Origin of the sequence: Rhizobium sp. AC44/96 (assembly GCF_001692185.1) — a bacterium.
Classification (GTDB): domain Bacteria; phylum Pseudomonadota; class Alphaproteobacteria; order Rhizobiales; family Rhizobiaceae; genus Rhizobium.
The window spans coordinates 1-55101 of record NZ_LXKO01000009.1 but is presented as its reverse complement, the minus strand read 5'-3'; the positions used below and the strand labels follow the sequence as shown (position 1 = coordinate 55101).

Genomic DNA, 55101 nt, shown 5'->3' with positions numbered 1-55101 from the left:
TGGCACCCGTCTTCGCGACACGCTCGAACCAGGCCATGATCGCGTTTCCGGGCCGGCTGAGATAGAGAAAGATCGGGTAGCAGATCACCGACATGACAAGCAGATAGGCGACGAACCACATGTGCGCCCAGGTGAAATTGCCTGTCGGGTAGCGGCCTTCGGTGAAATAGCGCGTCAGCCAGAATGTCAGCAGCGAGCCTTCATAGCCGGTCTCATACATGCGCTCGTACCAGACCTGCGGCACGACGAGGACGGCCATGGCGAAGAGAAGGGGCACGAGCAGGCGAATGGTGCGCTTGCGCAGGAAGGCGAGGCTGGAATCCGAGCGGAACGAGAAGGCAGCCCCCATGCCGGAGACGAAGAATAGCAGTGCCAGCCGCCAGGCGCGCGGGAATTCCATGATCAGTGATAGCGTGGGACTTGTCCGATCGCTATGGATCAGCCAGCCCATGTCGGTGAAGAAGGCCGCCGAGGAGTGATAGAGGATCAGGATCGCGAAGGCGGAAATCCGCAGCCGATCCACATAGTAAAGCCTGTCCTTCATGACCTGCCGGATATAATCTTGATGCCATGCCCACCGAGAGGCATGCCCAATCTACCGCGCGAGGCTTTAAGAATGTCTGTTCGTGCCAGGCAAAGTGCGGTGCGCTAGATTTCCAGTTCGAAGAGTAGCTCGTTGTCCTGCTCGCCAATCAATTGCCATCCGGCCCTGCGATAGACACGTTCCGCCCGTGTCCCGGGGTCGGTCGTCAGCCATATGCGGGTGAAGCCGGCATCCTTGAGGGGTCCCGCAAGCCCTATAGAGCAGCGCGCGCCCGATACCACGACCGGCAGCCGCGTTATCGACGAACAGAGCCCAGACGTAGCCGTTGCGTGGGTCGGCTGCGGAAAAGCCGCTAATGTCGCCGCCCTCTTGCCATACCCATAATCCGGGGTTGGCAATGAACCACCGGATATCCGCGATCGTCACCTTGGACGGATCGGAGAGCCGATTTTCCTGAACACTGGCCCGGATTTCGACGATACGCGGGATGTCTGCGTCGGTGGCTCTGCGGATCACGGTTGCCTCCAGCCCGTATTGCCTTGGCTATTTTTACCTGAGGAGCAACCTAAGTTTCGTGCAGGACATGGGCCGCCTTCACGGCAGCAGAGGCGCGGTTTTCGACGCCGAGCTTCACGTAGATCTGCTCAAGATGCTTGTTCACGGTCCTTGCCGACAGTCCGAGAATTTCGCCGATATCCCGGTTCGCCTTGCCCTTGGCGATCCAGAGCAGCACTTCGGATTCGCGGTGGGTGAGCGCGAAACTCTGGCGCAACGTCTCGTCGTCGGGGCGCCGGTTGTTTGCTGTCAGTCGGAAAAGATACTCGTCGGGGCCAATCGTGCCGAGAAAGGCGAGGCCAAGGACATCCTTGCCTTCGTGAGAAACCGAGATCGAGCCGTCGGTCGTGGCGGAAGCGGAGCGCTTCTTCATCCATTCCGCAATCCGGCTAACGACGACATCAAGGCTGTCGTCGCCGCCAAGCGCCGCGTTGATCAGCCTCGTGGCCTGCGGGGTCGACCAGTGGATTTCGCCATCGCCTTTCACGGCAAGTAGGTGACGGCCGGCGGCATCCAGTGCCACGCGAGCGCTTTGCGCCGATCGGGCGTTGCGCAGATGGACACCGATGCGGGCGCGCAGTTCGTCGATGTTGATCGGCTTGGTGAGGTAGTCGACGCCGCCGGACTCCAGCGCATGCACGACATGCTCTGTTTCCGTCAGTCCGGTCATGAAGATGACAGGGATCTGGTTGATCGCAGGGTTGGCCTTCAGCCTCTGGCAGGTCTCGAAACCGTCCATCGAGGGCATGATGGCGTCGAGAAGAATCAGATCAGGCGTGATCCGCTCGACGATCCCCAAGGCCGCGGTACCCGAGGTGGCGATCAGCACCGAGAAGCCCGACTGTTCCAGCGCGTCGGTCAAAAACCCCAGCGCTTCCGGAGAGTCATCCACCAGCAGGACGATATCGCGGGGATGTTCAGCCAAGGGTCTCTACCTTTTCATCGAAGCGGTGCAGGAAGTTCGTGGCGCCATCGAGATCGAAGGCACCGACGTAGGAGCGAAGTTCGTCCGTAAATGGCTGATTTGCCTCCGATTTGGCAAGGTCGGCCAGTTTCGCTTCGATGCCCCTGATATAACCGATCTCAGCGAGGCGCAGCAGTTCTTGCACATGCGCGGTGCCCGGGCTGCGCATTTGCCGCTCCGGCTTCGAAACGGGTGGCGCCGTGGACTCGGCATATGTCCATTTCAGCCCCAGGTGCAAGGCGAGCTTGTCGCGCAGGCGGCGGATGTCGACCGGCTTGCCGATCGCGTCGTTGTGGCTGTCGTCGCTGTCTTTATGGGCGGCGGCGTCGCCGATGTTGGCCGAGAGCATGACGATCGGCGCGGTCTGGCCGGCCTCGCGCAGGCGCGAGACGAGCTGCCAGCCGTTCATGCCCGGCATCAGGATATCGACGAGGAAGAGATCCGGCTGGATGCCTTCGATCAGCGTCAGGCAATCGGTGCCGCTTGCGGCCGTCAGCACGACGAAATCGAGCGGCACCAAAATCTCGCGCATCATCTCGCGGTGGTCCTCGTTGTCGTCGACCACGACGATGGTGCGGCGCGGGCCGTCATAGCTGACGATCTTCTTTTCCTGTGGCGGCACGGTCATCTCGCGCAGAACGGCCGAGAGCATCAGCCGGACCCTGAAGGTCGAGCCCTTGTCCTTCTCGCTGGTCACGGAGATTTCGCCGCCGAGGGTATTGGTCAGAAGCCGGGTGATCGTCAGGCCAAGGCCGAGGCCGGGCATGGGCCGGATGCTATCGGCCTCGCCGCGCTGGAAGGGCTCGTAGATGCGGCTCAGGTCCTTCTCGGCGATGCCGCGACCGGTATCCGTCACGGTGAAGGTGGCGACCTGGCTGCGATAGGCGACGTCGAAGGTGACGGTACCCTCATCGGTGAACTTGATGGCATTGGAGAGGAGATTGACGAGGATCTGGCGCAGGCGCTTTTCATCGGTGCGCACGAACTGGGGCAAAGCAGGCGCGCGCTGGTGGTTGAAGGTCAAGCCCTTGGCGAGCGCCTGCGGGCGGAACATGTCGACGATCTGGTCGAGGAAATCCTGGATGTTGATCTCGTTGGAATAGACCTGCAGACGGCCGGCCTCGATCTTCGAGATATCGAGCAGCCCGTCGATAAGGCCGGAGAGATGCTCGGCCGAGCGGCGGATGACCTTGATGGAGGACTGGCGCGGCGTCGGGATGGTGTCGTCGCGCTCGAGGATCTGCGCGTAGCCGAGCACGGCGTTGAGCGGGGTGCGCAGTTCGTGGCTGAGGCCGACGACGTAGCGGCTCTTGGCGCGGTTGGCGGCCTCGGCTGTCTCCTTGGCGGTCTGAAGTGCGGCGTCTGTCTTCTTGTGGGCGGCGATTTCCTTGAGCAGAAGCGTGTTCTGGCGCGAGGATTCCTCCTCGGCGACGACGCGGCTGTCATGCGCCAGCACGTAAAACCAGCAGACGACGCCGGCGATGACGGCGAAGACGAAGAAGACGATCAGGATCGTGCGGTTGACCACTTCCGCGGTCTCCGGTGAGGCGGATGCCACCTGATGGGCGATCATTGCGAGAATGGCGCCGACGGCGGTGAGCGCCAGGATCACGGCGATCCCGTAGCGGCCCAGGCGCGTGGTGAGTTTCTGGACGACCGTCTCCGGCAGGACAGCCTTGGCGACGGTTCCGACCTGCGCGTTGAAGCGAGCCTTCGGCTTGCACATGTCGTGACAGCGGCTGTCGAGCGAACAGCAAAGCGAGCAGATCGGCGCGGCATAGGCGGGACACCAGGCCATGTCCTCGGGTTCGAACGGATGCTCGCAGACGGAGCAGGTGATGTTGGTCAGGTTCTTCCAGCTCTGGCGCGGCTTGCGGGCCAGATAGAACTTTCCCTTCGTACCCCAGGCGATCAGCGGCGAGGCGATAAGGGCGACGATCAGGGTGATGTATGGGGCGAGCGAGGCGGCAATGTCGCCGAAAGCGCCGAAGTGGGCGATGAGCGCGATCGTTGCCGACAATGTCATGGCGCCGAGGCCGACGGGGTTGATGTCGTAGAGATGGGCGCGCTTGAACTCGATGCCCGGAGGGGCAAGGCCGAGCGGCTTGTTGATGAAAAGGTCTGCCGAGATGGTGCAGAGCCAGGCCATCGATATGATCGAGAAGATGCCGAGCGTTTCCTCAAGCAGCTTGTAGATGCCGAGCTCCATCAAGAGCAGGGCGATCGCAACGTTGAAGACGAGCCAGATGACGCGGCCGGGATGACTATGGGTAAGCCGGGAGAAGAAGTTCGACCATGCCAGCGACCCGGCATAGGCATTCATCACGTTGATCTTCAGCTGCGAGACCATGACGAAGGCGGCCATCAAAAGCAGCGCGGCATTGTGCCAGGGGATCATGTAGCCGAAGGCGGTCAGATACATCTGCGCCGGATCGGCGGCGCGGTCGGCGGGCACACCTGACGCGAAAGTGAGCACGACGAGGAAGGAGCCGGCCAGCAGCTTCGGCGCGCCGATGATGACCCAGCCGGGGCCGGCGAGGAAGACGGCGAGACGGTGGCGCCACTTGGTCTGTTTTTCCGGAGGGAGGAAGCGCAGGAAGTCGGCCTGTTCGCCGATTTGCGACATGAGCGCCAGGATGACGGCCGAGGCGGCGCCGAACTCGACGAGATCGAAAGGGGCGATGGTGCCGGGTGGGCCGGAAGCATGGCGGATGCCGGAGAAGGCGCGCCAGAGATCGAACTTCTCCCAGTCCATCACCGCGATGAAGAGGAAGGGCAGGATGTTGAGGACGATCCAGAAGGGCTGCGTCAGAAGCTGGAAGCGGCTGATCAGCCGGACGCCATGGGTGACGAGCGGGATGACCATGACGGCGCTGATGATGTAGCCGATCCAGAGCGGAATGCCCAAGGTCAGCTCCAGCGCGCCGGACATGATCGAGGCCTCGATCGCAAACAGCATGAAGGTGAAGCTGGCGTAGATCAGCGAGGTGATGGTCGAGCCGATATAGCCGAAGCTCGCGCCACGGGTCAGAAGGTCGATGTCGACGCCGTGGCGGATGGCATAGCGGCTGATCGGCAGGCCGATTGCGAGCATGGCGATCGAGGCGACGATGATGGCATAGAAGGCGTTGGTGGTGCCGTAGGAGAGCGTGATGGCGCCGCCGATCGCCTCCAGCGCCAGGAAGGAGATGGCGCCGATCGCGGTTTGCGAGATGCGCTGCGAGGAGAACTGCCGGGCGCTCTTGGCGGTGAAGCGCAGCGCATAGTCCTCCAGCGTCTGGTTGGCGACCCAGCGATTGTATTCGCGCCTGACCGGAATGATGCGTTGCCGCGCTGCCATGCCCGTGATTGGCCCCTTCGTTCCCCTTGTCATGCGTTCGTAACATGGAACAGTGCGGGGCTTAAGAGTGCGGTGCAACGCAAAACTGCACATTTCGCCCCGTCACCTACGTCATTTCGCGTATACGCTTTCGCAGTGCAGCACCGGATAGTCCCTTAAGCAACAGTTAATCGCCGTTTCAGGCCTGTTGTCGGAACAAGAAGAGGGGATCAACCAGATGAATCTGCGATCATATGTTTCCGGTGCCGTGCTCGGCGCCGTCATGTCGGCCACGGCCGCATTCCACGGAGCCGTTGCGGCTGACGACACCATCAAGGTCGGCGTTCTGCATTCGCTGTCCGGCACGATGGCAATCTCCGAAACGACGCTGAAAGACGCCATGCTGATGCTCATCGATGAGCAGAACAAGAAGGGCGGCCTTCTCGGCAAGAAGCTCGAAGCCGTCGTCGTCGATCCGGCTTCCGACTGGCCGCTGTTTGCCGAAAAGGCACGCGAGCTGATCGAAAAGGACAAGGTTGCGGCCGTCTTCGGTTGCTGGACGTCCTCGTCGCGCAAGTCGGTCCTGCCGGTCTTCGAAGAACTTAACTCGATCCTGTTCTACCCGGTCCAGTATGAAGGCGAAGAGTCCTCGCGTAACATCTTCTACACCGGTGCTGCTCCGAACCAGCAGGCCATCCCGGCTGTCGACTACCTGATGGAAAAGGAAGGCGTTAAGCGCTTCGTTCTCGAAGGCACCGACTACGTCTATCCGCGCACGACGAACAAGATCCTGGAAGCCTATCTCGAGTCCAAGGGCATTCCGAAGGAAGACATCATCATCAACTACACGCCGTTCGGCTTCTCCGACTGGCAGACGGAAGTGAAGAAGATCAAGGAATTCGGTTCCGCCGGCAAGAAGACCGCCGTGGTCTCGACCATCAACGGTGACGCGAACGTTCCTTTCTACAAGGAACTCGGCAACCAGGGCATCAAGGCAACCGACATCCCGGTTGTTGCCTTCTCGGTCGGTGAAGAAGAGCTTGCCGGTCTCGACACCAAGCCGCTCGTCGGCCACCTCGCTGCCTGGAACTACTTCGAGTCGGTCGAAAGCCCGACGAACAAGAAGTTCATCAAGCAGTGGCACGACTTCACCAAGAACGACAAGCGCGTGACCAACGACCCGATGGAAGCTGCCTATATCGGCTTCAACGCCTGGGTTAAGGCTGTTCAGGCTGCCGGCACGACCGACACGGACAAGGTTCTCGACACGATCATCGGCACCACGGTTCCGAACCTGTCGGGCGGCTATGCGACCGTCATGCCGAACCACCACATCACCAAGCCGGTTCTGATCGGTGAAATCCAGGCGAACGGCCAGTTCGAAATCGTCCAGCAGACCCCGGCGGTTGTCGGCGACGAATGGTCCGACTTCCTGCCGGACTCGAAGGACCTGATCTCCGATTGGCGCAAGCCCATGAACTGCGGCAACTTCAACGTTGCCACGGGCAAGTGCGGCGGCAAGGGCTCCTGAGTGCTGATCACCCCGTCACTCTGACGCCTGAAGACTTCCGCCCGGTCTCTCCTGTCCGGGCGGAAGGTCCATCTCCGGAGCGCAGCCTTGATGCTTCGGACGGCGCCGGTTCCACCACGGATCGATGCCGACTTAAGGGCTTATTTCTCTCGATTGCGCCGGAAGGCCAACGATAACCGAGGCAAGAAAGCCGATGTATCGCGCCATCAAGATTTTGCTTTTGACCCTATGCCTGGCCATGCCGGCTTTTGCTACCGTGCTCAAAGCGCAGGAAGATATTCACCCGCTTATCGATGCGCTTGGCGTCGGCGATTTCCCTGAGCGCGAAGCCGCGATCAAGGCACTGGTCGCCTCCAAGGATCCGCGCGTCGGCGAGATCCTCAAGCTCCTGAGCGACGGCCAGCTTTATGTGAATTCCGAGACCGGCGGTCCGGTGCTGGTGCAGGGCGGCACCGAGGACGAGCCGACCTATGCCGACCCGATTTCCGGCGAGGTCGTTTCCGATGTCGATCCTGATTACATGTCCAAGGTCAAGATCAACAACTCGCTGCGTACGGTGATTGCCACCGTCACGAGCCAGCTGACGCTCCTGAGCCCGGATCGCGGTGCACGGCTTGCGGCAGCGCAAGGACTGCTCAAGGACGCCGATCCGGCAAATCTCGACCTCCTCACCTCGGCGCTGGCCGAGGAGAAGGACGCTGAAGCCAAGAATGCGATGGAAGCGGCGCGCGCCGTCATGGTGCTGAAGAGCGATGTCAGCGCCGAGGAGAAGAAGGCCGCGATCGATACGGTCGCTGCGCGCGGCGGGCGCGATGCGCTGTCCATCCTGAATTCGGCGATGGCGACAGCGCCTGAGGAGCTGAAGGGCGCTATCCAGACCCATATCAACGCGATCAACCGCAGCCTGGCGATTTGGGATGTGGGGCAGAACGTCTGGTACGGGCTGTCGCTCGGCTCGGTGCTGCTGCTCGCCGCGATCGGCCTTGCCATCACCTTCGGCGTCATGGGCGTCATCAACATGGCGCATGGCGAAATGGTGATGATCGGCGCCTACACGACCTATGTCGTGCAGGAGTACATCAGCTCCGCATTTCCGGAACTTGGAAACTACTCGCTGGCCTTCTCCGTGCCGGCGGCCTTCGTCTTCACCGGCTTTGTCGGTCTTGTCATCGAGCGCGTCGTCATCCGCTATCTCTATGGCCGGCCGCTGGAAACGCTGCTCGCGACCTGGGGCGTGTCGCTCATCCTGCAGCAGGCGGTGCGCTCGATCTTCGGGCCGACCAACCGCGAAGTGCGCAATCCAAGCTGGATGTCGGGCGCGTTCGAATTCGGTGGTCTGTCTATCACCTGGAACCGCCTGTGGATCATCGTCTTTTCGATGGCCGTGTTCGTGACGCTGCTGATGCTGCTCAAGCGTTCCGCCTTCGGCCTGCAGATGCGCGCCGTCACGCAAAACCGGCGCATGGCGTCGTCGATGGGTATCCGCACCGGCTGGGTCGATGCCTTCACCTTCGCGCTCGGCTCCGGCATTGCCGGCATGGCGGGCGTGGCGCTCAGCCAGATCGACAACGTCTCGCCCAATCTCGGCCAGAGCTACATCATCGACAGCTTCATGGTCGTGGTGTTCGGCGGCGTCGGCAATCTGTGGGGCACGCTGGTGGGCGCGCTGTCGCTCGGCGTCGTCAACAAGTTCCTCGAGCCCTTCGCCGGCGCCGTGCTCGGCAAGATCCTGGTGCTTGTCCTCATCATTCTCTTCATCCAGAAGCGGCCGCGTGGGCTCTTCGCACTCAAAGGAAGGGCGGTGGAAGCATGATTACGGCCTTCCTTCTCCGGTCTCTCGATCGCAAGATCATCGTCGCGCTCTTCATCCTGCTGGCGCTCGCCGTGCTGGTGCCTGTCCTGAACCTGATGACGCCGGCATCGAGCCCCGTGCACATCCCGACCTACATCATGTCGCTTTTCGGCAAGTATCTGACCTACGCGCTTCTCGCGCTGGCGCTCGATCTCGTCTGGGGTTTCTGCGGTATCCTCTCGCTCGGCCACGGCGCCTTCTTTGCGCTCGGCGGTTATGCGATGGGCATGTATCTGATGCGCCAGATCGGAACGCGCGGCAGCTACGGCGACCCCATCCTTCCCGATTTCATGGTGTTCCTGAACTACAAGGAACTGCCGTGGTTCTGGCATGGGTTCGACCATTTCTGGTTCGCGGCGCTGATGGTGCTCGTCGTGCCCGGGTTGCTCGCCTTCGTCTTCGGCTGGTTCGCCTTCCGCTCACGCGTCAACGGCGTCTATCTCTCGATTATCACCCAGGCGATGACCTATGCGTTGTTGCTCGCTTTCTTCCGCAACGACATGGGCTTCGGCGGCAATAACGGCCTGACCGATTTCAAGGATATCATCGGCTACAGCATCCAGGCCGACGGCACCCGCGCGGCACTCTTCTCAGCCACCGCGATCCTGCTGGCACTGTCGCTGCTGATCGCGTCCGCCATCGTGCGCTCGAAGTTCGGCAAGGTGCTGGTCGGCGTGCGCGACGCGGAAAGCCGCACGCGCTTCCTCGGCTACCGCGTCGAGCACTTCAAGCTCTTCACCTTCGTCGTCTCGGCGATGATGGCGGGCATTGCCGGCGCGCTCTATGTGCCGCAGGTGGGCATTATCAATCCCGGCGAATTCGCGCCGGCCAACTCGATCGAAGTCGTCATCTGGACGGCGGTGGGCGGGCGCTCGACGCTGATCGGGCCGATCATCGGCGCGATCATGGTCAATGGCGGCAAGACCATCTTTACCGGTCTCTTCCCCGAATTCTGGCTCTTCGCGCTCGGCGGGCTGTTCGTGGCGGTGACGCTGTTCCTGCCCAAGGGCATCGTCGGCACGATCGGCCAGTACATCGGCAAGCGCAAGCCATCCTCCAGCGACACGCCGCCCGCCAAGCGCGAGGACGGTGTCGACGCAGAAATCCAGCCCGCGGAGTGAGCGCCATGATCCCTGACGTCAAACCCAACAGCGTTCTCTATCTCGACAACGTCTCCGTCTCCTTCGATGGCTTCAAGGCGTTGAACTCGCTGTCGATCGTCATCGAACCGGGCGAACTGCGCGCCATCATCGGCCCGAACGGCGCCGGCAAGACGACGATGATGGACATCATCACCGGCAAGACCCGGCCGGATAGTGGTGAGGTGTTCTTCAACGGCCAGACGGATCTCACCAAGCTCGACGAGGCCGACATCGCCCAGCTCGGCATCGGCCGTAAGTTCCAGAAGCCGACGGTGTTCGAAAGCCACACGGTCTGGGACAATATCGAACTGGCGCTGAACCGCAGGCGCGGCGTGTTCTCGACGCTGTTCTATCGGCTGTCGAGCGAGGATCGGTCGCGTATCGACGAGATCCTTGCGACCGTTCGCCTGACGCATCGCCGCGACGATCTCGCCGCCAATCTCAGCCATGGGCAGAAGCAGTGGCTGGAGATCGGCATGCTGCTCGCGCAGGAGCCGAAGCTGTTGCTGGTGGACGAGCCGGTGGCCGGGATGACGGATGCGGAGACGGCGGAGACGGCGATCCTGCTCAAGGAGATCGCCAAGACGCGGTCGGTCGTGGTCGTGGAGCACGACATGGGGTTTATCCGCGACCTCGGGGTGAAGGTGACGTGTCTCGCTGAAGGCGCGGTCTTGGCCGAGGGGTCTATCGATTTTGTGAGTTCCGATCCGAAGGTGATCGAGAATTATCTGGGGCGGTGAGGGATGTTGGCGCTTTTCTTCGCAGACAAACCCCCTCCCCAACCCCTCCCCACAAGGGGGAGGGGCTCAACCGGGGCGAACCCTTTCTGCCAGACCCGCTCGATACTGGTTGGGGCGATGGACGCCGCAGCCCAGTCCCTCCCCCTTGTGGGGAGGGGTTGGGGAGGGGTCTTAACATCCGCAATTCGCCAGGAGATGGCACCATGCTGACCGTCGAAAACGCAAACCTCCACTATGGCGCGGCGCAGGCGCTGCGCGGCATCTCGCTGAAGGCGGAGATGGGCAAGATCACCTGCGTGCTCGGACGCAACGGTGTGGGCAAGAGCTCGCTGCTGCGCGCCGTCACCGGCCAGCATCCGCTGTCTTCAGGTACGGTGACCTTCAACGACACCAAGCTCAACGGCCTTGCGCCCTATGCGCGCGCCAAGCAGGGCATCGGCTATGTGCCGCAGGGGCGCGAGATCTTTCCGTTGCTGACGGTGAAGGAAAATCTCGAGACCGGCTTCGCCCCGCTCGCGCGCCGCGACAAGAACATCCCCGACGATATCTTCAGCCTGTTTCCTGTTCTCCAGACCATGCTCGGGCGGCGCGGCGGCGATCTCTCGGGTGGGCAGCAGCAGCAGCTGGCGATCGGCCGGGCGATGGTGACGCGGCCGAAGATTCTCGTGCTCGACGAGCCGACAGAGGGTATCCAGCCGTCGATCATCAAGGATATCGGCCGGGCGATCCGCTATCTGCGTGATAGTACCGGCATGGCAATCCTGCTGGTCGAGCAGTACCTCGATTTCTGCCGGGAGCTTGCCGATTACGTCTACATCATGGATCGCGGCGAGATCGTGCATGAGGGGCTGGCGGAGACGCTCGATACGCCTGAGGCGCGCCGGCATCTGACCGTCTGATCGGCATTCGCCGCTTTTGGAGGCACTGGACGACATGCGCCCAGCTGGCTGGCGCCGGGATTGCAGTGTCCTTCGCGCGGCATGGAAATTGCTTGCTTTCAATCAGTTACAGGATTGAATGAGAACGGCCGGGCAAACCGGCGGCATGAAAAGGGCATGGAATGACGAACGCCGCGGCAGCCACCAGACCGCAAAGGGCCGAAGGCCGCGGGCATCTGGCCGCGAAGTCGCTGGGCGGGCGCACGCGCATCCGCGAGCTCTATCAGGAGGGTGCAGCGAAGATCCGGCTGCCCGATACCTTCGATGCCTCGATGGAAGCCGTCATCATCAATACGGCCGGCGGTCTCACCGGTGGCGATCGCATGGACTGGAGCGTTGTCGCCGGTCCAGGCACGCGCATCGACGTGACCACACAGGCCTGTGAGAAAATCTACAAGGCGTCCGCCGGCACCGCCGAGATCACCACGAAAATCCAGGTCGGCGCCAATGCGCGGGTCGACTGGCTGCCGCAGGAAACCATCCTCTTCGATCGCTCCTCGCTCTATCGACGGCTCGATGTCGACCTCGACGAGGGCGCGGAATTCCTGGCGGTCGAAGCGATCCTGCTGGGGCGCAAGGCGATGGGCGAGGCGGTTGTCTCCGGGCTGTTCCGCGACCGCTGGCGTATCCGCCGGGAAGGCCGGCTCTGCCATGCCGAGGATCTGAGGCTCGCTGGCGAGGTGCAGGCGCTGACGCGGGAGCAGGCGGTGCTTTCGGGCCAGGTCGCCTTTGCGACGCTGCTCTATGTCGGGCCGCAGGCGGAGAGCTATCTCAATGCGGTCAGGCCGTTGCTCGACGGTCATATGGGCGGCGCCAGCTGCTGGGGCGGCAAGCTGGTTGTTCGGCTGGCGGCGTCGGATGGCTTCGCACTTCGAAAAATCCTGATCCCGATCATTTCAGCCTTGCGCAACGGCGCGCCTGTGCCGAAAGTCTGGAATCTCTAGTTCAAGCAGATGGATGCACGATGAACCTCACACCAAGAGAAAAAGACAAGCTGTTGATTTCGATGGCGGCGATGGTCGCGCGGCGGCGGCTGGAGCGGGGCGTCAAGCTCAACTATCCCGAGGCGATCGCGCTGATTACCGACTACGTCGTCGAAGGCGCGCGCGACGGCCGGCCGGTGGCCGAGCTCATGGAAGCAGGCGCCCATGTCATCGGCCGCGACCAGGTGATGGATGGCATCGCCGAGATGATCCACGACGTGCAGGTGGAAGCGACGTTCCCTGACGGAACAAAGCTTGTCACCGTCCACGAACCGATCCGCTGAGGCCATCATGCTCGAGCTTCGACCCAATTGCGAATGCTGCGACAAGGACCTGCCGCCCGAAAGCCGCGAAGCGATGATGTGCAGCTTCGAATGCACCTATTGCGCTGATTGCGCCGACAACGTGCTTTCAGGCATCTGCCCGAATTGCGGCGGCGAACTGGTGCGCCGGCCGGTGCGCCCGGCGGCCAAGCTCATCAACAACCCGGCATCGACGAAACGCGTGCTGAAGGCCGAGGGCTGCGCGCCCGTGAAGGCTGCGTGAGGAGAAAATCATGATCCCAGGCGAAATCATTGCCGCACCCGGCGAAATCGAACTCAACGCCGGCGCGCCGACTATTACCATCGAGGTGTCAAACACCGGCGACCGCCCGGTGCAGGTCGGCAGTCACTACCACTTCGGCGAGACCAATGCCGGGCTCTCCTTCGATCGCGAGAAGGCGCATGGCATGCGGCTCGATATTCCGGCCGGCACCGCCGTGCGCTTCGAGCCCGGACAGACGCGTTCGGTGACGCTGATCCCGCTGGGGGGTAAGCGCGAAGTCTACGGCTTCCGCCAGCTGGTAATGGGCAAGCTGTGATCATATCTCGGGAGGAGATGATGCGTTTCTTTATACCCGCGGGCTTCGGGCTGTTGGCACTGATGGCGGCCGGTGGCGCCAGCGCCGAGGAAATCGACTGCAAGAGCCCGACAACGCAGACCGACATGACGCTCTGCGAGCGGGCGCGGCAGGACGAGGCCGACAAGGCGCTCAACGTTCAATACAAGAAGACCCGTGCCGCCATGGTCGCCATTGACAGCGATCAGGATGACGACATGAAGGGCGCGGAGAAAGCTCTGGTAACCGCCCAGCGCGCTTGGATCACCTACCGTGATGCGCAATGCGAAGCCGAAGGCTTTCAGGCGCGTGGCGGCACGATGGAGCCGATGCTGGTTGCCGGCTGCATCGCCAACGTGACCGATGCCAGGACCAAGGAGCTGAAGACGCTCGAAGACGCGATGAGCAACTGAGGTGGCAGAGAGCATCATGATTGTCGGCAATGGTGAGATCGGTGCGGAAGGGGCCGCGGCTGTTGCCGCAGCACGCTTCGTCATCCGGTTCAACGAATGCCGATCCTATGAGGCGAGCCCCGGCCGCACCGACGTCGTCGCCGTCTGCAACACCGGCCGTCCCGCCAAGGCGATGCTGTCTTCCGAAGCATGGCGCGCGCATCCTGCAGTCGTCGAGGCTTCGGAGATCTGGAGTGTGCGCGATCCGGAAAAGTTCGCGGCGCTCAAAGGCCCGCTGGCCATTTCACATCCCGAACTCGACGATTTCTGCGACGACTATACGAGTCGATTCAGCAGCTTCTGCAAGGAAGCTGGCAAGGCGCATGTGGTCGTTGACAAAGTGATTCATGATGGCGTCGACCAGGCGCTGGCCGCATTTGACCCCGCGCCTTACGTCGTGCCGAGCAGCGGCATGATCGTGATCGCTGAGGTCATGAACCGATTTCCCGATGCCCTGATCGCGCTAGCCGGCTTTGGCCATCAAGGCTGGGAGTGGCATCCCTTCGCCGCCGAAAGGCAGCTTGTCGACACTTACGTCGCCGCCGGCCGCGTCACGCGGTTTTATCCGTCCGCATCCCGTTCGTCCTCCCAAGGAGCCTGACCCATGCCCTACAAGATTTCCCGCGCCGCCTATGCCGGCATGTTCGGCCCGACCACCGGCGACAAGGTGCGGCTTGCCGATACCGAGCTCTTCATCGAGATCGAGAAGGATTTCACCACCTATGGCGAAGAGGTGAAGTTCGGCGGCGGCAAGGTCATTCGCGACGGTATGGGGCAGAGCCAGGCGACGCGGGCGCAGGGCGCCGTCGATACCGTCATCACCAACGTCGTCATCATCGACCACACAGGTATCGTCAAGGCCGATATCGGGCTCAAGAATGGCCGCATCCACGCCATCGGCAAGGCCGGCAATCCGGATACGCAGCCTGGTGTCAACATCATCGTCGGCCCGTCCACCGAGGCGATCGCCGGTGAGGGCAAGATCATCACCGCCGGCGGCATGGACGCGCATATCCACTACATCTGCCCGCAGCAGATCGAGGAAGCGCTGATGTCCGGCATCACCTGCATGCTCGGCGGCGGCAGCGGCCCGGCGCACGGCACGCTCGCCACCACCTGCACCGGCGCCTGGCACATCGAGCGGATGATCGAGAGCTTCGACGGCTTCCCGATGAACCTCGCGCTCGCGGGCAAGGGCAATGCTTCGCTGCCCGCCGCACTCGAGGAAATGGTGCTCGCCGGCGCGTCGTCGCTAAAGCTGCACGAGGACTGGGGCACGACGCCGGCCGCGATCGACTGCTGCCTCTCGGTTGCCGACGAATACGATATCCAGGTGATGATCCACACCGATACGCTAAACGAAAGCGGCTTCGTCGAGGATACGATCGGCGCGCTCAAGGGCCGCACCATCCACGCCTTCCACACGGAAGGGGCGGGCGGCGGGCACGCACCCGATATCATCAAGATCTGCGGTCAGTCGAACGTCATCCCGTCGTCAACCAACCCGACGCGGCCCTACACGGTCAACACGATTTCCGAGCATCTCGACATGCTGATGGTCTGCCACCATTTGTCGCCGTCGATCCCCGAGGATATCGCGTTTGCCGAAAGCCGCATTCGCAAGGAAACGATCGCGGCCGAAGACATCCTGCACGATATCGGCGCCTTCTCGATCATCTCGTCCGACAGCCAGGCCATGGGCCGCGTCGGCGAAGTGGCGATCCGCACCTGGCAGACGGCCGACAAGATGAAGCGCCAGCGCGGTCCCCTGAAGGAGGAGACGGGGGATAACGATAACTTCCGCGTCCGCCGCTATATCGCCAAGTACACGATCAATCCGGCGATTGCGCAGGGTGTCAGCCACGAGATCGGCTCGATCGAAGTCGGCAAGCGCGCCGACCTCGTCTTGTGGAACCCGGCCTTCTTCGGCGTAAAGCCCGAGATGGTGCTGCTCGCCGGCTCGATCGCGGCCGCCCCGATGGGTGATCCGAACGCCTCGATCCCGACGCCGCAGCCGATGCACTATCGCCCGATGTTCGCCGCCTATGGCAAGCTGCGCACCAATTCGTCGGTCACCTTCGTCAGCCAGGCGTCGCTCGATGCCGGCCTGAAGGGCCGTCTCGGCGTCGCCAAGGACCTCGTCGCCATCAAGAACACGCGCGGCGGCATCTCCAAGGCGTCGATGATCCACAACAGCCTGACGCCCCATATCGAGGTCGATCCGGAGACCTACGAGGTGCGCGCCGACGGCGAGCTGCTCACCTGCGAACCGGCGACCTCGCTGCCGATGGCGCAGCGCTACTTCATGTACTGAGAGATTTTAACGGTCGGCGCTCGTCGCCGACCGTTTCGCGTCTGGCTTGTTAAGCAAAATCTTCTTAAAGTTGTTTTTCCAAAGGGCCCTGTTCCACCTTGGGGCGGTGCGTCCGCAATGGGACACGTCAATACGAGCATTTCAAGAATCCGTTCAAAATCAATTAGTTGAGTTTGAATGTTGTCGAGTTGAATCGGGTGTCGGAACGTAGCATTTTCGGTCACCCTTGGGTGACCGATCAATTCCCCTGAAATCGTTCAAATCTTAACAATCCACTTAAGAAATCGGCAGCAGTTGGGATCTAAGCAATGTGCTTGGCGCTGGGCAAGAAGGTCGATTCGAATGAAAATTTCACTCCAGGCAGAGCTTGGCGATTTTCAAAACCGCCATACGATTTACACGTTCGCTCTCAAGATGAGCTTTCTCGCGGTGATGTTGTCGTCGGTCGTGATCGCTATCTTGGTGCTGCCATTCGATTGGCTCGGCGTCTTGCCGGTGCCGCTCGCGAACGCCGTTGTCTACGGCGTCGTCCTGTCTTGGCTGATCGGGGGACTGGTCTCAGGTGTGCTGGCGCTGGTAGTCGGCTGCGCCATGCATCAGCTCAGTGTCTCGCGGGCCGAGTTCGAACAGTTGAGCCGAACGGATATGCTGTCCGGCCTTCTCAATAGACGAGCCTTTACCGAGGCGCTGGATGAGATCGAGGGCCAGGCCTGTCTGGCGATCTTCGATGTCGACCGCTTCAAGGCGATCAACGACCGTTTCGGTCATGCGTGTGGGGATCAGGTCATCATCGCCGTCTCGACCCTGCTCGCAACGTCCTTCTGCGGCCGATCCTTTGCCGCACGGCTGGGTGGCGAGGAGTTCGGCGTGATTGTTGTGGACCTGCCGCGTGAGGAGCGCATAGCGCTGATCAGGTCGGTCTGCACCCAGCTCGCCGCGCAACCGATCCTGGTCGACGACTGCGCGATCAATATCACTGTTTCGGCGGGCATCGCGGAGTTTGGTACAGGACGCAGCAAGGAGACCGTTTATTCCGCCGCCGACAAGGCGCTTTATCTTGCCAAGGCGCTCGGCCGTAATCGCGTCGTGCACGAGGACGAGGGGCTGCAGCCGCATGTTCGCCGGCGCAGGCGGCTGAGCGACAGCGGGCACGCCGCACCGGCGGCCGAGATCGACTATCTTGCGGCGGCCAAGAACACAGGATAGCGGAGCTCTCGCGTGTTTTGACCTTGCATCGGCGGGGGCTATTTTGCATGCTCGGGCAGTCATTTGAAATGGATATGTCATGCAGCGCGTTACCTCCTATCTTCCCGCCGGCACGCCTTCTTCGAACCCCATCGGCAAGGTTGTCCTGCCACATGATCTGAGGCATCTGCGCCGCAAGCTGCTGCATCTCGAAAATGGCGACATGGTCATGCTCGATCTCAAGGAGCCGGTCCTGTTCGCAAGTGGCGACATGCTGGTGCTGGAAGACGGCGAGCTGATCGAGATCGTTGCCGCCGACGAAAAGCTGTTCGAGATCAAGGCAAAGGACCGGCTGCATCTGATCGAGCTCGCCTGGCATCTCGGAAACCGCCACCTCGGCGCGCAGATCGAGGAAGAGCGTATCCTGATCCTGCGCGATCACGTCATTCGTTCCATGCTGGAAGGACTGGGAGCAACGGTGTCGGAAGTCTCCGAGCCGTTCCAGCCGGCGCGGGGCGCCTATCACTCCCATGGCAGCCACTCGCATGGGCACGACCACGGCCATTCGCACGGCCATCATCACTCGCACGACTGAGCCTTCATGAGCGAGAATGGCGACCTGCAAGCATTGCTTCGGCTGATGGCGTGGCTATCGCCGGCCTTTCCAGTGGGCTCGTTTGCCTATTCGGGAGGCTTGGAGCGTGCGGTACACGACGACCTGGTCAAGGATGCCGACACGCTCGGGGAATGGGTGAGGGCGCTGCTTTCCCATGGCGCCGTCTGGAACGACGCTGTGCTCTTTGCCGAGAGCCATCGGGTCCAGCCCGAAAGCGCATCCCTTGCTTCGGTGGCGGAACTTGCGGAAGCACTTGCCGCTTCGCGAGAGCGCCATCAGGAAACGATGCTGCTTGGTGACGCTTTCCTGTCGTCCGCGCGTGCTTGGCCAGATGCGGTGTTTGATCGCTTGCCGGCGCATGTTGCCTATCCGGTGGCGGTGGGTGCCGTGGCTGGAGCGCATGGCATCGACCTTGAAAAGGCGATCGCTGCCTTCCTTCACGCTTACTGTTCGCAAGCCGTGTCGGCCGGTATTCGTCTGAGTGTCGCTGGACAGAAGGGCGGCGTGGCCATTCTGGCCGGCCTGGAAGCCGACATTGGGTCGATTGCTAGCCGGGCTGCCTCGTCGACGCTGGATGACCTTGGATCGGCGACCGTCCAGGCGGATATCATGTCACTGCGTCATGAGACGCAGACGACCAGACTGTTTCGGTCGTGAGGCTGGTTCATCGGGAGCCACATGCCGCCGACCTGCGTCATTTGCCGGTGGTTGCCTGTCAAATGCCGCGCTATCATCCGCTTCGATTGGAGTTCAGAATATGAAATCAGGAAATGGACCTTTGCGGGTCGGTATCGGCGGTCCGGTCGGCTCCGGCAAGACGGCGCTCACCGAAAAGCTCTGCAAGGCGATGCGGGACGACTATTCCGTCGCCGTGGTGACCAACGACATCTACACGACAGAGGATGCCGAGGCGTTGATGCGCATGCAGGCGCTGCCGTCGGATCGTATCGTCGGCGTTGAAACGGGCGGGTGCCCGCATACCGCCATCCGTGAGGATGCGACGATCAACCTGCAGGCCATCGCGGGACTGAACGAGCGCATTCCGGATCTCGACGTCGTTTTCATCGAGTCCGGGGGTGACAATCTGGCGGCGACGTTTTCCCCGGATCTGGCAGACATTACCATCTATGTCATCTCGGTCTGCCAGGGCGAGGAAATCCCGCGCAAGGGCGGACCTGGAATCACCAAGTCGGACCTGCTTGTCATCAACAAGAAGGATCTTGCTCCCTATGTCGGCGCGGATCTCGATGTGATGGATCGCGACGCCACGCGCATGCGCGAGGCGCGCCCCTTCGTCTTCTCCGACATGAAGCGTGGCGACGGTATCAATTCGATCGTCAGCTTCCTCAAGGAACAAGGCGGTCTGTGACTGCCTAGACGCCTTTCAGAGCATCGAGGTTGTTGATCTCGATCAGGCGACCGCTCACAGTCACACCGGCTTCGCGGAGCGCTGAGAAGGCGCGGGAGAGCGCTTCGGGCGCAAGCCCGAGCTTTCGAGCCAGCAGGCTCTTCTGGAACGGCAGGCGCAGCGATGCAGCGGCACCCTGTTGCGTGGAGTGCGTCAGAAGGTAGCTGGCGACGCGCTGCGGTGCAGTGCGCATGCGATCGCTTGCCAGGCAGTCGATCGTCGACAACAGGTGCTGCGAGAGCGCGCGCATGATCGCAATGCCGATGCGCGGACGCTCGTCCAGCAACGCCCTGACCTTGTCGAGGTCGAAGCGCGCCAGCATCGACTGCTCCATCGCCTGGGCACTGTAGTTGTACCCGTTGCCGTCAAGCAGGAGGCATTCGCCGAAGCTTTCGCCCGGCTCGCAGATGCGGATATCCGCCTCGCGATTGTCGTTGCCGAGGCGATACAGCCTGACATAGCCGCTGAGCACGCAATAGAAGTAGCGTGCCTCTCCATGCTCATGGAAAAGGGTGTCGTGTATCTGATAGCGGACTGCGGTCGCGCAAGACATCAGCGCTTCGCGCTCATCCCGGCTCAGACCCGAAACAATCAAGGCTTTGCCAAGCATCGCCTTTTGAGCGCCACTCAGTTTCAAGGCCGTCGTCATTCCTTCCTCCGTGGTTACAGCAGACGCTATCCGCCTGCCATACCGTGAGAATAAACGGACTCATGGAGCTACAAGTTGATCTGGATCAAGTTCTGGCACTGAATTGATCCCTGCGGTTGCAGCGGATCGATCGTCAGCGCGCATAGCAAACAAGGCTCGCAAAACCGGAGTTCTACGAGCCTTGTTTGCTATTGGTACGGAGACCGGGCAATTCCGGCCCCGAAGCTGTCCGAGTGCTATTCCGCAGCGAAGGGCGGCAAGCGAACGACGTTGCCGCCGGACTTGCCGCGCTTGCCTTCGGGCTTCTCGATCGCCGTGACGCGGTCGTCGAGTGTGTTGACGGCTTCCGTCAGCTCTTCGCGCGACAGCGGCAGTTCTTCCTGGTCCTTCTTGCCGACGAGGCGGCCGAACATCCAGCCGAGCAGGCGGGACAGATCGTCCATGATCAGGAAGAAGGAGGGGACGACCACGAGCGACAGCACCGTGGAGACGATGATACCGCCAATGACCGCGATTGCCATCGGTGCGCGGAAGGACCCGCCTTCGCCGACGCCCATTGCCGAAGGCAGCATGCCGGCCGACATCGCGATCGAGGTCATGATGATCGGGCGGGCGCGCTTGCGGCCGGCCTCCACCATGGCTTCGACCCTCGCCATGCCGCGATGGCGCATCTCGATCGCGAAGTCCACGAGCAGGATGGCGTTCTTCGTAACGATGCCCATGAGCATCAGGATGCCGATCAAGACGGGCATCGACAGCGGATTGTTGGTGACCAGCAGGCCTACCGCGACGCCGCCGATTGCCAGCGGCAACGAGAACAGAATGGTGAAAGGCTGAATCACGTCCTTGAAGAGCAGGATCAGCACTGTCAGCACCAGCATCAGGCCCATCAACATGGCGTTGACGAAGCTCTGCTGCATTTCCTTCTGGACCTTGGTGTCGCCACTTTCGACGAGGTGAACCGTCGAAGGAATCTTGGCATCGGCCACGATTGCCCGGAAGCGCGCAGACGCGGTATCGAGCGCGACGCCCTGCGGCAGGTCCGATCCGATCGCAACAACGCGGTTCCGGTTGTTACGCTTGATCGAGCTTACACCTTCCGAATAGTCGATATCGGCGACGGTCGACAGGGGAACAGTGCCGCCGCTTGCCGTCTGGATCTTCAGTGCGCGCAGAGCCGCAAGGTCCCGGCGCATGTCGACCGATGCCTGAACCCGGATCGGGATCTGGCGGTCGTCGAGGTTGATCTTGGCGAGCGACGCATCGATATCGCCGATGGTTGCGACGCGGATCGTCTCGGAGATCTGCTGCGGTGTGATGCCGAGGCGAGCTGCCTGATCCTTGCGCGGGCGGACCTGCAATTCCGGACGGGGCAGGGCGCCATCGGCACTGACGTTTGCCAGCGCGGGATCGGCGCGCAGTTTCGATTCAAGAATACCAACCGCGTCGCTCAGATCCTTCTCGTTCTTCGACAGGAAGTTGAACGACAGGTCGCGTTCACCACGGTCGTTAAGCTTCAGGATGCGGACGTCGGGGATATGGCGGAGCTTGGCGAAGACTTCCTTTTCGATATCCCACTGCGGGCGCACGCGGCCATGAAGCTCAACCTTCGGCAGATGCGGGCCGATGACCGGGATCGAGCCCAGTACGTCATTGACGAGCTTTTTCACCAGCGACTGGTCAAGCTTCTGCAGGGCGAGCGTGACGGTTGCGCGGCGCAGTTCGAGATCGCCCTTCGGCGAGGCACCGCCCAGCACGAAGACGCTTTCAACGCCGTTGATGTCCTTGACGTTCCTGTAGACCTCGTCGGTCGTTGCCTCCGTGTCGTCGAGCGTCGCGTTCGGCGGCAGTTCGACTGACAGAACGATGCGGGATGCATCTTCCGGCGGCAGGAAGCTCCCGGGAACCTGCGCCAGCAGCGCCATCGAGCCGATGAGGAAAGCGATTGCCGCGATCAGCGTCGCATAGCGTGTCCACCAGCGGCTGGTCGTTGCCTTCACAAGGCGGGTGTAGCCACCGAAGAACCAGCCGTCATTGTCGTGGTGGTCCTCCATGCCGTCTTCGGCACGCATCAGATAGGCGGCCATCATCGGTGTGATGAGACGCGCGACCATCAAGGAGAAGAAGACGGAGAAGGCGACGGTCAACCCGAACTGGATGAAGTACTGACCGGGAATGCCCGGCATGAACGATACCGGTACGAAGACGGCGATGATCGTGAACGTCGTCGCGATGACGGCGAGGCCGATTTCGTCGGCAGCCTCGATCGCGGCGCGATAGGGCGTCTTGCCCATCTTGATGTGGCGGGCAATGTTCTCGATTTCAACGATCGCATCGTCGACGAGGATACCTGTCGCCAGCGTCAGAGCGAGGAAGCTGACGAGGTTCAGCGAGAAGCCCATCAAATCCATGATCCAGAATGTCGGGATCGCGGAAAGGGGGAGGGCGACTGCGGAAATAAGGGTGGCGCGCCAATTGCGCAGGAACAGGAAGACGACGACAATCGCCAGCAGCGCGCCTTCAAGCAGCGTGTGCATGGCGGCTTCGTAGTTGCCGTATGTGAAGTAGACGGAATCGTCGATGAGCTCGATGTTCACGTTCGGGTTCTCCGCCCGGACGGTTGCGAGGCTCTTCGAGACCGTTTCCGCGACGCTGACTTCGCTGGCACCCTTGGCACGGAAAACGCCGAAGGTGACGACCGGCGCGGCATTGAAGCGCGAGAAGGACTTCGGCTCTTCGTAGGTGTCCTTGATGGCGCCGAGATCGGAAACCTTGACGAAGCGGCCGTTGGGGAGCGCGATCGTCGTATTGGCAAGCTCGGCTACGTTGCGGGCATCACCGAGAACGCGGATCGCCTGCTCGTTGCCGGCCACCTGGCCGCGGCCGGAGCCGAGGTCGACGTTGGTGCCGCGCAGCTGCTGGTTCACGCTGGCGGCGGTGATGCCATAGGCGTTGAGCTTGTCGGGATTGAGTTCGATGCGCACTTCGCGCTCGGCGCCGCCGTACCGGTCGACGCGGCCGATGCCGGCCTGTCCCTGGAGCGAACGCTTGACGGTGTCGTCAACGAACCAGGAGAGTTCTTCCAGCGACATGTCGGGCGAGGAGACGGCAAAAGTCTGGATTGCCTGGCCTTCGACATCGATCTTGGAGACGATCGGAACGTCGACGTTCGCCGGCAGATCGCCGCGGATACGGTCGATGGCGTCCTTGGTATCCTGCACCGCCTGTTCGGTCGGCACTTCCATGCGGAACATGACGACCGTCTGAGACTGGCCGTCGGTGACCGTCGACTGAATTTCATCGATACCGTTGATGCTGGCGACAGCATCTTCGATTTCCTTCGTCACCTGCATTTCGAGTTCGGCAGGGGAGGCGCCGCTCTGCGTTACGACGACCGAAACCAGCGGAACGTCGATATTCGGAAAGCGGGTGATCGGCAGCTTGTTGAAGGCCTGAATGCCGACGAAAAGCAGAAGGGCGAAGGCCAGAAGCGGCGCGACGGGATTTCGGATTGACCAGGCTGAAAAGTTCATCGGTCGTCCCTTAGTTGGAAGCCGCAGGCTGCTCGCGAACCGGCGTGATGTGGTCGCCGTCGCGGACATAGGCGCCCGCCTTGGCAACGACTTCCTCGCCGTCCTTCAGCCCGTTGGTGATCTCGATGTAGGCGCCATCCTGAATGCCCGTCTCGACCTTCGCGAATTTCACGACATTGTCCTCCACCTTGCGAGCGGAAGAGCCGTCGGTGCTGGTGAGGACCGCCGAAAGCGGCAGGGACACGTTTTCAGTGGTGCGCACGACGATATCGGCGCTGCCGTACATGCCGGAGCGGGCCTTGCTGCTGTCGTCGATCAGGATATGGACGAGACCGAGGCGCGTGACGGGATCGACGGTCGGGGATACGAGGCGAACCGAGCCGCTGATCTTGTCGCGGCTGCCTGAGAGCGAAAGCGTCGCCTTCTGGCCGGGCTCGATCTTGACGATGTCGCTCTCGTTAACTTCGGCCACCAACTCGATCTTGTCATCGCGGATGATGGTGAAGAGGGGCTCGCCGGTTCCCGACGCAATGGCGCCGACCTTGGCGTTCTTGGCGGAAACCGTGCCATCCACCGGCGTCTTGACGTCGGTGCGCGCCAGCTTGAGGTTGGCATCGGCAATCTGGCTGTCGGTGACCTTGATGTCGGCGACGGCGACCTGGATCGCCTGTTCCGCGGAGGTTACGCGCGCGTTTGCCGAAGCCGCGGCAGCATCCGCCTGCTCGACGGTCGCCGTCGAAACGGTCCCCTTCTTGCCCATTTCCTGGGCGCGGACTTGCTGCTGGCGAGCCTGCTCGGCATTGGCTTGCGCTTCAATCAGCTGCGCGCGCAGCTGCGCCTGGCTTGCCTCGTTCTTGGCTCTCGTTGCCTGCAACTGGCTCTTTTCCAGGATGATCGCGTCATCGTTCAGCGTTGCGAGCACGCTGCCGGAACGAACATGGTCGCCAATATCCGCAGCCAGGGCACGGATCGACAGGCCTTCGACCTGCGGCTGGAGATAGATCTCTTCGACGGGTTTAACGGTGCCGGTCGCGACGACACGATCAACCAGCGTGCGGGTCTCTGCCTTGGTGACCACGATCGCCGGCAGGTTTTGCTGCGGCTTGGCGACGGGCGCTTCCTGGGCGAACAGGTTCGAGGTCGCAAAAGCAGCGACGATCAGGGTGGAGGCGCGTAGAATGTTAAGCGGCGTGCGTGCCATGCGTCTTCGTCCAGTCTTGATATGGTCAGCCAAGTCCGCGCGTTGGCGTCAGCTCGCGAAATGGCCCGTTCCCGTATTGCTATTCTCAAAGGTATTCCCGCATCTTCTGCCGGTCCTTACTTAAGAAGTCCCTCGTCCGGCAAAAATCGGATTGTACGTGGTATCGTTTTGTCCATCGCGCAAGTCCGGCGGAAAATAATTCCTCTATCTGCACCAATAATTACCATCGAAACACAGATCAATCACCATACGGTTATGCGTGCATTCCGATAGTTGATCGCGATCCGGTCATGCTTATGACGCACGACAGTTTCCAAATGCGACATAAGAGTACGCTTTTTCTTTGGCTCTCACAAAAAAACGCGCGGATCACTCCGCGCGTTTCATTTTTCTCAGACGAACTGCTTACTTGGCGGCAGCGTCGGTGATGTCGTGCGTCCAGGCGCCTGATGGTTCCTTGTTGATGATCTTCTGATCGAGCAGGGCCTTGGCGGTGCGGTCGTAGAGCGTCGTGTCTAGCTTGCCGGTGCCGTCGCCGATCAGCTTGGCGACTTCGCCCATCATCCGCTTCTGGTGGTTTTCGTCCTGGCCACCGGCATCGACGACGATACCTGCGGCTTCGTCAGGGTTCTCGACGGCGTACTTCCAGCCCTTCATCGAAGCCTTGACGAACTTGGCCATCTTTTCCTTGAAGGCCGGATCCTTGAGCTTGTCTTCCGAGGCATAGAGACCGTCTTCGAGGAGGTCGTTGCCCATGGCGCTATAGTTGAACACCGTCAGTTCTTCCGGCTTGAAACCGGCATCGATCGCCTGCCAGTACTCGTTGTAGGTCATGACGGAGATGCAGTCGGCTTGCTTCTGGAGCAGCGGCTGGACGTCGAAGCTCTGCTTCAGGACCGTTACGCCATCAGGACCGCCCTCCGTCTTGAGACCGAGCTTGTTCATCCAGGCGAAGAACGGATATTCGTTGCCGAAGAACCAGACACCGAGCGTGTGGCCCTTGAAGTCGGCCTCGGTCTTGATCGGTCCATCCTTACGGCAAATCAGCTCCATGCCCGACTTCTGGTACGGCTGGGCGATATTGACTAGCGGAACGCCCTTTTCGCGGGCAACCAGCGCGCCGCCCATCCAGTCGACGATGACGTCGGCGCCACCGCCGGCGATCACCTGCTCCGGTGCGATGTCAGGGCCGCCCGGCTTGATGGTGACGTCGAGGCCTTCTTCGTCGTAGTAACCCTTGTCCTTCGCGACGTAGTAGCCGGCGAACTGCGACTGCGTCACCCACTTGAGCTGCAGCGTCACCTTGTCGGCAGCCATCGCATGGGCTGCTGCAAGCGACATCGCACTCGCCATCATTGCAACAATCAGTTTTTTCATTTTCTTGTTCCCTCTGAAGTTATGCCCAATCCCATTCGCGGGAATAAAGCGACGCCTAGCCACCACGGATAGACGGATGCCAGAAAGTCACCGCCCGTTCTGCCAGGGCGACGACGCCATAGAAGATCGAGCCGACGAGCGCCGCAACGGCGATTTCGGCCCAGACCATGTCGACATTCATGCGCCCGATCTCGGTAGAGATGCGGAAGCCCATGCCGACGATCGGCGTACCGAAGAACTCCGCGACGATGGCACCGATCAGCGCAAGCGTCGAGTTGATCTTCAATGCATTGAAAATGAAGGGCATCGCTGCCGGAAGCCGGAGCTTCAGCAGCGTCTGCCAGTAGTTGGACGCGTAGGTCTGCATCAGGTCGCGCTCCATCGGACCGGATGCGGCAAGGCCGGCGACTGTGTTCACCAGCATCGGGAAGAACGTCATGATCACGACCACGGCCGCCTTCGACTGCCAGTCGAAGCCGAACCACATGACCATGATCGGTGCGACGCCGATCATCGGCAGTGCCGAGACCATGTTGCCGATCGGCAGCAGCCCTCGGCGCAGAAAGGCGACGCGATCCGCCAGGATGGCGACGACAAACCCAGAAGCGCAGCCGATGATGTAGCCCGCGAGGACGGCCTTGAAGATCGTCTGTCTTACGTCTTCGCCGAGTATCGGCAGGGATCCGATGAGCCGCGCTCCGATCGCACTCGGTGGCGGCAGAAGCACGAAGGGGATGCCCGCGCCGCGGGTGAGGGCTTCCCACAGGATGAGGATCCAGGCGCCGAAGATGGCTGGGATCAGCAGCCGCAGCACCGTGCGTTCGAAACCTGATGAGGGCTTCATTTCGGACAGCTCAGTGACGCAGCGCCATGCGAGCAGCCAGCAGGCGGCCAGCAGCAGGAAGAACGACTTGGTTGCCAGTCCTTCATTGCCGGTGACGCTGGAAAGCAACACCCAGGCAGCCCAATGTGCTCCGATGAGGAGGACAGCGGCCACATAGAGTTTCGGCAGAGGCGCAAACGAGATCAACGCGGTTACCACGATGAGCGCAATCGTCAGCAACGTGGTGGCCTGCGAGACCGGTTGCGGTGCTCCTTCTCCAAGGAGCGGCAGGGTCACCAGGGCCAACGCCGCGAAGAGGAGGGCGATGAGACCTTGCCAGGAGAACGCCATTGTCTTCATGCCGGCCTCCCGCCCATCGATTTGTCGACGATCTTGGCTACCAACCCCACAATGGCGATGAGCAACGCGGCGAGTACCGAGCCGGCGACGAGCGCTGCCCAGATGTCGATCGTCTGGCTGTAGTAGGAGCCTGCGAGAAGCTTCGATCCGATGCCTGCGACAGCGCCGGTCGGCAGTTCGCCGACGATGGCGCCGACAAGGCTTGCCGCGATCGCAACTTTCATCGAAGTGAAGAGGTAGGGGACCGACGCCGGGACGCGCAGCTTCCAGAAGGTCTGTGCAGCCGAGGCGTTATAGGTGCGCATCAGGTCGAGAAGCATGACCTCAGGTGAACGCAGTCCCTTCACCATGCCGACCGTGACCGGGAAGAACGACAGGTAGGTCGAGATCAGCGCCTTTGGTATCAGGCCGGTGATGTTGATTGCGCCGAGCACCACGATCACCATCGGGGCGATGGCCAGGATCGGGATCGTCTGCGAGGTGATGATCCATGGCATCAGGCTGCGATCCAGCGCCTTGATATGCACGATGCCGACGGCAATCAGGATGCCGAGCAAGGTGCCGAGGCCGAAGCCGAGTACGGTGGAGGAGAGCGTGACGCCGCTGTGGTAGACCAGGCTGCGGTTGCTCGAAAGCTTGCGCAGGAAGGTGTTCTCGAACACGTTCTGTGCCACCTGATGCGGTGCCGGCAGCAACGGCTTCGGCTGAGAGAGCGTCTTCTCGATAAACTCGATGGTTCCAGGCGTTTCATTGGCGCGCGCATCCATGTCGCGCTGGAACGGCGCGTTCATCAGCACGGCGGCGATGTACCAGATCACCACAAGCACAGCGAGGATCGTGACGACGGGGATGACCTTGTCCTTGAGCGTGTCCGGTTTCATCGGCGGCCTCGCCGGTGAAGACGTGACTTTTCGGTCCTAGTGCTCATAGCTATGCCCCGCTCTCAGACCCTCGCGGACGCGATGGGCGATTTCGAGGAATTCGGGGGTTTCGCGGATGTCGAGCGGGCGCTCGCGCGGCAGCGGCGAGTCGATGATGTCGGTGACGCGGCCGGGGCGCGGGGACATGACCACGATCTTGGTGGAGAGGTAAACGGCCTCGGGGATCGAGTGCGTCACGAAGCATATCGTCTTGTTGGTCCGCGCCCAGAGCTTCAGGAGTTCCTCGTTGAGGTGGTCGCGGACGATCTCATCGAGTGCACCGAATGGTTCGTCCATCAACAGGAGATCGGCATCGAAGGCGAGGGCGCGGGCGATCGAGGCGCGCTGCTGCATGCCGCCGGACAGCTGCCAGGGAAACTTTTTCTCGAAGCCGGACAGGCTGACGAGATCGAGCGCCTCGGCGATGCGCTTTTTGCGGTCACCCGACGGATAGTTCATGATCTCAAGCGGCAGCGCGATGTTCTTCTCGATGGTCCGCCAGGGGTAGAGCGCGGGTGCCTGGAAGACATAGCCGTAGGCGCGCGCCTTGCGGGCTTCCTCGGGTGTCATGCCGTTGACCGTGATGTCGCCGGACGTCTTCTTTTCGAGATCGGCGATGACGCGCAGAAAGGTTGTCTTGCCGCAGCCGGAGGGGCCGATGAAGGAAACGAAATCGCCCTTGCGCACCTCGAGGTTGACGTTGGTCAGCGCATGCACCGGCGCGTCATTCGCCTGATAGGTGAGACAGAGATCCTTGGCGGATACAACGGAAGCAGCTTGCGTCAATGCTGATGGATCCTGTTTTCCCCGCGTCAGGGCGGTTTGCGTGATAGTATGAGTACCGGTTTTCACTGAACCGGCAAGCTCCATGGAGGATGACGATGGATGCGACATCAAAGCCTACCTGTCATATTGTCCGCCCGAGTCATGCTTACGACGGCAAGCAAGGGCTTAGTTACTTCGAAGGCATCGCAGCCGAGACGGTGGGCGCCAAGGGCATCTGCATGCACCTTCTGACAATCCCGCCTGGCGTGCGAGCCAAGGCACATCTGCATGAGGCGCATGAGACGGCGATCTACATGCTCTCCGGCGAGGCCCATACCTGGTACGGGGATAATCTGGAGCATCATGTGATCGTTCACGCCGGCGAGCTGTTCTACATTCCAGCCGGAGTGCCGCATCTGCCTGCGAACCTCAGCAGCACGCCCTGCACGGCGATCATCGCCCGCACCGATCCCAACGAGCAGGAGAGTGTGGTGCTCCTTCCGGAGCTGGACGCGCTCGCGCAGGGCTGAAGCCAAGGATCAGACCCCCGTCGCCGGGATGCCTGACCGTTCGACCTTGCGCGGTGCGACGAGTTCCTTCCATGTCGACAGCGCCTTGTTCACCGCCTGGAACGGCTCGCGCTTGACGAACTGGCCGTGTCCTTCCTTCGTCTTGACCGTGCTCTCCTCGATCGCGACTTCACCACGCGTCAGCGTGTAGCGCGGCAGGCCGGTGACCTGCTTGCCCTCGAAGACGTTGTAGTCGATCGACGATTGCTGGGTCTTGGCAGAGATCGTCTTGGAACGCTTCGGATCCCAAACCACGATATCCGCATCGGCGCCGACGAGGATCGCGCCCTTCTTCGGATAGACGTTGAGGATCTTCGCGATGTTGGTCGAGGTGACCGCGACGAACTCGTTCATCGTTAGGCGCCCGGTGTTGACGCCATGGGTCCACAACATGGGCAACCTGTCCTCCAGGCCGCCGGTACCGTTCGGAATCTTCGAGAAGTCTTTTACGCCGAAGCGTTTCTGCTCGGTGGTGAAAGCGCAATGGTCGGTTGCCACCACGGACAGCGAGCCGGACTGCAGGCCGGCCCAGAGGCTGTCCTGGTGCTGCTTGTTGCGGAACGGCGGCGACATGACACGGCGGGCGGCATGGTCCCAGTCCTTGTCGAAATATTCGCTCTCGTCGAGCGTCAGGTGCTGGATCAGCGGCTCGCCATAGACGCGCATGCCTTTCTGGCGGGCGCGGCGGATCGCTTCATGCGCCTGTTCGCAGGAAGTGTGCACGACATAGAGCGGGACCCCAGCCATGTCGGCGAGCATGATGGCGCGGTTGGTTGCCTCACCTTCGACCTCGGGCGGGCGGGAATAGGCGTGCGCCTCGGGGCCGTTGTTGCCGTCTGCGAGCAGCTTTGCGGTCATCGAGGCGACGACGTCGCCGTTCTCGGCATGGACCAGCGGCAGGGCGCCGAGTTCCGCGCAGCGCTGGAAGGAGGCGAACATCTCGTCATCGTTCACCATCAGCGCGCCCTTGTAGGCCATGAAGTGCTTGAAGGTGTTGATGCCCCTGTCCTTGACCACGGTCTCCATCTCGTTGAAGACGCGCTCGTTCCAGCCGGTGATCGCCATGTGGAACGAGTAGTCGGTGTTGGCGCGGCTCGTCTTGTTGTCCCACATCTGCAGCGCTTCGAGCAGCGACTGCTCCGGTCCCGGCAGGCAGAAGTCGACGACCATGGTCGTGCCGCCGGCAAGGCCCGCGCGCGTGCCGCTTTCGAAGTCGTCCGACGAATAGGTGCCCATGAACGGCATTTCGAGGTGGACGTGCGGGTCGATGCCGCCAGGCATGACGTAGCAGCCGGTCGCATCGAGCGTCTCCGTGCCGGAAAGGTTCGGGCCGATCTCGACGATCCTGCCGCCCTCGATCTTCACGTCCGCCTTGTAGGTCAGGTCCGCGGTGACGATGGTTCCGCCCTTGATGACTTTGCTCATGATCAGTTCCCTTGCATTGATTGCTCGCGGCTCTGCGGCCACTGGTAAAAGAAAAGGCGGGTTTGACCCCGCCCTTGATTACGCAACGATTTCAGCGGTCTCGACGACGGCGTGGAAGAGGACATCACAGCCGGCTGCCGCCCATTCTTTCGATATCTCCTCCGCCTCGTTGTGGCTGAGGCCACCGACGCAGGGGCACATGACCATCGTTGCGGGGGCAACCTTCGCCGCCCAGCAGGCATCGTGGCCAGCGCCTGAGATGATGTTCATATGGCTGTAGCCGAGCCGCTCGGCGGCGCTGCGAACAGAGGTGACGAGCTTCGGGTCGAAGGTCACCGGCTCGAAATGACCGATGGCTTCGATCGAACAGCCGACGCCGAGAGCATCCGTGATCTTCGGTGCTTCCGCCTCGATCTTGGCGCGCATGCGATCAAGCTTGGCCTTGTCTGGCGAGCGGATGTCGACGGTGAAGACGACCTTGCCCGGCAGCACGTTGCGGGAGTTCGGCGAGAAGAAGACCTGACCGACGCCGCCGACGGCGCCCGGCTGGTTTTCCATCGCGACGTCCTGGACCATCTCGATGATCCGGGACATGGCGAGGCCGGCATTGACGCGAAGGTTCATCGGGGTGGAGCCGGTGTGGGCTTCCTTGCCGGTGAGCGTGAATTCGAGCCACCACAGGCCCTGGCAATGCGTGACGACACCGATCTGCTTCTCCTCGGCTTCGAGGATCGGGCCCTGCTCGATGTGGTACTCGAAATAGGCGTGCATCTTGCGCGCGCCGACCTCCTCGTCACCGAGCCAGCCAATGCGGTTCAGCTCCTCGCCGAAGGTCTTGCCTTCGGGGTCCTTGCGCTCATAGGCGTATTCCAGGGAGTGAACGCCGGCGAAAACGCCGGACGCCAGCATGGCGGGCGCGAAGCGAGCGCCTTCCTCGTTGGTCCAGTTGGTGACGACGATGGGGTGCTTGGTCTTGATGCCGAGGTCGTTCATCGTGCGGACGACTTCGAGTGCCCCCAGCACACCAAGCACCCCGTCGTACTTGCCGCCGGTCGGCTGGGTGTCGAGGTGCGAGCCGACATAGACGGGCAGGGCATCCGGATCGGTGCCCGGACGGGTCGCGAACATCGTGCCCATCTTGTCGATCCCCAAGGTCATGCCGGCGGCTTCGCACCATGTCCTGAAAAGGCTGCGCCCTTCCGCATCGGAGTCGGTCAGGGTCTGGCGATTGTTGCCGCCCGCGATGCCGGGGCCGATCTTTGCCATGTCCATGAGACTGTCCCAGAGACGGTCCCCGTTGACGCGCATGTTCTCGCCTGGTGCTGCCACCATGTCCGTATTCCTCACCTGTTTTTTCCTGGGCAATGCAAGGTGCATGCCCGTCTGTTCCCGTGGGTCAGTTTCCGGCGCTCTTGTTTGTCTTATTCAGCGCCGGAAAATCGTCAGTTGCCTTTGTTTTGCATCTGACAGATAATTTGACCGGTTGGTAAACATTACAACTTCCTTCGCTGGGCTCAAGACGAAAATCAGGAAAATTACAGACAAAATTACGGGCAGTTGCTTATTTTTTCGGCGGCCGGTCATTCTTGTTCAATCTTGAGCGAAATAGTTGAATTTGAAAGGGAAAAAAGATCGATATGGCAATCCCGAGAGCAGCGAAGACGCAGCGACGCACACGTATCCAGGAAGCGAAGGAAGAGCAGATCCTGGAAGCTGCGCTCGACGTGTTTTCGGTCAGTGGCTTTCGCGGCTCCACCATCGATCAGATCGCCGAAGTGGCCGGCATGTCGAAGCCCAATCTGCTCTATTATTTCCGCACCAAGGAGGCCATGCACCGGGCCTTGATAGACCGCGTTCTCTTCACCTGGCTCGAGCCGCTGCGCGCCTTTGATGCCGCGGGCAACCCCGAGAGCGAGATCCGCAGCTATATCCGCCGCAAGCTCGAAATGGCCCGCGACTTCCCGCGCGAGAGCCGCCTCTTCGCCAATGAGGTGCTGCAGGGCGCGCCGCATATCGAGGACGAGCTCAAGGGGCCTCTGAAGGCGCTTGTGGACGAAAAGGCGGACGTCATCCGCACCTGGGCCAAGGAGGGGAAGATCGTGAAATGCGATCCCTACCACCTCATCTTTTCCATCTGGTCGACCACCCAGCATTATGCGGATTTCGATGTCCAGGTGCGTGCGGTCTTGGGCCAGGACAATTCCGGCGAAGGCCGGTTCGAAGATGCGGCCCGGTTTCTGGAACAACTTTTCATCGATGGATTGCGTGTCGCTCAGCCGTAGGTGCTGTAGCAGCAGCTAGCCCGCGGTCTCGCGTTCCAACTCTCAGTCCAGCAGGGATCGGGCTCGCTTCAGCGCCCTTTGGTGGCGCTCGGCATAGTCCTGTCGCGTGCGTCGGCGCCAGGTGGAGCGGGGGGAGTCCGGCGGGATGGCTGCGATCCATGCAATGCTCGTCGGAACGAACTCGCCATTGGCGGGGATGAGCAGATCACTTCCGTCGAGTTGCTTGCGGATACAGCCCCTGTTGTAGGCGATAACGGCGCAGCCGGCGGCCTTGGCCTCGAAGATGACAATCGGCTGCGCTTCGTTGACATAGTTGGTGGGGAAAACGAAGACATCGATGTCTTCGTAGAACGCTGCCTTCGCCTCGTCGTAGACGGCGCCGCGATAGTCCAGTGCGCCACCGAATTCCTTCACAGCCGCTTCGATGCTCGTGCGATCTTGGTTATTGGCGACTGGTCCGGCGAGGATCGCCTGGACCGCCAACCCTTCACTGCGACATTGCCTCAGCAACTCGATGAACGTCTCCAGCCCTTTTTCGCGGCTGAGATTGCTCAACATGCCGATGGTGAGAGGCCTTGGCTGCAGCGCCCGGTCATCGGTCGGCGCCACGAAGGCGGCGTTGGAGATGATTACACTGCGCAGCCGCACCGCATATGCGTCGACGAAGCGATCGCGCATGATCTCGCACAGGAAAACATGTGTCAGGCTCGGTCCCCCGAGCGCGAGTATGCCGCGCATTGTCAGGTCCGGCTTGTCGATATAGCGGAAGCTGTGATGGTGGAGGTAGGTCGGGTAGCCCAACAGTCTGGCAACGACCACGATCAGCAGCGTGTAGCACATGCCCCATCCGCCATCGCAGCCGAGATAGCAGGCCTTGCCCTCAAGGCGCCGGTCCAGCAACAGCCTACCGCAGGCGCCGAGAGCCCGGCGAAGCTTGCTCGCGTGACCGATAAGGCGCCCCGCATTTTCCGGCGGAGACAGGTTCTGAAGCACGGTGACGTTTTCCTCGGACAGAAGTGCGGTCATGGCCGATGTCGCGTAGGAAAAGCCATGAAGCGGCGGAGGCAGCGGGCCGATCGCGACGATGTGATGTTTCATGCGGGCGGCCACCTTTTCTACGCGTAACGACTATGGCCGTTGGCGCAGAAAAGACAATGCCCCGCTGTGAACAGCGATCGGGCGACAGCGCCACGCCTGTTAGGCCGCCGCGGTGGCCTCGGAACTTTCGAACGAAAAGCCTTCGTCGGCCCAGCCGGTCATCCCGCCGATCATGACCTTCACCGACAGGCCGAGCCTAGCCAGGCGCAGGGCGGCCTTGTCGGTGCCGTTGCAGTGCGGACCGGCGCAGTAGACGACGAAGAGCGTGTCTGCCGGCCAGGAGGACATCCGGTGCGCCGTCATCTTTCCATGCGGAAGATTGATGGAGCCGGGGATGTGCGTTTGCGCAAAGAGCGTCGGCGACCGGACATCCAGGAGGACGAAGTCGTCGCGTCCGGCGGCCAGCGACGCGTGGACATCCCAGCAGTCGGTCTCGAAGGCGAGTTTGCGGGCGTAGTAGGCGGCGGTGGCTTCCGGCGAGGCGGCAGGGGTTTCGGCGACGGCGCTGGGCATTGGCACTTCCTTTCAGGGTTGGAATTGCCTCTGACCATGCAAGATGATACCTCGTGTTGAAATTGGCCATAATGACGATTGGCGTGAAGATCGTGCCAAACACAGCTCAAACATCCGGTCCGCAGGTTGCCGTGCTCGCCTATGACGGGCTGTGCACCTTCGAGTTCGGCATTGCCTACGAGGTTTTCGGGCTCCCGCGTCCGGAGATGGGTGAGGGGTGGTATCGCTTTGCTGTCTGCGGCATCGAGCCGGGCCCCTTGCGGGCGGCAGGCGGGCTGACGGTCAGCGTCGATCGTGGCCTCGATGTTCTCGATGAAGCCGACCTGATCGTCGTTCCTGGCTGGCGCGGAATCGATGCGCCGGTGCCCGATGATCTCATATCCGCTTTGCGCGCCGCCCATCAGCGTGGCGCGCGGGTGATGTCGTTGTGTTCGGGTGTGGCGGTTCTTGCTGCGTCCGGTCTTCTGGCCGGCCGTCGGGCCACGACGCATTGGCGTTACGTGTCCGCTGTCGCTGCGCGCTATCCCGAGATCACGCTGGATGCGAGCGTCCTTTATATGGACGAGGGCAGCATTCTGACGGCGGCCGGGAGTGCTGCCGGTATCGATCTCTGTTTGCATGTCGTCCGTGGCGATTTCGGCGCCGACGCTGCAAACAGCGTTGCGCGCCGCCTCGTGGTGCCGCCGCATCGCGAGGGAGGGCAGGCGCAGTTCATCAGCGCGCCGGTGCCGCAGGAGCGCGAAGGCGTCCGGCTCGGACCGTTGATCGAGTGGATGCGGGCGCGGCTCGACGAGGAGCAGCCGATCAGTCTTCTGGCGGCCAAGGCCGGGATGAGCCAGCGCACGTTCCAGAGGCGCTTCGAGACGACGACGGGATCGAGCGTTGGCGAATGGCTGCTGAAGGAGCGATTGCGTCATGCGCGCGAGTTGCTCGAGCGACGCCGCGACGCGTCGCTCGACGATATCGCCATCGCCTGTGGCTTCGGCACACCGGCGACGATGCGCCATCACTTCCGCAAGCGGCTAGGGACTAGTCCAGGCGCCTATCGTCGCTCGTTTTCAGGTGGGGACGGCTAGGGCGGAGACAAACGCACGGTTTTCCGTGCGTTTGCCGGATACGCTCTATTCGCGGTCCCTAAAAGTAGTGGTGACGGTGGATGCCATCAAAGCTGCCGGATTTAAGGCAGCAGTTCTTGAAAGCGCCTCCGCGAACCGCACGGGCACGGATCGTTGCGGCCGAGTTTTTCGATCAGCTCGACGTCGCCGTGGACGAACTGGCGGCCGGTTTTAACCCGGGTTTCCGATGGATAGGATTTACGCCGCTTGGACGTGACCTCAAAAGCTGAGATCGGTGAGGTGTTTGCGAGCCATGGCTGCCTCCTCTTGAAAGAGCGCTGCGACAGTGCAGCGAGGCATCGATAGCATAAGGCTCGCCATAGGCAACGCCGCGAAAGACAATATTCCGCGGCGTTGCAAGGTGGTTACTCCGCAGCCTGGCGGGCCATCGGGTTGTTCGGATGCGTCGTCCAGTTGGCGTAGTTCGGGTCAACAGGGCGGCCGGTGCGCTGGTCGAGTTCGCCTGATGGCAGCTGCTCCATCGTGATGCAGTTCTCGACAGGACAGACGTTGACGCAGAGATTGCAGCCGACGCATTCGTCTTCCATCACTTCGAAGTGCCTGATGCCATTGACGAACTGGGTGATCGCCTGATGCGAGGTGTCCTCGCAGGCGATATGACAGCGACCGCATTTGATGCAGGCGTCCTGGTCGATCTTTGCCTTGGCGATGTAGTTGAGGTTGAGGTACTGCCAGTCCGAGACATTCGGCACGGCACGGCCGGTGATGTCGTCCAGATTGCGATGGCCCTTGGCATCCATCCAGTCGGAGAGGCCGGATATCATCTCCTGGACGATCTTGAAGCCATAGGTCATCGCGGCCGTGCAGACCTGGACGTTGCCGGCGCCGAGCACGAGGAATTCGGCGGCGTCACGCCAGGTGGTGATGCCACCGATGCCTGAGATCGGCAGGCCATAGGTTTCCGGATCGCGGGCGATCTCGGCGACCATGTTGAGCGCGATCGGCTTGACCGCAGGGCCGCAATAGCCGCCATGGCTGCCCTTGCCGTCGATGGACGGTTCGGGGGAGAAGGTGTCGAGATTGACCGATGTGATCGAGTTGATCGTGTTGATCAGCGAGACCGCGTCGGTGCCGCCTGCCTTTGCAGCACGCGCCGGCTTGCGAATGTCGGTAATGTTGGGCGTCAGCTTGGTGATGACGGGCATGCGGGTGTATTGCTTGCACCAGCGCACGACCATTTCGATGTATTCAGGCACCTGTCCAACGGCGGCACCCATGCCGCGCTCGGACATGCCGTGCGGACAGCCGAAGTTGAGCTCGATACCGTCGGCGCCGGTCTCTTCGACGAGCGGCAGGATCGCTTTCCAGCTTTCCTCCTCGCACGGCACCATGATCGAAGCGATCAGGGCGCGATCCGGCCAGTTCATCTTCACCTGCTTCATTTCGCGCAGGTTCGTATAGAGGTCGCGGTCGGTGATGAGCTCGATGTTGTTTAGGCCGAGCAGACGGCGGTCAGCGCCCCAGATCGCGCCGTAGCGCGGGCCGTTGACGTTGACCACAGGCGGGCCTTCCTCGCCGAGCGTTTTCCAGACGACGCCGCCCCATCCGGCCTTGAAGGCGCGGTCGACGTTGTAGGCCTTGTCGGTCGGCGGCGCCGAGGCCAGCCAGAACGGGTTCGGAGACTTGATGCCGACGAAATTATTGCGGAGATCAGCCATTGTTCATTCTCCCCTTCAAGCGACGGCAGCGGCCGGCTGCGCACCGGCAGCAAGCACGCGATTGATGGATTCCGCAGCGTCGCGACCCTGCGCGACCGCGGAGACGGTCAGGTCGTCACCGCCGAAGACGCAGTCGCCGCCGGCCCACACGCCGTCGAGCGAAGTCTTGCCTTCGGCATCAATAGCGATGCGGCCTGTTTCCATGCGAAGCGCACCGAGACCGGAAGCATCGAAGGTCTGGCCGATTGCCTTGAAGATCTGGTCGGTCGCGATGACACCGGTCTCGCCTGTGGTCGTCAGGCGGCCATCCACGATCGCCGTGTATTCCACCTCGATCGCGGCGACCTTTCCGTCCTGAGACAGGATGGACTTCGGCGCCAGCCAGTGGCGCAGGATGACGCCCTTGGACGCGGCAAGATCTTGCTCGAATTCGGAGGCGTTCATGTGTTCCTTGCCGCGGCGATAACAGATCGTCACCTCCTCGGCGCCGAGCAGCTTGGCCTGGATCGCGGCATCGATCGCGGTCATGCCGCCACCTAGGACGACCACGCGGCGGCCGATGGCGACGTTGGCTTTGTTTGCCGCCTGCCGGAGACCTTCGATGAAGTCGACGGCATCGTCGACACCGGGGAGGCTTTCGCCTTCGAGGCGCAACGCGTTGACGCCTGCCAGGCCGATGCCAAGGAAGACGGCATCATATTGCGACTGCAGGTCGGCGAGAGTGAAGTCGCGTCCCAGTTCCTTGCCATGGACCACTTCGATCCCGCCGATCGAGAGGACGTAATCGACCTCCTTCTGTGCGAAGTCATCGACCGCCTTGTAGGTCGCGATGCCATACTCGTTGAGACCACCGGATTTCGGCTTGCTGTCGTAGATGACGACCTCGTGGCCCTTCACCGCCAGGCGATGCGCCGCGGCCAGCCCAGCCGGCCCGGCGCCGACGACGGCGATCCGTTTTCCGGTCGCTGCCGCGCGGCTATAGAACTGTCGCCCAGCATCCATCGCGGCGTCGGTCGCATAGCGCTGCAGGCGGCCGATCTCGACCGGCCGCTCCTCGGCGGTATTGCGCACACAGGCCTGCTCGCAGAGATCTTCGGTGGGACAGACGCGCGCGCACATGCCGCCGAGAATGTTCTGGTCGAAGATCGTCTTGGCGGAGCCAAGCGGATTTCCTGTCGATATCTGCCTGATGAAAAGCGGGATATCGATGGAGGTGGGACAGGCCGTCATGCACGGCGCGTCGTAGCAGAAATAGCAGCGGTCTGCTGCCACCAGCGCCTCGTGCTTATCCAGGCGCGGATGGAGATCGGAGAAATTAGCGTCGTACTCGGCGGGCGAAAGCCGGCCTGCACGAATCCCAGTTTCCAGACGTTCCATTGAAGTTCCCTCATTATTGGTAAACGGCCAGTGGAACGAAGCGTAACTCAGGTTTAAAAATTTATCAAACGGTAAAATTTTGACATTTTGTTTCTGGCGATGGTGAATTATCTCTTTGTTATAAAATGATTTTTTGTCGTGTCTTTTGGTTCGTTCCGAGTGATCGCTCAGCGACCTGAAGTTCAGGCGGCAGGGCTGAAAAAAGATTCAAAAAAATGCAGCTTTTTCGACGAAGGATCGGAACCATTCTCCGGCCTAGCCGTTAACGCGATATCCGAACGATGATCGCATCGACCCAAAATGCGCGCCCCCAACCCATCGCTCGGATCCACACTCACGGTCCCCTCCCGGTGAGTGAAGACAGCCGGTGCGCCGCCCTCGCACTGGCTGTTTCCTTGTTGGCGTCAAGGTCAGCGTGAGCTCATGCGTTGGGGTGCGCGTTTGAGGATTTCGAATTCGGCGTCCGGGATCACGAGATGGTACTCGATCCGACCGGGCAGGAGCTTGAGTTCGGCCTTGCCATTGACGGCCGACGGGACGACGCGCTCCAGTACGATCTTGCCGAAGCTGTTCTCGCTGAATTCATGAACCTCGTTGCGGTCGTGCAGGGTTTCGACCCAGGACACCTCGATCGCCTTTCTGTCGGCGAGCATCGTTTCCTGGCAGTCCAGCGCGACCGAAGGGGCGGGGCCGGCGATGGCGCCGTACGAGGCGGAATTGACGATCAATTCATGCAGCGCGAGGCCAACATGCACCGCCGCGTTCGGCGTCAGATGCACGTTCAAACCGACAATCGGCAGAGGGCCGGCGGTTTCCGGCCAATAGGGTGCAAATTGCTTTTCGCTCAGTTCGAACAGGAACGCGCCGCGCCAGCTTGAGTCCGTGATCAGATCCTGCGAGTTTGACAGCGACTGGAGCCGACCACGGAACTTCACGAGGAATGCATCGAGCGACAAAGTATTGCGCGCGGTTTGCGTGGCGATGCCCTGAATAATCGCAAGCAGGTTCTTGGACCGGTGGGACAATTCGCGAAGAAGCGACTTCAGCACCTTCTCGCGGTGGCGCGTTTCGGTGATTTCGGTGATCACGGACAATAGGCCGACTTCATTGCCGAGACCGACGCGCTCCATCTTCAGCTCATAGGTCCGCATCTCGCCATCGATAGCAATATCGACCTCGGTGCTGCTCGGGCTGCCGCTTTCCAGAACCTTGCGTTTCTGGACTTCCAGGATCCGTCCATGGGCCTCGCCAAACATGTCGGCATCGCTACCGCCGGGCGCTGACATAGTCTGAAAATGAGGGGGGAGGTTTTCGGTATAGACGATGGAAAGATCGGGATCCTGATAGACGACCGAGATTCCGGCGCTGGCAAGAGCCCTCTCCATCAAGAGCTCTTTACCTTCCAGCGGAAACTGCATGTCGGCCAATGGTCCAGTTCTTTTCACCAAGCCGCCTTCCCGTCGATTCCCATGTTGCCGCTGGAGCGGGGCGGCCCTTTGATGGGATACCCCGCAGGTCGTTTCATGTTAAAGACAAGCGCTCCACAAACCGTTAAATTTCAAGAACGACAAGCGCTCCAGATTGACTGGAACGCTCGCCCTTTCTCTTTGTTCCGCAGTTCGTGAAATTTCGCCTCAAGCGGCAGCTCTGGTCGTCTCATTGAAGAAAAGCGCTTGGCTGATCAATGCTTTGACCATGTCGGGGTTGAACGGCTTGGTGACCAGGAATGTCGGCTCCGGCCGCTCACCGGTGAGCAGGCGTTCCGGAAACGCGGTGATGAAAATCACCGGCACGCTGGATGTCTTCAGGATATCGTTGACCGCGTCGATCCCCGAGCTGCCGTCGGCGAGCTGGATGTCGGCAAGGACCATGCTGGGCTTGGTCTTGTTATAGAGGGCAACTGCTTCCGAGTGAGTGCGCGCGATGCCGGTAACGCGATGACCAAGGCTCTCGACCATCTGTTCGATGTCCATGGCGATGAGCGGCTCGTCCTCGATGATCATGATATCGGTCGCGACCTGGCGAGAGATCTCGCGCGAGGCGCTATCGAGCAAAGCGACGACGTCCTGTTCGCTGACCCCGAGGATCTCGGCGATCTCGACGACACGGAAATTCTCGACCGAAGCCAGAATGAAGGCCTGGCGCGCGCGAGGCGAAACCTTGGCGAGATTGACGGTCGCCTTTTGCTCCCAGGCGTAGGGCGATGATGGTTCCGGAATCTGGACGGTCGCGGAACCGAAGAGATCGGTGAAGAGTTTATAGAGTGCGACACGGTCATTGGCCGTGTCAGGGAAAATGGTGATGTCGGTAATGATGGCTTCAAGAACAGCTGCGACGTAAGCGTCGCCCGAAGTCTGCGTGCCGGTCAATGCGCGGGAATAGCGGCGCAGATATGGAAGGTGCGGCGCAATTCGAGTCGAAAGTGTCATTTATAGCTCCCATGTGTAGGGCCGGCTAACGGCTCTATCGGAAATGGGAACGCGCTACACTGCAAAAAAGTTCCTATGCGTCAGGAACTTTTTTTGAGGCGGCGCATTCTCCTCGCAGCGAACAGAGGGCGCCTGTGAAAGCTTAACCGAAATAATGGCATTTAGACGTTCAGCCAACTTGGCTGACTGATATGTAAAAGTATTTCGGCTGGCGTACGACGCTCAAGAACAACAGGCAAAAAGTGTAGGTTAATGACAACGCGCAAGAACGAAGAGCTGGATCAACAAAGACTTGAATTACGTGCAAGCGACATTCTGGACCCCAATAGCCAGATCGGGATCAGATTAAGGTCGTTGTATGCAGCTGTTCAGGAGGAGACGATTCCAGATCGTTTTCTTGATCTGCTCGAGAAGCTGGATCAGGCTGAATTCATGGCTTCGGCCAAGGCCATGAAGTAGGTGGCCCGATGGATAAGCAGCAACCAAGTTTCAAGCGCGAGCTTCTTGCGGCCTTGCCGAGCCTGCGTGCTTTTGCGATTTCGCTGATCGGTCGCCACGATCGCGCCGACGATCTCGTGCAGGACACCATCATGAAGGCGTGGGCCAAGCAGGACCACTTCGAGATGGGCACCAACATGAAGGCGTGGCTCTTCACCATCCTGCGCAACGAGCTCTACAGCCAGATGCGCAAGGCCGGTCGCGAGATACAGGACAGCGATGGCCTGTTCACCGAATCGATGGCGACACATCCCTCGCAATACGGCGCGCTGGATCTCCAGGACTTCAAGAAGGCGCTGGATCAGCTTCCGCCGGATCAGCGCGAAGCGATCATTCTCGTGGGAGCGTCCGGTTTCTCCTACGAGGAGGCAGCGGAGATCTGCGGCTGTGCCGTGGGAACCATCAAGAGCCGCGTTAACCGCGCTCGTCAGCGCCTGCAGGAACTTCTGCAGATTTCAGGCGAAGCGGATTTCGGGCCGGATGCAACGTCATCGCCACTGACCTCGAAGGCGTTTGCCTTCTGAGAGAGATAAAATGGGAGGAAAAAGGCCGGTCGCCCTCAGGGCGCCGGCTTTTTTGTTGGCTTTGATTAGTCTCGGCTTTTGGAGCCCATGAGATTGGAGGCAACGAGCGCAGCAATAATGCCCGCAGTCAGCAGAGGCTGGGCGCGGACAAGACCGATTCCGGCGGCAGCCAGAGATTCAAGCGCCTGACGACGCTCCGCGGCGCGGCGCGCTTCCTGGGCGTTGATAACCATCATCACGATGAAGACGATGATCGCGATCAAAAGGGCGCAGGCTGCAAGAAACAGCGATGCCCCGATCGGTCCATAAATGCCGGCAAGCCATATCGCGCCGGCCACCACTGCGAGCGCATAAGCCGTCAGGACGAAGAGAGCGGCGATGGCAACGAAAATACCGTTGCGCTTGGTTCGCGCAACGGTCCGATTGACGCTCGTGCCTATCAGGAGGCTGAGGATAGGAAACAGCATCGAGCCTCCTAGCGCCGCGCGAGCAGGGCGACGACGAGGCCGAAAACGGCAGCTGCGCCGACCGTCGCAATGGGGTGCTTGCGCACCGTGTTTCGCATTTCCTTCGTGCCGCGAAAGTAACCGTCCTGCAGTTCTCGCAGCAGATCTTCGCTTCGTCCGACGAGCTCGTCATAACCCGCTGCTGCCTGGTAACGGACTTTCTCGCCCTGTCGGCGCGAACTCTTACCAAGGGCCTGCGTCAGCACCGCGATTTCGTCGCGCAGCGATTCAATCTGATCCTCGATTGTCGATTCAATGCTGTGAAGCGTGCCGTTGCCATTGCGCCGGCTGCGGGCGGAGTGCAGGAAAGAAGAAGCCACGGGTTTTCTCCATTGTTACGGCACTATCGTGCTGCCTGATTTAACACCAGATCGCCACGCAAGCTACATCAAGAAAACATGCCCGGCAGTGACCCAAATCAAAGGCTTAACGCCGCCGTTGGACAAAAGTTCCCGCCGGTTGATCAACCCTGAACTGCACTGTGTGCAAGAACGAACGGCGTGCCGTCGTCCGGTACCCGGTTGATCCGGAGCGGACAGCCGAACACCGATTGCATCGTCTCATCGGTCAGCACATCGTGGACGCTTCCGGAGGCGGCTATGGCGCCGGATTTCATCAGGATAATGCGGTCGGCGAAGAGGGCCGTGAGGTTGAGGTCGTGCATGACGGCAATGACGCCGCCGCCATTGTTACAGAAGGTGCGTGCAAGCCGCATGATCGTCAATTGGTGGCTGATGTCGAGGCTCGATACAGGCTCGTCGAGCAGGAGCCAGCATGGCCGACCGTCGACGACCGGCTCAGGGATCTGGCAGAGAACCCTTGCGAGCTGTACGCGTTGCTGTTCGCCGCCCGAAAGCTGCTGGTAGAAACGTCCCTCGTAGCCGCCAAGGTCGACCGCCTCCAGGGCGCGCGCCGCGATTTGTTCCGCCTTGTCGGGATTGCGGTTGAGCCCTGAGGTAAGGCCCATTCGGACAACCTCGCGGACGGTGAACGGGAAGGAGATCGTGCTCGCCTGCGGCAGGACACCGCGCAACGTCGCCAGCTGCCACGGCTGAAGGGATCGGATGTCGTGACCGTTTATACGCGCCATTCCTTCGTAGGTAAGTTCGCCGGACACGGCTTTCATGGTGGTGGTCTTGCCGGATCCGTTGGGCCCGGCAATCGCCGTTAGATGCCCCGGTTCGGCAACGAAGCTCGCACCATGCACGATTGTTTTGCCCGACAGGCGGACGGAGACGCCGGATACTTCAATCATTGCAAGTCACTCAAAGGGCAAGCCGAGCGCGCTGGCGCAGCAGAATCCACAGGAAGAATGGGCCGCCGACAGCCGCGGTGATGATGCCGATCGGCAATTCCGCGGGTGCGACGGCGGTGCGGGCTAGAACGTCCGCGAAGATCAGCAGGGAGCCGCCGAGTAGGGCTGATGCCGGGAGGAGATAGCGGTGGTCGGGCCCGATGACCATGCGCAGAACATGCGGCACGACGATGCCGACAAAGCCGATGCCGCCGCTGACCGCAACCGAAGCGCCCGTGGCGGCGGCAACCGTGACGATCGCGATGTTCTTCAGGCGCTGAACGGAGACGCCCATGTGGAAGGCGGCGGCTTCGCCAAGCGTGATGGCGTTCAGGCCGCGGGCCATGAACGGCATCGCGGCAAAGGACAGGAGGATGATCGGAGCGGCGGCCGCGATCTTGGTCCAGGTCGCGCCGGCCAGCGATCCCATGCCCCAGAACGTCAGGTCTCGCAGCTGCTGGTCGTTGGCCATGTAGATCAGGACGCCGGTCAGTGCCGTGGCGAGCGAGCCGAGCGCGATGCCGGCAAGCAGCATGGTCGCAACGGATGTCTGGCCGTTGCTCGTTGCGATCCGGTAGAGCAGCAGCGTGGTCACCAAACCGCCCGCAAAGGCTGCGACTGGCAGGGCATAGATGCCCATGAGGGTATAGACGGGTGCCGCAAAGGTGCCGCCGAGCACGATCATGACCACCGCGCCGAAGCTGGCGCCCGAGGAAACGCCGACAAGGCCGGGATCCGCAAGCGGATTGCGGAAGAGGCCCTGCATGACAGCGCCGGAAACGGCCAGCGAGCCGCCCACCAGGAAGCCGAGGATGGCACGCGGCATGCGAATGTCGAAAATGATGATCCGGTCGCGCATGTTGAGCGCATCCGCGGAGCCGGTGACGTTGGCGATGACATCCAGAAACGATGCGTCGGATGCGCCTGTCGTCACCGAGAACAGCAGTGACAGCACGGAGCCGATGACGAGGAGGGCGATCACCAGCAGCGCAAGTGGTCCGCGATCGCCGGCCTGATGGCGTTCGCGAAGCGTTGCCGGTGAAAACAATGCGCGTTCTCCTCGCATGGCATCCGGGAGGGCCATATCAGCCCCCGTACATCGCTGCGTTCAACTCTCGCACAGCGCTTGCCGTGCGGGGACCGAAGCCGAGGAGGTGCAGACCGTCCATGCGGATGACCGCCTTGTTTTGAAGGGCAGGCGTCAGTGCGAGCGCCGGCTGCTTCAAGAGTTCCTCGTTCGTGGTCGATGCACCGTCGCCGCGGTTCATCATCAGGATCACGTCGGGCTTGGCCTCGATGATCGCCTCATCGGTCAACGGCTTGTAACCGGGGAAGTCGCCGGCCGCATTGATCGCGCTGGAAAGCTTGATGATGCCGTCCGCAGCCGTTCCCGTGCCAGATGCCATGACCTTGCCGCCCTGCAGGCTGAGGATGAACAGCACCCTCTTGCGATCCTTTTCGGCACGCTTGCCCGCATCGGCGATTGCCGCGTCGAGATCGGCGCTGACGCTCGCTTCGAGCGCCTTGGCCTTGTCGTTCACGCCAAGCAGAGCGCCGACCTTCTCGATCTTCGCCAGGATGCCGTCGCGGGTATAGGCGTTCGGCACGGTTTCGAAGGGAACGCTTGCGCTCTTGAGAACGGTCAGCGCCTCGGGCGGACCAGCGCCCTCGATCGCGATGATTGATGTCGGGCTCAAGGCAAGGATGCCCTCGGGGGAGAGCGCGCGCATGTAACCGACGTCAGGCAGCTTCATGGCTTCCTGAGGGAACATGCTCGTGGTGTCGCGCGCGACGAGGTGCTTTTCTTCCCCAAGTGCGTAGATGATTTCGGTCACGTCGCCGCCGACGGATACGATACGGGTCGTGTCCACCTTGTCTTCGGCGTGGGCTACCGAAGAGCCGAGCAGCAATGCCGCGAGGGGCAGGGCCGCCAGCGCGCGGCCAAGCTTCGTTGCGCAAAAAGGCGCCTGCTTCGTGTGTTTACGCATTCTCACCTCCCTGCCTTACGCGGCTACGCTGGTCGCCTTGGGCAGGCTTTCCATAATTTCGCGCCAGTCGGAGCGCTCGTCGGAGCCTTCCTTGCGCTTGCCGAAGAACTGAATGATCATTTCTCCATTGGCATCGTAGGCTTCCAGCGAGGTGACGTGGCCATCCTTGGTCGGCTTGCGAACGGCCCAGGTCTCGGCGATGTGATCCTGGCGCAGATGCAGATGGAAGGTCGGGTCGAGCACGTTGATCCACGGGCCCATCGGCTGCACGTTGAAGATCGGGCCGGAATGGATCTGCACGATGCCGTCATTGGCAACGAAGCACATGATCGGTAGTCCGGCTTTCACCGAAGCATGCATCATCTCGGCGGTAGCGCTGTTGTCGAGCTTCCAGGCGTAGTCGTCGCCGACGGTCCGCACGGCTGCCTGCCTGCCGATCTTCAGCTTGCGCAGCATGCCGAAAAATTCGTGTGTATCGGTCAACTTGCTCCAGTGATCGCGCAGTTCCTCGCGGCTGACGTCGCCATCTTCGCTGGTTGCTGCTGCGGAGGTGTCGCCCACGAATTCCTGCGACTGATCCTCAAGCTTCAGGTCGCGGACGATGGCATGATAGGCGGCGACGTTCGAATCGGGGCGCAGATGCACCTTGTGAACCGCACCGCCTGCCTTGTCGAAATATTGCAGGCTGAGCCGCTCCTGGTCACCGTCCTTCTTGGAAACGGCAAAGCCGTGGACCCAGCGGCCCGGGAAGATACGCAGATCGATGTTTTCGCCGAGCACGATCGAGGCGTGCGGGCCGGAGTTGATGTTCTCGTAGACGCCGATCTTCTCGTGGACGGCGCTTTCGTTGCGGGAAAGGGCCATGACTTCGCCGAGTTCGGCGACGCGCTCCAGAAGCTTCAGAGCGCTACCGTCAATGCGGGTTACGCTGATGCCGACTTCTGCCGCGACGAGGGCCGCTTCCGAAATCTGAAGCTGAGCTGCGATGTCGCGCTCGCGCATCTTGGGATTTTCGGCGCGGAATGCGCGGATTTCGGCGGGAGTCGGTTTTGCGTTCTCAGTCATGTCTTTACCCCTTACTTGTTCAAAATGAGCTTGCCCTGGCGGGTGATTTTCATGCGGTAGATGGCGCCCTCATGGCGGATCATGATCTCGGAGGCACCGCGGAAAATCTCCGCGCTTTCCAGTATCCGCATTTCAGCCGAGGCTTCGCGCAGCAGCGGCGCATGCTCAAATGTGTCCGGCTTCTCGACCATCATTTCGGTTGATTTATTCCACTCTATCCGGCGGCTAAACGCCCCTGCCGGCTACAATTATGTTGACTCTCATAGTCATCATTTTCTAAAGACGCAATAGCGGAGCTTGATAGTCAAGTTTTAGAAAATTCTGGAGAAGCGCGATGGCGGTCACGAGGTTTGCAACGCTTTTGTTGGGTGGCTTTGTCGCAGCGGCGGCCGTGATTCCGGTCTATGCGCAGGACGCAGCACCGGCGGCGAACCTCGATGTCGAATTGAACGCGCTGACGCCATCGCAGAAGGGTTGCATGATGACCTTCGTGGCGCTCAACAAGCTTCCCGCGCCGATCAACAAGGTCTCCTTCGAGCTGGCCTTCTTCAACGACAAGAATGCGGTCGATCGCATCACGGTTCTCGATTTCAAGGATCTGCCGCAGGGCAAGAAGCGCGTGCGTCAGTTCGATATGCCGAACGTCAAGTGCGAGACCGTCACCCGCGTGTTGATCAACGACACGCCGGTATGCGACGGCCCCGCGGCGGGTGAGTGCATGAAGGGTCTCGTGACCCGTTCCCAGATTTCCGTTCCTTTCGAGGGTTGAGTTTGCGCCGGAGATGATCTCCGACCGGCTCAGTTTCAACTGGTCGAGGCAGGTACAAGATGGTGGTTTCAGCTAGAGCCAAGGCGAGACACGAGCTCGTCGAAGAACCGACGACCGACGGCGGTTTGAACGACAATACGCCCGGCGTGCACCCTGGGCACGAGATGTCTGATCTTCGCGACGCAAAGCGCCAGCCGGCTGCCGAAGCCGTCCTCCACTACACCCGGTTTTCGCTGATCGATTCCTTTCCGCAGGATCCGCGTAGCGCAGCAAGCGGCAAAGCCGACGCGCCTTTGGTCGACGAATGCGCAGAAAAGGCGGCAGCCGACTCGTCCTCCTCCAAGCGGGGTGTCGCTGCCGTCTGCTTCGGGTCCTTTCTTTTTCATGCCCTGCTTGTAACGGCTTTGGCGCTGGGCTTCGTTGCCACGCCCCCGCAGACCCCCATTGAAGAGGCCGGCGAGACGGTCAGCGTCATCATTCTCGGCGATGCCGAGGCCGACCAGACGGCGGAGGGCGAAAAACAGGACGATCCGCAGCCGGAAGAGGTCGTGGCGGAGAGCGTTCAGCCGGAGACCGTGCAGGCTGCGGCAGTGCCGACCGATGCGCCCGTCGAGGCTGAGACCGTCGCTCCGACGCTGGAAGTGACCCGCGTGTCGCCGGAGAATGTCACCGCGGCAGAGCCCGAGATTCTTGTATCGCAATCGCCGGCAGAAACTGCGGTGGTTCAGCCGATGGCGACGGAAGTGCCGGCGGAGATCCCACCGGAGGTATCGCCGGTTGCCCAGGCCACGCCGGACGAAATGACCCCCGTCCAGCCGACCGCGACTGCTGCCATCGAACCCGAGCCGGACGACGTTCCGAAGCCGGATCCCAAGCCTGTGGCTCAAAAGCCGGTCGAAAAACCGAAGCCAGAAAAGAAGCTTCCTCCGAAGGCGAAGGTCGCGGCTGGTTCCAATGGCGAGAACAAGCAGGACACGAAGCGCGGGTCGCTCGCGGGTGACGATGTCGCGGCATCAGACCAGGATTCGCGAAGCGCTGCGGGCCGTTCCGGTGTCGGTAGCGCTGCCGTTGCCAATTATCCTGGCAAGGTTGCATCGCGCATCCGTCGTGCCATCAGGGTGCCGTCGGAATACAAGCGCATGGGCACCTCGATGAGCGTCCGCGTGAAGCTGACGATCAATTCGACGGGCGGTCTAGGCGGTCTTTCCGTATTGCGCAGTTCTGGGTTCCCTGAGCTCGACCAGGCCGTTGTCGATGGCGTGCGCCACGCAGCACCTTTCCCACCCTTGCCGCCGGAATGGGGCAAGTCGTCCTGGACCTTCACCCAGGAGCTCCAGGTGACGGCGGGGCGATAAAATATGATGAAAATAATCAACTTTATACTTTACTATAAAAATCAAGTTTACTAAGGTCCGCCTGCACACGCTGGAATCGTGTGACGATCAACGAGCGAACGGGTGGTAAATGGCTCGCAAGGCGAAGAAGGGTTCGAACCGGGAAATCCGCGTCAGTGCGGATGCACAGGCGGTTCAAGAAGCTTCGGGGCGATCCAAGCTCGATGGACGCAGCTTCCTTTATGTCGGCGGCCGGGATTGCCAGGTCGCGCATCTTCGCCAGATCGCCAGCAATTTCGGGGCCGAACTCATTCATCACGACGGTGGGCTGCGTGAAGCGGTTTCGCGTATCGACACCGTGCTTCCATCCGTCGACTGCGTTTTCTGCCCGATCGACTGTATCAGCCACGATGCCTGCCTGCGCGTGAAGACCGGCTGCAAGAAGTTCGGCAAGGCATTCATTCCGCTCAGGAACGGCAGCAAGTCCAGCCTCGAACGGGCGCTGAACACAATGAACGAACGAGACAATTCCCGATGACTGAAAAGCGCCCTGATGGGTTCATGATGATCGGCCTGCACAAGCTGGCCGCACAGAATGGCGATGGCCTCGTGCCGGAGCTCTATGATCTTCTGGTAAAGCATGCCGAGCGGCGCGAGCACTATGCCAACGTTGCCGAGTTTCCCGTCTGGGACGCGAGAATGCCGGGCCAGCTGCCGGAAAAGCCGCTTGGACTGGAGGCTGCGAACGGCAATAATGTCGTGGCGTTCGCGCCGGCGCGCGCGGGCGGAAAGCGCAAGGCATAGGGATAGTCCAATGTATATCGCGATGAATCGGTTCAAGGTTGCCGCAGGTTCCGAAGCGGATTTCGAAGCGGTCTGGCGCGATCGCGACTCGAGCCTTTCCCAGGTTCCGGGTTTCGTCGAGTTCCGGCTACTGCGCGGCAAGGCCAATGCCGAAGAAAACTACACGCTGTTTTCCTCGCACACGCTTTGGCGCAGCGAAGAGGACTTCCTGAACTGGACGAAGTCCGAGAACTTCCGTGCAGCACATCGGAACGCGGGTGATCGCAAGGCAATGTACCTGGGACCGCCGGTGTTCGAGGGCTTCAATGTCGTGGATGGTATTTGAGGGATGACGGACTGCAACCCTGATCGCATCGAGGTTCTGCCGGTGCTTCCGTCTCTCGATATCGACGAGACGCTGGCCTTTTATCACGGTGAGCTCGGCTTCAGCGAGGTCGTCTATCAGGCCCAGGACTACCTGATCCTGCGGCGCGATGGGATGGAGCTGCATTTCTGGCGGACGGACGATCGTTCGCTTTGCGAAAGGAGCTCAGTCTACCTGCGGGGTGGCGGTATCGGCGCGCTGCATACGGAATATGATGCCAAAGGCGTCAAGAGCCTGACTAGGCTTGAGGTGCGGCCCTGGAACATGGAAGAGTTCTATATCCACGATCCGCACGGCAACCTGCTCCGCTTCGGACGCATCCCGCTCAGCTAGTCCTCACGCCGCTGCGAAAGAAGGCGCCCAGCGCCACTGCCAGCCAGCCGAACATCATTGCAAAGCCACCCGTCGGCGCGGCCATGGGGAACAATCCCGAACCGGCGTAGCGCAGCATGACCAGATCACCCGCAAAGAGCAGGGTGCCGATGCCGATCAGGAGACCGGCGAGCCACGCCGTCCGCAGCTTCTCGGCGCCGATCGCGAGCGCCAGCAGGGCAGGGGCGTGTGCCAGGCACATCGCGGAGGCGGACGCGACAAGATGGGCGTCGCCGCCGCCATGTGCCGCGGCCGCCGCGAGTGCGACGCCGGCAAAGCCGAATAGCCCGGCGAAAGCAAGAAACACCGGCAGGAAGCGCTGGTTGAGGGTCATGGGCGTTTCTATTCCTTGTTCTGCATGTGGAAGGCGAGCCGCTCGATTGGCGGCCAGATGATTTCGCGCAGCTTGGGATTGGCGACGGTTTCATCCAATGCCCGGCGGAAGCACAGCAACCACTCGTCGCGCTCGACAGGGCCGATCTCGGCGACGAAATGACGGCTCCTGAGCCGCGGGTGACCGCGCTTTTCGGTATAGAGGGGCGGGCCGCCGAGATAGCCCGTCAGATACTCGTAGAATTTCTCTTCGCTGCCTTCGAGCGTCGGTGGATGCACCGCACGCACATGCGCCGCCTCCGGCAGCGTGTCCATCAGCTCATAGAAGCGGCGCGACAAAGCCTTCGTTGTCTCCTCGCCGCCGATCGCCTGATACAGTGTAATGACGTCTTCGCTCACAATATTTTCCTTGGCTGGCTCCTTAATGCACGGGCGCGACAGGGATCGCAACTGCGCCGACTGCCGCAGCCTGCTTGCCCCGGCAGCAGAAGCCAACGCGTATTTTCTTGACAAAACCGTCTAGACGGTATCTTTTAGACGGATGTCACTCGCTCATCATCGTCGCAAGCAGCCAGCCGTCGTTCGCCAGCAATTGCTGGAGGTCGCTGCGCGACTGGCGCTAGGGCAGGGAATGTCGGCCGTCACGCTCGATGCGGTGGCTGGCGCCTCCGGCGTGAGCAAAGGCGGGTTGCTGCATCATTTTCCAACCAAGAACGCCCTGCTTGATGCCTTGTTCGAGGATCTACTCGAACGTTTCGATGCCGATCTCGAGGAGCGCATGCGGGAGGATCCGGTGCCGCATGGCCGGTTCACGCGCGCCTATCTCAGGGCAGTTGCCGAACTCAGGGACAGCCCCGGAGAGGCTGCCCACTGGGCACAGGTGACGATCGCGCTTCTTGCCGAGCCGCGGCTCCGCCAGCGTTGGCGTGACTGGGTTCGCGCCCGTTCCGAGGAATATGTCGGCACCGATTCATCGCTCGACGCGCAGATCGTGCGCCTTGCCGCCGATGGGCTGTGGCTGGCCGACATGCTCGAAAGCCACGAGCTTGGACCCGACGAGCGGCAGCGCCTCATGGAACGGCTCGTCGAATTGGCCAGCAAGTAGAACGGCTGGATAACAAGGATCTCCTATCATGGCTTCCACCGCCGTTTACGCGCTGCTGTTCGCCGCGATCGTTCTCGAGGTCATCGGAACGACGGCACTGCAAATGTCCCAGCAGTTCACGCGCGTCGGTCCGACCGTTCTGCTCGTTGCGTGCTATGCCGCGGCGTTCTATTTTCTGTCGCTGACGCTGAGGGTCATCCCGGTCGGGATTGCCTATGCGATCTGGAGTGCGCTTGGCATCGTGCTGATATCGGCGGTCGGGCTTGTCTACTTCAAGCAGCGGCTCGATACGCCCGCACTAATCGGCTTGGGATTGATCATCGCGGGCGTACTCGTCGTCAATCTCTTCTCAAAATCCGTCTCCCATTGATCGTCGCTCCCCGCAAAACCGCGGATGGGCGCGTGAGACATCGCGACATTTGAACTCAGTCGATAGCCGGCGGGCTTGCGAAACAGATCGTCATGTCCATATCCTGACTGACTTTTGAGAGTTTTGCATCGCGTATTGGAACATCGATGACTGACGGCACTGCTGACGCCCCCCTTCCTGACACTTCTGTTTCCAAACCCGAAGGTCAATCCTTCGCCACCAGCGGCATTGCGCCGATGGATCGGCCGAGCCCGGTAACACGGTTTTTCATGGGCATCGTGGCCTGGGCCGAGAAACTGAACTTCAAATACGCCAAGCTCGGCAATCCACCTGTCTATGATAACAGGACTTTCCCTTGGGCCGCCGAGGTCGAGAAGGCGTGGCCGCAGATCCGGGCGGAGCTTGACCGGGTTCTGGTGCGACAGAGCGAATTGCCGACGTTTCAGGAGATCTCCACCGATGTCCGGACGATCTCGACCGACGCGGGCTGGAAAACGTTCTTCCTCGTCGGCTTCGGCGTGAAGTCTGAGCAGAACATTGCCGCTTGCCCGCAGACCTGGCAGGCGGTGCAGAAGATCCCCGGCCTGAAGACGGCGATGTTTTCGATCTTCGAACCGGGCAAGCATCTCCCCGCGCATCGCGGCCCCTATAACGGCGTGTTGCGCCTGCATCTCGGCATGATCGTTCCGGAACCGGCCGACAAGCTTGCCATTCGCGTGAAGGACCAGATCTGCCACTGGCAGGAAGGCAAGGCGCTCATATTCGATGATGCCTACGAGCACGAAGCCTGGAACCACACGGACAAGACGCGGGTGGTGCTGTTCGTCGATTTCGTCAAGCCGTTGAAATTCCCGGCGCGCTTTGTGAACTGGGCGCTCATGAACCTTGCGGTCTTCACGCCGTTCATCCGCGAAGGGCTGGATAACCACAAGGAGTGGGAAAAGAAGTTCTACGCAGAGGCGGAGGCCTTCAGAAACCGGCCACAGACATAGCGAAAGGCCCCGCAATGCGGGGCCCGACCTTTATCAGTTGAGAACCTGAACGACGCGATGCGATCGCGGTTCCACGATGATGTGGCGATCGTTCACCACCGTATAGGCGTATTTCGGATTGTCGGGGATCGGGGTCACAACGACATCTGCGGGAATTGGCTTGCCGACAACGATCGGCTGCTCGACGACGACAGGTGTCGGCGGTGCAGGCTGCGCTTCGACATAGGTGACGACTTCGCGCGGCGGCGGATCGATCGCTGCACCGACGACTGCGCCGGCAACGCCACCCACTGCAGCACCGACAGGACCGCCGACGACCGCGCCGGTAACCGCGCCGCCGGCAGCGCCGGTCAGCGTTCCATCGGCCCACGCATTCGTGGCAAGGGACGACAGCGCCATCGCGCTGGTGACAAGTAGGACCTTGTACATTTGAGTTCTCCTTAGCTCGAGTTTGCGGGGATTTAACGAGCGCGATCACTCGTTGTTCCGCTCGCCAGGAGCTTCGGAGACACGCTTGGTAAGTGCGCGTCGCATTCTGTGATGCTGTCGATTGCGGGGTAGTTCGCGATTGTGCGGCTCGGATCGCCAGGGAAATCGGCGTGCCCTGACAAGGCTCTGACAGCGGCTTGAAAGTTCCTGAGAACCCGTTTTCGCTTGCGTTATTACGTCCGCGTCGGCCAATCGATCCGACGCGTTGGATCAGTTGTTGTTCGCGGCCCTTAGCTTGCGGTCGGGTTTGGTTGCGAGATAGATGACGTAGTTTTCTGCAGCATCAGCCAAGTGAAGAGCGATTTCCTCTTCACGCCATCCCGCCGCTACCGCGCGACGGACAACATCGGTAATCGCCGAGGCGCAAACGTTTTCGCATTCGCGAGACCGTCCCGTATCTGCAGCGGTATATCTTGGAGAGCGGATGTTTGTCATGGCTGAACCTTGCCACAACCGGAGGCCTTTTCAAGGCGATGCTAATAGGTTGGTTAGCCGGTAAGGTTAAACGTAAACAGGATGTTAGGACACGACCACCGAGGTTGTATCAAAATAAAACGGCGGTCGTGCATGCCCCATTTCAGTACTTCCAGCCGTTCTAATATAGAGCAGATATATTAACAGTCTCTCAACAACGCGCTGGGCGTGCTCTTCCGTTCGTCAGCTTGCCTTCGGCGAAGGGGTCGGCTTCGGCGGGGCGACGGGCTTTCCACCTGGATTGTAGCCGCCGCCGATGGCGACGTTGAGGGCGACGAAGTC

The 55101-nt window shown here is 61.2% G+C and carries 59 protein-coding genes and 1 pseudogene (1 of these 60 only partly in view); 30 read left to right on the top strand and 30 right to left on the bottom strand.

From position 1 onward, the window contains the following. From A6U87_RS10245 to A6U87_RS10235, 4 genes are all read right to left on the bottom strand, one after another. On the bottom strand, positions 1-544 hold the start of the coding sequence (locus A6U87_RS10245) for an acyltransferase (protein ID WP_065691163.1). The gene continues 641 nt to the left of window position 1, outside the view; 544 of the gene's 1185 nt are visible here — the first part of the coding sequence; the start codon lies at positions 542-544; its stop codon lies beyond the left edge, outside the window. A 66-nt stretch (positions 545-610) separates the two neighbouring features. Next, the gene (locus A6U87_RS29240; RefSeq protein WP_244499462.1) at positions 611-970 is read right to left on the bottom strand and encodes a GNAT family N-acetyltransferase; all 360 of its coding nucleotides are present in this window, start codon (positions 968-970) and stop codon (positions 611-613) included. A 139-nt stretch (positions 971-1109) separates the two neighbouring features. Then, positions 1110-2024: a response regulator transcription factor gene (locus tag A6U87_RS10240; protein WP_065691162.1), complete on the bottom strand. Its 915-nt coding sequence runs from the start codon at positions 2022-2024 to the stop codon at positions 1110-1112. Then, complete coding sequence (locus A6U87_RS10235; RefSeq protein ID WP_065691161.1) at positions 2017-5403, bottom strand: ATP-binding protein; 3387 nt, start codon at positions 5401-5403, stop codon at positions 2017-2019. The genes A6U87_RS10240 and A6U87_RS10235 overlap by 8 nt, the downstream gene beginning before the upstream one ends. A 217-nt stretch (positions 5404-5620) precedes the next feature. On the opposite strand from A6U87_RS10235, the gene urtA reads away from it, so the two are divergent. The 16 genes and pseudogenes from urtA to ureG all read left to right on the top strand — a co-directional run bounded on the left by urtA (position 5621) and on the right by ureG (position 19384). Beyond that, a complete protein-coding gene (gene urtA, locus A6U87_RS10230; RefSeq protein WP_065691160.1) occupies positions 5621-6913 on the top strand; it encodes an urea ABC transporter substrate-binding protein in 1293 nt (430 codons plus the stop codon). 193 nt (positions 6914-7106) lie between these two features. Next, positions 7107-8726 carry an urea ABC transporter permease subunit UrtB gene (urtB, locus tag A6U87_RS10225; RefSeq protein ID WP_065691159.1) on the top strand — a complete coding sequence of 540 codons (1620 nt, stop codon included), beginning with the start codon at positions 7107-7109 and terminating at the stop codon, positions 8724-8726. Beyond that, positions 8723-9787: pseudogene (urtC, locus tag A6U87_RS10220) on the top strand (urea ABC transporter permease subunit UrtC); the annotation flags it as partial. The gene urtB and the pseudogene urtC, both read left to right, overlap by 4 nt. A gap of 104 nt (positions 9788-9891) precedes the next feature. Then, positions 9892-10647 carry an urea ABC transporter ATP-binding protein UrtD gene (gene urtD / locus A6U87_RS10215; protein ID WP_065691157.1) on the top strand — a complete coding sequence of 252 codons (756 nt, stop codon included), beginning with the start codon at positions 9892-9894 and terminating at the stop codon, positions 10645-10647. Between the two features lie 203 nt (positions 10648-10850). Next, positions 10851-11546, top strand: a complete 696-nt coding sequence (gene urtE, locus A6U87_RS10210) for an urea ABC transporter ATP-binding subunit UrtE (RefSeq protein ID WP_065691156.1) — start codon at positions 10851-10853, stop codon at positions 11544-11546. Between the two features lie 161 nt (positions 11547-11707). Next, a complete protein-coding gene (locus tag A6U87_RS10205) occupies positions 11708-12529 on the top strand; it encodes an urease accessory protein UreD (protein WP_065691155.1) in 822 nt (273 codons plus the stop codon). A 20-nt stretch (positions 12530-12549) separates the two neighbouring features. After that, complete coding sequence (locus A6U87_RS10200) at positions 12550-12852, top strand: urease subunit gamma (RefSeq protein ID WP_018897100.1); 303 nt, start codon at positions 12550-12552, stop codon at positions 12850-12852. Between the two features lie 4 nt (positions 12853-12856). Further along, entirely contained in the window at positions 12857-13114 is a 258-nt protein-coding gene (locus A6U87_RS10195) for a DUF1272 domain-containing protein (protein WP_083199343.1), read from the top strand. Between the two features lie 10 nt (positions 13115-13124). Beyond that, on the top strand, positions 13125-13430 hold the full coding sequence (locus tag A6U87_RS10190) for an urease subunit beta (protein ID WP_065691153.1): 306 nt from the start codon (positions 13125-13127) through the stop codon (positions 13428-13430). Between the two features lie 20 nt (positions 13431-13450). Then, positions 13451-13861, top strand: a complete 411-nt coding sequence (locus A6U87_RS10185) for a lysozyme inhibitor LprI family protein (RefSeq protein ID WP_065691152.1) — start codon at positions 13451-13453, stop codon at positions 13859-13861. 16 nt (positions 13862-13877) lie between these two features. Beyond that, positions 13878-14501 (top strand): Urease operon accessory protein, encoded by a 624-nt coding sequence (locus tag A6U87_RS10180; protein WP_065691241.1) that lies wholly within the window; start codon positions 13878-13880, stop codon positions 14499-14501. A 3-nt stretch (positions 14502-14504) separates the two neighbouring features. After that, the gene (gene ureC / locus A6U87_RS10175) at positions 14505-16214 is read left to right on the top strand and encodes an urease subunit alpha (RefSeq protein WP_018897105.1); all 1710 of its coding nucleotides are present in this window, start codon (positions 14505-14507) and stop codon (positions 16212-16214) included. 342 nt (positions 16215-16556) lie between these two features. Further along, positions 16557-17420 (top strand): GGDEF domain-containing protein, encoded by an 864-nt coding sequence (locus A6U87_RS10170; RefSeq protein ID WP_065691151.1) that lies wholly within the window; start codon positions 16557-16559, stop codon positions 17418-17420. 79 nt (positions 17421-17499) lie between these two features. Beyond that, the gene (gene ureE / locus A6U87_RS10165) at positions 17500-17994 is read left to right on the top strand and encodes an urease accessory protein UreE (RefSeq protein WP_065691150.1); all 495 of its coding nucleotides are present in this window, start codon (positions 17500-17502) and stop codon (positions 17992-17994) included. Positions 17995-18000: 6 nt separating this feature from the next. Further along, positions 18001-18672: an urease accessory protein UreF gene (locus tag A6U87_RS10160; RefSeq protein ID WP_065691149.1), complete on the top strand. Its 672-nt coding sequence runs from the start codon at positions 18001-18003 to the stop codon at positions 18670-18672. A gap of 100 nt (positions 18673-18772) precedes the next feature. After that, positions 18773-19384, top strand: coding sequence for an urease accessory protein UreG (gene ureG, locus A6U87_RS10155; RefSeq protein WP_065691148.1), 612 nt, complete (start codon positions 18773-18775; stop codon positions 19382-19384). A gap of 4 nt (positions 19385-19388) precedes the next feature. Here the strand turns inward: ureG and A6U87_RS10150 are convergent, their stop codons facing one another. The 7 genes from A6U87_RS10150 to A6U87_RS10120 all read right to left on the bottom strand — a co-directional run bounded on the left by A6U87_RS10150 (position 19389) and on the right by A6U87_RS10120 (position 29072). Beyond that, positions 19389-20072 carry a Crp/Fnr family transcriptional regulator gene (locus tag A6U87_RS10150; RefSeq protein ID WP_065691147.1) on the bottom strand — a complete coding sequence of 228 codons (684 nt, stop codon included), beginning with the start codon at positions 20070-20072 and terminating at the stop codon, positions 19389-19391. A gap of 236 nt (positions 20073-20308) precedes the next feature. Further along, positions 20309-23605, bottom strand: coding sequence for an efflux RND transporter permease subunit (locus A6U87_RS10145; RefSeq protein ID WP_065691146.1), 3297 nt, complete (start codon positions 23603-23605; stop codon positions 20309-20311). A 10-nt stretch (positions 23606-23615) separates the two neighbouring features. Continuing rightward, positions 23616-24806 carry an efflux RND transporter periplasmic adaptor subunit gene (locus tag A6U87_RS10140; protein ID WP_065691145.1) on the bottom strand — a complete coding sequence of 397 codons (1191 nt, stop codon included), beginning with the start codon at positions 24804-24806 and terminating at the stop codon, positions 23616-23618. Positions 24807-25211: 405 nt separating this feature from the next. Continuing rightward, positions 25212-26183, bottom strand: a complete 972-nt coding sequence (locus A6U87_RS10135; protein WP_065691144.1) for an ABC transporter substrate-binding protein — start codon at positions 26181-26183, stop codon at positions 25212-25214. A gap of 55 nt (positions 26184-26238) precedes the next feature. Further along, positions 26239-27366, bottom strand: coding sequence for an ABC transporter permease (locus A6U87_RS10130; protein WP_065691143.1), 1128 nt, complete (start codon positions 27364-27366; stop codon positions 26239-26241). Beyond that, a complete protein-coding gene (locus A6U87_RS10125) occupies positions 27363-28247 on the bottom strand; it encodes an ABC transporter permease (RefSeq protein ID WP_065691142.1) in 885 nt (294 codons plus the stop codon). Before A6U87_RS10125 ends, A6U87_RS10130 begins: the two co-directional genes overlap by 4 nt. 36 nt (positions 28248-28283) lie before the next feature. Then, positions 28284-29072, bottom strand: coding sequence for an ABC transporter ATP-binding protein (locus A6U87_RS10120; protein WP_065691141.1), 789 nt, complete (start codon positions 29070-29072; stop codon positions 28284-28286). Between the two features lie 95 nt (positions 29073-29167). On the opposite strand from A6U87_RS10120, the gene A6U87_RS10115 reads away from it, so the two are divergent. Next, entirely contained in the window at positions 29168-29581 is a 414-nt protein-coding gene (locus A6U87_RS10115; protein WP_065691140.1) for a cupin domain-containing protein, read from the top strand. Between the two features lie 9 nt (positions 29582-29590). Here the strand turns inward: A6U87_RS10115 and hydA are convergent, their stop codons facing one another. Both hydA and A6U87_RS10105 read right to left on the bottom strand, forming a co-directional pair. Then, on the bottom strand, positions 29591-31045 hold the full coding sequence (gene hydA, locus A6U87_RS10110) for a dihydropyrimidinase (RefSeq protein WP_065691139.1): 1455 nt from the start codon (positions 31043-31045) through the stop codon (positions 29591-29593). A gap of 78 nt (positions 31046-31123) precedes the next feature. Beyond that, positions 31124-32377, bottom strand: a complete 1254-nt coding sequence (locus A6U87_RS10105; RefSeq protein WP_065691138.1) for a Zn-dependent hydrolase — start codon at positions 32375-32377, stop codon at positions 31124-31126. 305 nt (positions 32378-32682) lie between these two features. Here A6U87_RS10105 and A6U87_RS10100 point away from each other — a divergent pair, with 305 nt between their 5' ends. Next, on the top strand, positions 32683-33327 hold the full coding sequence (locus tag A6U87_RS10100) for a TetR family transcriptional regulator C-terminal domain-containing protein (protein WP_065691137.1): 645 nt from the start codon (positions 32683-32685) through the stop codon (positions 33325-33327). 42 nt (positions 33328-33369) lie between these two features. Here A6U87_RS10100 and A6U87_RS10095 read toward each other — a convergent pair whose 3' ends face one another. Further along, complete coding sequence (locus A6U87_RS10095; RefSeq protein WP_065691136.1) at positions 33370-34425, bottom strand: glycosyltransferase family 4 protein; 1056 nt, start codon at positions 34423-34425, stop codon at positions 33370-33372. Between the two features lie 99 nt (positions 34426-34524). Next, positions 34525-34938, bottom strand: coding sequence for a rhodanese-like domain-containing protein (locus A6U87_RS10090; protein ID WP_065691135.1), 414 nt, complete (start codon positions 34936-34938; stop codon positions 34525-34527). Positions 34939-35009: 71 nt separating this feature from the next. On the opposite strand from A6U87_RS10090, the gene ftrA reads away from it, so the two are divergent. Then, positions 35010-36014, top strand: coding sequence for a transcriptional regulator FtrA (ftrA, locus tag A6U87_RS10085; protein WP_065691134.1), 1005 nt, complete (start codon positions 35010-35012; stop codon positions 36012-36014). A 101-nt stretch (positions 36015-36115) separates the two neighbouring features. Here the strand turns inward: ftrA and A6U87_RS30425 are convergent, their stop codons facing one another. The 5 genes from A6U87_RS30425 to A6U87_RS10065 form a co-directional block, all read right to left on the bottom strand. After that, entirely contained in the window at positions 36116-36187 is a 72-nt protein-coding gene (locus A6U87_RS30425) for an SEC-C metal-binding domain-containing protein (protein WP_244499461.1), read from the bottom strand. A 231-nt stretch (positions 36188-36418) separates the two neighbouring features. After that, complete coding sequence (gene preA, locus A6U87_RS10080) at positions 36419-37732, bottom strand: NAD-dependent dihydropyrimidine dehydrogenase subunit PreA (protein ID WP_065691133.1); 1314 nt, start codon at positions 37730-37732, stop codon at positions 36419-36421. 15 nt (positions 37733-37747) lie between these two features. Beyond that, a complete protein-coding gene (locus tag A6U87_RS10075; protein ID WP_065691132.1) occupies positions 37748-39109 on the bottom strand; it encodes an NAD(P)-dependent oxidoreductase in 1362 nt (453 codons plus the stop codon). 410 nt (positions 39110-39519) lie between these two features. Beyond that, positions 39520-40536 carry a sensor histidine kinase gene (locus A6U87_RS10070; RefSeq protein ID WP_083199340.1) on the bottom strand — a complete coding sequence of 339 codons (1017 nt, stop codon included), beginning with the start codon at positions 40534-40536 and terminating at the stop codon, positions 39520-39522. A 207-nt stretch (positions 40537-40743) separates the two neighbouring features. After that, on the bottom strand, positions 40744-41538 hold the full coding sequence (locus tag A6U87_RS10065; protein WP_065691131.1) for a response regulator: 795 nt from the start codon (positions 41536-41538) through the stop codon (positions 40744-40746). Positions 41539-41790: 252 nt separating this feature from the next. Here A6U87_RS10065 and A6U87_RS10060 point away from each other — a divergent pair, with 252 nt between their 5' ends. Both A6U87_RS10060 and A6U87_RS10055 read left to right on the top strand, forming a co-directional pair. Beyond that, positions 41791-41997 carry a NepR family anti-sigma factor gene (locus tag A6U87_RS10060; RefSeq protein WP_065691130.1) on the top strand — a complete coding sequence of 69 codons (207 nt, stop codon included), beginning with the start codon at positions 41791-41793 and terminating at the stop codon, positions 41995-41997. 8 nt (positions 41998-42005) lie between these two features. Further along, positions 42006-42560, top strand: coding sequence for an RNA polymerase sigma factor (locus A6U87_RS10055; RefSeq protein ID WP_065691129.1), 555 nt, complete (start codon positions 42006-42008; stop codon positions 42558-42560). A 65-nt stretch (positions 42561-42625) separates the two neighbouring features. Here the strand turns inward: A6U87_RS10055 and A6U87_RS10050 are convergent, their stop codons facing one another. The 7 genes from A6U87_RS10050 to hemP form a co-directional block, all read right to left on the bottom strand. Then, a complete protein-coding gene (locus tag A6U87_RS10050) occupies positions 42626-43027 on the bottom strand; it encodes a hypothetical protein (RefSeq protein WP_065691128.1) in 402 nt (133 codons plus the stop codon). A gap of 8 nt (positions 43028-43035) precedes the next feature. Continuing rightward, positions 43036-43386, bottom strand: coding sequence for a YqjD family protein (locus A6U87_RS10045; RefSeq protein WP_065691127.1), 351 nt, complete (start codon positions 43384-43386; stop codon positions 43036-43038). Positions 43387-43529: 143 nt separating this feature from the next. Next, a complete protein-coding gene (locus A6U87_RS10040) occupies positions 43530-44321 on the bottom strand; it encodes a heme ABC transporter ATP-binding protein (RefSeq protein ID WP_065691126.1) in 792 nt (263 codons plus the stop codon). A gap of 10 nt (positions 44322-44331) precedes the next feature. Continuing rightward, positions 44332-45444: an iron ABC transporter permease gene (locus A6U87_RS10035; RefSeq protein ID WP_065691125.1), complete on the bottom strand. Its 1113-nt coding sequence runs from the start codon at positions 45442-45444 to the stop codon at positions 44332-44334. A gap of 1 nt (position 45445) precedes the next feature. After that, positions 45446-46348 (bottom strand): hemin ABC transporter substrate-binding protein, encoded by a 903-nt coding sequence (locus tag A6U87_RS10030; protein WP_065691124.1) that lies wholly within the window; start codon positions 46346-46348, stop codon positions 45446-45448. A gap of 15 nt (positions 46349-46363) precedes the next feature. Continuing rightward, the gene (locus tag A6U87_RS10025) at positions 46364-47413 is read right to left on the bottom strand and encodes a hemin-degrading factor (protein ID WP_065691123.1); all 1050 of its coding nucleotides are present in this window, start codon (positions 47411-47413) and stop codon (positions 46364-46366) included. A gap of 11 nt (positions 47414-47424) precedes the next feature. Beyond that, positions 47425-47607 (bottom strand): hemin uptake protein HemP, encoded by a 183-nt coding sequence (gene hemP / locus A6U87_RS10020; protein WP_065691122.1) that lies wholly within the window; start codon positions 47605-47607, stop codon positions 47425-47427. 140 nt (positions 47608-47747) lie between these two features. On the opposite strand from hemP, the gene A6U87_RS10015 reads away from it, so the two are divergent. The 6 genes from A6U87_RS10015 (at position 47748) to A6U87_RS09990 (ending at position 51017) form a co-directional block, all read left to right on the top strand. Next, positions 47748-48182 carry a hypothetical protein gene (locus A6U87_RS10015; protein ID WP_065691121.1) on the top strand — a complete coding sequence of 145 codons (435 nt, stop codon included), beginning with the start codon at positions 47748-47750 and terminating at the stop codon, positions 48180-48182. Between the two features lie 59 nt (positions 48183-48241). Next, positions 48242-49537, top strand: a complete 1296-nt coding sequence (locus tag A6U87_RS10010) for an energy transducer TonB (RefSeq protein WP_065691120.1) — start codon at positions 48242-48244, stop codon at positions 49535-49537. Positions 49538-49646: 109 nt separating this feature from the next. Beyond that, positions 49647-50054 carry a DUF2325 domain-containing protein gene (locus tag A6U87_RS10005; RefSeq protein WP_065691119.1) on the top strand — a complete coding sequence of 136 codons (408 nt, stop codon included), beginning with the start codon at positions 49647-49649 and terminating at the stop codon, positions 50052-50054. Beyond that, positions 50051-50320: a hypothetical protein gene (locus tag A6U87_RS10000; RefSeq protein ID WP_065691118.1), complete on the top strand. Its 270-nt coding sequence runs from the start codon at positions 50051-50053 to the stop codon at positions 50318-50320. Before A6U87_RS10005 ends, A6U87_RS10000 begins: the two co-directional genes overlap by 4 nt. Positions 50321-50330: 10 nt before the next feature. Next, complete coding sequence (locus tag A6U87_RS09995; RefSeq protein ID WP_065691117.1) at positions 50331-50645, top strand: antibiotic biosynthesis monooxygenase; 315 nt, start codon at positions 50331-50333, stop codon at positions 50643-50645. Between the two features lie 3 nt (positions 50646-50648). After that, positions 50649-51017, top strand: coding sequence for a VOC family protein (locus A6U87_RS09990; protein WP_065691116.1), 369 nt, complete (start codon positions 50649-50651; stop codon positions 51015-51017). Here the strand turns inward: A6U87_RS09990 and A6U87_RS09985 are convergent. Together A6U87_RS09985 and A6U87_RS09980 are read right to left on the bottom strand one after the other, a co-directional pair. Continuing rightward, complete coding sequence (locus A6U87_RS09985) at positions 51010-51390, bottom strand: DUF423 domain-containing protein (RefSeq protein WP_065691115.1); 381 nt, start codon at positions 51388-51390, stop codon at positions 51010-51012. The two genes, A6U87_RS09990 and A6U87_RS09985, sit on opposite strands and share 8 nt — an antisense overlap. Before the next feature lie 8 nt (positions 51391-51398). Continuing rightward, entirely contained in the window at positions 51399-51788 is a 390-nt protein-coding gene (locus A6U87_RS09980; protein WP_065691114.1) for a group II truncated hemoglobin, read from the bottom strand. A gap of 142 nt (positions 51789-51930) precedes the next feature. Between A6U87_RS09980 and A6U87_RS09975 the strand changes: the two genes are divergently transcribed. From A6U87_RS09975 to A6U87_RS09965, 3 genes are all read left to right on the top strand, one after another. Further along, complete coding sequence (locus tag A6U87_RS09975; protein WP_065691113.1) at positions 51931-52494, top strand: TetR/AcrR family transcriptional regulator; 564 nt, start codon at positions 51931-51933, stop codon at positions 52492-52494. A gap of 28 nt (positions 52495-52522) precedes the next feature. Continuing rightward, positions 52523-52864, top strand: coding sequence for an SMR family transporter (locus A6U87_RS09970; protein WP_065691112.1), 342 nt, complete (start codon positions 52523-52525; stop codon positions 52862-52864). A 146-nt stretch (positions 52865-53010) separates the two neighbouring features. After that, on the top strand, positions 53011-53856 hold the full coding sequence (locus tag A6U87_RS09965; RefSeq protein ID WP_083199339.1) for an aspartyl/asparaginyl beta-hydroxylase domain-containing protein: 846 nt from the start codon (positions 53011-53013) through the stop codon (positions 53854-53856). Positions 53857-53889: 33 nt separating this feature from the next. Here A6U87_RS09965 and A6U87_RS09960 read toward each other — a convergent pair whose 3' ends face one another. Beyond that, entirely contained in the window at positions 53890-54285 is a 396-nt protein-coding gene (locus A6U87_RS09960; protein ID WP_065691111.1) for a DUF1236 domain-containing protein, read from the bottom strand. Positions 54286-55101: the final 816 nt, after the last annotated feature.

Bases quoted from the DNA above. Each gene is read 5' to 3' on its own strand.
- A6U87_RS10160 (WP_065691149.1), top strand. From the start codon at position 18,001: ATGAGCGAGAATGGCGACCTGCAAGCATTGCTTCGGCTGATGGCGTGG.
- urtB (WP_065691159.1), top strand. From the start codon at position 7,107: ATGTATCGCGCCATCAAGATTTTGCTTTTGACCCTATGCCTGGCCATG.
- urtE (WP_065691156.1), top strand. From the start codon at position 10,851: ATGCTGACCGTCGAAAACGCAAACCTCCACTATGGCGCGGCGCAGGCG.
- A6U87_RS10000 (WP_065691118.1), top strand. From the start codon at position 50,051: ATGACTGAAAAGCGCCCTGATGGGTTCATGATGATCGGCCTGCACAAG.
- A6U87_RS09990 (WP_065691116.1), top strand. From the start codon at position 50,649: ATGACGGACTGCAACCCTGATCGCATCGAGGTTCTGCCGGTGCTTCCG.
- ureG (WP_065691148.1), top strand. From the start codon at position 18,773: ATGAAATCAGGAAATGGACCTTTGCGGGTCGGTATCGGCGGTCCGGTC.
- A6U87_RS10100 (WP_065691137.1), top strand. From the start codon at position 32,683: ATGGCAATCCCGAGAGCAGCGAAGACGCAGCGACGCACACGTATCCAG.
- ureC (WP_018897105.1), top strand. From the start codon at position 14,505: ATGCCCTACAAGATTTCCCGCGCCGCCTATGCCGGCATGTTCGGCCCG.
- A6U87_RS10145 (WP_065691146.1), bottom strand. From the start codon at position 23,605: ATGAACTTTTCAGCCTGGTCAATCCGAAATCCCGTCGCGCCGCTTCTG.
- A6U87_RS10025 (WP_065691123.1), bottom strand. From the start codon at position 47,413: ATGACTGAGAACGCAAAACCGACTCCCGCCGAAATCCGCGCATTCCGC.
- A6U87_RS10205 (WP_065691155.1), top strand. From the start codon at position 11,708: ATGACGAACGCCGCGGCAGCCACCAGACCGCAAAGGGCCGAAGGCCGC.
- A6U87_RS09970 (WP_065691112.1), top strand. From the start codon at position 52,523: ATGGCTTCCACCGCCGTTTACGCGCTGCTGTTCGCCGCGATCGTTCTC.
- A6U87_RS10010 (WP_065691120.1), top strand. From the start codon at position 48,242: ATGGTGGTTTCAGCTAGAGCCAAGGCGAGACACGAGCTCGTCGAAGAA.
- A6U87_RS10130 (WP_065691143.1), bottom strand. From the start codon at position 27,366: ATGAAGACAATGGCGTTCTCCTGGCAAGGTCTCATCGCCCTCCTCTTC.
- ftrA (WP_065691134.1), top strand. From the start codon at position 35,010: ATGACGATTGGCGTGAAGATCGTGCCAAACACAGCTCAAACATCCGGT.
- A6U87_RS10065 (WP_065691131.1), bottom strand. From the start codon at position 41,538: ATGACACTTTCGACTCGAATTGCGCCGCACCTTCCATATCTGCGCCGC.
- urtA (WP_065691160.1), top strand. From the start codon at position 5,621: ATGAATCTGCGATCATATGTTTCCGGTGCCGTGCTCGGCGCCGTCATG.
- A6U87_RS09995 (WP_065691117.1), top strand. From the start codon at position 50,331: ATGTATATCGCGATGAATCGGTTCAAGGTTGCCGCAGGTTCCGAAGCG.
- A6U87_RS10125 (WP_065691142.1), bottom strand. From the start codon at position 28,247: ATGAAACCGGACACGCTCAAGGACAAGGTCATCCCCGTCGTCACGATC.
- urtD (WP_065691157.1), top strand. From the start codon at position 9,892: ATGATCCCTGACGTCAAACCCAACAGCGTTCTCTATCTCGACAACGTC.
- hydA (WP_065691139.1), bottom strand. From the start codon at position 31,045: ATGAGCAAAGTCATCAAGGGCGGAACCATCGTCACCGCGGACCTGACC.
- A6U87_RS10040 (WP_065691126.1), bottom strand. From the start codon at position 44,321: ATGATTGAAGTATCCGGCGTCTCCGTCCGCCTGTCGGGCAAAACAATC.
- A6U87_RS09985 (WP_065691115.1), bottom strand. From the start codon at position 51,390: ATGACCCTCAACCAGCGCTTCCTGCCGGTGTTTCTTGCTTTCGCCGGG.
- A6U87_RS10050 (WP_065691128.1), bottom strand. From the start codon at position 43,027: ATGCTGTTTCCTATCCTCAGCCTCCTGATAGGCACGAGCGTCAATCGG.
- A6U87_RS10075 (WP_065691132.1), bottom strand. From the start codon at position 39,109: ATGGAACGTCTGGAAACTGGGATTCGTGCAGGCCGGCTTTCGCCCGCC.
- hemP (WP_065691122.1), bottom strand. From the start codon at position 47,607: ATGATGGTCGAGAAGCCGGACACATTTGAGCATGCGCCGCTGCTGCGC.
- A6U87_RS10095 (WP_065691136.1), bottom strand. From the start codon at position 34,425: ATGAAACATCACATCGTCGCGATCGGCCCGCTGCCTCCGCCGCTTCAT.
- A6U87_RS10180 (WP_065691241.1), top strand. From the start codon at position 13,878: ATGATTGTCGGCAATGGTGAGATCGGTGCGGAAGGGGCCGCGGCTGTT.
- A6U87_RS10115 (WP_065691140.1), top strand. From the start codon at position 29,168: ATGGATGCGACATCAAAGCCTACCTGTCATATTGTCCGCCCGAGTCAT.
- A6U87_RS10055 (WP_065691129.1), top strand. From the start codon at position 42,006: ATGGATAAGCAGCAACCAAGTTTCAAGCGCGAGCTTCTTGCGGCCTTG.
- A6U87_RS10190 (WP_065691153.1), top strand. From the start codon at position 13,125: ATGATCCCAGGCGAAATCATTGCCGCACCCGGCGAAATCGAACTCAAC.
- ureE (WP_065691150.1), top strand. From the start codon at position 17,500: ATGCAGCGCGTTACCTCCTATCTTCCCGCCGGCACGCCTTCTTCGAAC.
- A6U87_RS10035 (WP_065691125.1), bottom strand. From the start codon at position 45,444: ATGGCCCTCCCGGATGCCATGCGAGGAGAACGCGCATTGTTTTCACCG.
- A6U87_RS10060 (WP_065691130.1), top strand. From the start codon at position 41,791: ATGACAACGCGCAAGAACGAAGAGCTGGATCAACAAAGACTTGAATTA.
- A6U87_RS10200 (WP_018897100.1), top strand. From the start codon at position 12,550: ATGAACCTCACACCAAGAGAAAAAGACAAGCTGTTGATTTCGATGGCG.
- A6U87_RS10235 (WP_065691161.1), bottom strand. From the start codon at position 5,403: ATGGCAGCGCGGCAACGCATCATTCCGGTCAGGCGCGAATACAATCGC.
- preA (WP_065691133.1), bottom strand. From the start codon at position 37,732: ATGGCTGATCTCCGCAATAATTTCGTCGGCATCAAGTCTCCGAACCCG.
- A6U87_RS10005 (WP_065691119.1), top strand. From the start codon at position 49,647: ATGGCTCGCAAGGCGAAGAAGGGTTCGAACCGGGAAATCCGCGTCAGT.
- A6U87_RS10170 (WP_065691151.1), top strand. From the start codon at position 16,557: ATGAAAATTTCACTCCAGGCAGAGCTTGGCGATTTTCAAAACCGCCAT.
- A6U87_RS10140 (WP_065691145.1), bottom strand. From the start codon at position 24,806: ATGGCACGCACGCCGCTTAACATTCTACGCGCCTCCACCCTGATCGTC.
- A6U87_RS10030 (WP_065691124.1), bottom strand. From the start codon at position 46,348: ATGCGTAAACACACGAAGCAGGCGCCTTTTTGCGCAACGAAGCTTGGC.
- A6U87_RS10090 (WP_065691135.1), bottom strand. From the start codon at position 34,938: ATGCCCAGCGCCGTCGCCGAAACCCCTGCCGCCTCGCCGGAAGCCACC.
- A6U87_RS10105 (WP_065691138.1), bottom strand. From the start codon at position 32,377: ATGGTGGCAGCACCAGGCGAGAACATGCGCGTCAACGGGGACCGTCTC.
- A6U87_RS09960 (WP_065691111.1), bottom strand. From the start codon at position 54,285: ATGTACAAGGTCCTACTTGTCACCAGCGCGATGGCGCTGTCGTCCCTT.
- A6U87_RS09965 (WP_083199339.1), top strand. From the start codon at position 53,011: ATGACTGACGGCACTGCTGACGCCCCCCTTCCTGACACTTCTGTTTCC.
- A6U87_RS10015 (WP_065691121.1), top strand. From the start codon at position 47,748: ATGGCGGTCACGAGGTTTGCAACGCTTTTGTTGGGTGGCTTTGTCGCA.
- A6U87_RS10135 (WP_065691144.1), bottom strand. From the start codon at position 26,183: ATGAAAAAACTGATTGTTGCAATGATGGCGAGTGCGATGTCGCTTGCA.
- A6U87_RS10185 (WP_065691152.1), top strand. From the start codon at position 13,451: ATGCGTTTCTTTATACCCGCGGGCTTCGGGCTGTTGGCACTGATGGCG.
- A6U87_RS09975 (WP_065691113.1), top strand. From the start codon at position 51,931: ATGTCACTCGCTCATCATCGTCGCAAGCAGCCAGCCGTCGTTCGCCAG.
- A6U87_RS10150 (WP_065691147.1), bottom strand. From the start codon at position 20,072: ATGACGACGGCCTTGAAACTGAGTGGCGCTCAAAAGGCGATGCTTGGC.